We start from the raw sequence: 57,671 nt of genomic DNA, 5'->3' as shown, positions 1-57,671 counted from the left end.
CCGGCGCAGGGACGGCCAGGGTCCCGTTCGTCACGACCTTCCGGTCGCCCGTCACGGCGTCGACGTACGTGCCGTTCGGGACGCGGGCGAAGGTCGCGGCGTCCGTCACCGTGACGAGCACGAAGCTGTCGACGGCGCCCTCGGTGAACCGGCGCTTGTACGCCATGCTCCCCTGCACCCCGACCGTCGAGTACTGGCCCTTCTGCAGCGCCGGCACGGCGCGACGGATCTGGTTGAGCCGCTGCACGTGCTGGACCAGCGGCTTCTGGAGCGTCTGCGCGACCGCACCCGACGCGGACTCCACGACCCCGAAGTCGCTCGCCACGACGTCGCCCGCGAGATGGTCGCCGTAGTACGCGCGCCCGGTGGTCGCGAGGGGGCACGTCGGCCCGCAGTCGATCGGCTTGCCCGCCTGGAACTCGATCTCCGAGCCGTAGTAGAGCGTCGGGATGCCCCGGAACGTCCACATGAGGCTCATGTTCTCCGCCCACGCGTCGGTTCCGCCGGCGTAGCGCACGGTCGACTTGTTGGGCCCGTAGTCGTGCGAGTCGACGTACACGACGTTGTACGTCGCGTCGTTGTACGAGTCGTCCGAGTCCTTTCCGTTGTGGTAGGCGTTTCCTGCGTCCCCGAAGTTCATGTGCATGCGCATGTCGATGACGTTCATGCCCGAGAACTTCGAGTGGTCGGGCGCGTGGTACGTGTTGCCGTCGGCGCCGCCGAGGAACGCGTTGTCCGACGTCGGTTGGTTGCCCGTGCCCAGGAGGTTCTCGTACTGGAACTGCTCGGCGGCGGCCACGACGTCGTCCAGGGAGTACTCCTTGCGCTCCTTCCACGTGTAGAACTGCGCGGAGTGGTTCACGGAGCCACGGTTCCACTTGTCGTTGACGAACGCCGCGACCTCGCCGAAGACGTAGAAGTCCTTGCCCTTCTCGCCGTGCGTCGCGACGGCGTGCTCCTGGATCGCGGGCAGGAAGTGCCGGTTCCACATGACGCGCGGGATGTGCACGGCGGTGTCGACGCGGAAGCCGTCGACGCCCATGTCGATGTACCGGTTGTAGGCGTCGATCAGGTACTGCTGCACCTCGGCGTTCTCGGTGTTGAAGTCGGCCAGGTCGTCGTGCAGCCAGCAGTCCTGCGCGTCCTTGCCCTCCCAGTTGCCGATCCAGCACTGGTGGTACGTGCTCTTCGGGAACATGCCCGACGTGGGCGAGGGCCACTGGCAGTTGTAGATCTGGAACCCCTCTGGGCTCTTGTACTGCGTGGGCGTGCCGAACCCGGAGCACGTGCTCCCCGCCGGGGCCGTCGTCGACCACAGGTCGCCGTTGTACGTGCGGCCCTTCGCGAGCGCGTTCTGCGCGGCGGTGAGGGTGGGGTCGTTCCCGTCGTTCTCCTCCATCGGGTCGTACTCGCGACCCTCCTCCTTCGCCGAGTACATCCAGTCCCACTGGCCGTCGCGCGCGCCCCACACCGTCGGCACGAACAGGCCCTTGGCGCCCCAGCGCGACGAGTGGTTGTACACGACGTCCTGGTAGATCTTGATGCCCTTCGCGTGCGCGGCGTCGATGAGGTCCTGGTAGGAGGCGCCCGGCGTCTCGAGGCGCGGGTCCACGCGGAAGAAGTCCCAGCCGTGGTAGCCGTGGAAGTCGTAGTCGGACCGGTTGAGCACGACGGGCGTGATCCAGATCGCCGAGAAGCCGAGGCCCTTGACGTAGTCCAGCTTGTCGATCAGCCCCTGGAAGTCGCCGCGGAACATGGGGTCGTCGTTCGCCGCGTTGCCCGACTTCACGTGCTGGGACCCGCCGCGGTTGTTCTCGCTCACGCCGTCGTTGAAGCGCGCGGTCATGACGAAGTAGATCGAGTCCTCGCGCGGGTCACCGCCGAGCGGCTCGCCCGTCGTCCCCGGGTCGACCACGGGCTTCGTGCCCGTCGTGACGGTGACGGGTGCGCTCGCCGCGGAGCGGTTCCCCGCGGCGTCGACGGCCGTCACGGAGTACGTGTACGCGGTCCGCTCGAGCAGTCCCACGTCCGTCGCGGACGGGGTCGTGACGTCCCGCGTCACCGGGCCCGCTCCTCCGGTGCGGGTGAGGGTGTAGCCGGTGACGGCCGTGTCGTCCGTCGCGGCGTCCCACGTGACCGTCACGCGCACGCCGTCGGCCGTCGCGACGAGCCCGGACGGGACGCTGGGCGCCTGCGTGTCCGGCTCCTCGGGGACGTCGGGGCCGCACGGGCTCTGCGCGACGGGCGCGACGACGCCGCCCGAGACCGTCTGCGGTCCCGCGGTGTAGCGGTAGTTGCCTCCGCCGTTGTTGTCCCACCGCCCGGCGCCGTCGTTGAAGACGACCTGGCCGCCGCTCGCCTCGCCGAGGTCGATGGTGTGCGCGAACCACCCCGCGCACGCGGCGGTCATCGGCGTGCCCGGGACGCTCGTCCACGCGCCCGAGCCCACCTGGTAGTGGATCTTCGGCGCGGCCCACGACGTCGCGTAGTAGATCGTCGCGGTCGTGTCCGCAGGGTCCGTCGGGTCTGTCGGGTCGGTGGGGTCGGTGCCGCACGGCGACGCCCCCGCGGTGAGCACGCCGTCCTGCACGACGACGGTCCCCGCGCCCGCCCGGTAGTTGGCGCCGCGGTTGTTGTCCCAGGTCCCGGCACCGTCGTTGAAGGTGAGCTGCACCCCCGACGCCGCGCCGAGGTCGATCTCGGCCGTCAGCCACCCCGGGCACGCGTCGGCCATCGGCACGCCGGGGACCGACGTCCACGCAGCGCCGTCGACGCCGTAGTGGACGTTCGTCGCCGCCCAGCCGGGGCGGTCCGGGTAGTAGACGGTCGTCGTGGTCGGTGCCGCGCTCGGTGCTGCGCTCGTCGCCGTGCTCGGTGCCGCGACGGCGCTCAGTCCGGCCGCCCCCGGCAGCGCGACGGCCAGGGCGAGCGCCCCCGCCAGGCGTGCCCGCGACCTTGCGAGCTTCGTTGTTCGCATCGGTGTTCCTCCGTGTCGTGTCCCGGCGTCGGTGCCGGGACGTCGGCCGCCGGTCCGCGTGCCGCCGTCGTGGAGGACGCACCCTGGCTGTACCGTTGCTGCAAGATCTAGCAAAAATTGCGCCTGCTTACAAGAGCCTGTTCATACGGCGGACGGCGCGGCGGCGCGTCGCTACGGTGTGTCCATGACCACGCCACCCGTCCCGCCGTACGGGTCTCCCGACGATCCCGTCGACCCGTACGCCGCCCCGCGCCCGCACCAGCCGCCGCTCACCCCGTACAACCCGCCGACCGACGCCCCGGCGCCCGAGCAGGGTGGCTTCGTCGCACCGTCCGGGGCGGGTGGCGCGTACCCGGGCACGCCCGGGACGGGAGCCCCCTACGGTGCGCCCGCCGCCCCGGGCGGGCAGGGGTCGCCCTACGGCCCCGGCGCCGCACCCGCCTACGGCTCGCCCCCGGACGCCGGGTACCCGCCGTCGGCCCCGTCCGGCTACGCCGGGAGCCCCGGCTACGCCGCCTACCCGCCCCCGTACGGGTCCACGTACACGCCGCCGCCGCGGACGAACGGCCTGGCGCTGGCGTCGATGATCGTCTCGATCGCGAGCCTCGTGGTCTGCGCGGGCTTTCCCGGGATCGTCGGCCTCGTGCTCGGGATCGTCGCCCTCAACCAGGTGATGCGGGACGGGACGCGCGGGCGCGGGTTCGCCGTCACGGGCATCGTGGTGGGCGCCGTCTGCACCGCGTTCGCGATGCTCATCGTGCTCGCGGCGACCCTGAGCGACTCGTAGCCGTGGCCGACGACGACCTCTTCGCCCCGCCCGGCGGGCCGACCGTCCCGCCCCGGCCCGGCGCGCCCGTGCCGCCGCCGCCCGCGGGTGCGCCGACCCCGCCGGGCGCCGCGGCGCCGCGCCCGGCCGCCTCGGCGGACCCGGCCGGACCGCCCGGGCCGCCCGGACCGGGGTTCGCGCCGGAGACGTACTACGCGCCGGGGTGGCAGCCGGCCGCTCCGCGCGTCGAGCCGCTCGCCGTCGCGAGCGTGCCGGCGGGCGTCGTGCTCGGTCCCGTCGGGATCGGGCTGGGAGCCGCGGGCCTCTCCCGCGTGCGGTCCCGCGGCACGCGCGGGCGCGGGCTCGCGGTCGCCGGCACGGTCGTGGGCGCCGCCGTCACGGTCGCGTGGACCGTGGGCGCGCTCGCCTGGTGGCAGGGCGAGCAGGCGCGCGCGCCGCTCGCGGGCGACGTCACCGCCCCGCAGACCGTCAACGCGGTCCAGCTCGTGCTCGGGACCTGCCTCGACGCGCTGCCGCCCGACGGCGAGGTGGCCCAGGTGCGGGCCGTGCCCTGCGCGGACGAGCACCGGGCCCAGGTCGTCGCGCGGACCGACCTGGGCGCGGACGAGCTGTGGCCCGGTCAGCAGGCGGTGGACCGGCGCGTGGCACGGGTGTGCACGCCCGACGTGCTGGGGTCGGACGCGCCCGAGGGCGTCGAGCTCGTCGTGTGGTCGCCGACCGAGGCGTCGTGGCGCGACGGCGACCGGACGGGCCTGTGCCTGGCCGCGGCCGCCGACCCCCTCCCGGGCGACCTGCTCGGCTGAGCGGGCCGGAGGTCCTCGCGCTCAGGGCGCGCAGACCTCGTCGGCGAGGATGAGCCGGAGGTAGGCGCGCAGGTCGGCGGCCATGTCCACGCGCTCGGGCCGGGGGCGGTCGAGCGACAGCAGCCACTGGACCTGGAGCCCGTCCATGAGCGCGACGATGTGCCGCGCCGCGGCCGACGGGTCGACCCCGTCGCGCAGGCCGCCGGCGCGCGCCCGGCGCGCGAGCTGCTCGCCCGACCGCGCGACCGCCCACTCGTACCGCCGGACGAAGTACTCGTGCGCCGGGTGGTCCGGGGACGTCGCCTCGGCCGCGAGCGCCGTGAACAGCTCGACGATGTGCCGGCGGAGGGCGTTGCGCTCGACGAGGCGCACGAGCGCCTCGAAGTAGTCCGTCCCGCGCGCGAGGTCCTCGTCCAGGTCCGCCACGTCGACGGTGTCGCGGTAGTCGAGCACCGCTTCGAGGAGCGCGACCTTCGTCGGGAAGTGGTGGAGCAGGCCGGGGTGGGACATGCCCACGCGCGACGCCAGCTCGCGCAGGGACGCGGCGTGGAAGCCGACCTCGCCGAACAGCACGACGGCGGCCTGGAGGATCTCCTCCCGCTTGGCACGGCCCTTCGCGTACCCGCGACCCGGATCGGGGGTCGCGGCGCGGCCGGGTGCCCCGCGGTCCTGACCCGCGCCGATCGCCGCGCTCGTCATGGTCCTGCTCCGTCCGTCGTCCGACGAGGGAAAACCCTACCGACCGTGGCGCGGCCCGGGGCCCGCGGGCCGCGAGTTCACCCGCGGCCGTCCGCCGCTCAGGACGCGGGCGCGAGGGCCGGGTCCGCGTGCCCGTCGGTGCTCGGGGTCGCGCCGGGCACGGTCGCCGACGGCGTGTCGGTGGGAGACGGCGGCGCGGGCTCCGTCGGGGCCGCGCCGCCCGGGTCGGTGGGCTCCTCGTCCTCGTCGGACGGTGCGGCGGCGAGCGCCTCGGCGGTCGCCGCCGTCACCGTGCCGTCCCCGGGCAGCCCGTGGGCCTGCTGGAACGCCCGCAGCGCCGTACCGGTCGCGTCGTCCATGGTGCCGGTGACCTCGATGTCCGCGCCGTGCACGCGGAGCCGTTCCTGGACCCAGGAGACGGACGCGGGGTCGGCCGTCGGCTCGGGCGTGGTCGGTGCGGGCTCCGGCGCGTTCGTGCCCGGGGTCGGCGAGGGGCTGGTCGTCGGCTCCGCCCCGGGACCGGCCGACGCGGGCGGCGTGCCCGTCCCGCCGGACGACGGTCGCGGCGCGGGCGCCGCTCCGGCGTCGGTGCCCTCCGCCGGGTCGTGCGCGTGGTCGGGCGGCGGGATGCGCGTCACCTCCGGACGCGACGCGTCGGGGCGGGGCGTGACGGCCGGGACGCCGTCCTCGACCGCGGTCCCCGCGTCGGCGGACGCGCCGACGACGACGGCCTCGCCGCCCCCGGTCGCGGCGCCCACCATCCCGGCGACCGCGACGACGAGCGTCACCGCACCCGCACCTGCCGCGACCGTGACCCACGGCGTCGCCGTGCGGTGCGCGGCGGGCGGCGGGGCGACGCTGCGCCCCTCCGGGGTGCCGGACGAGTCGTGACGTCGGCGCACGTCGCCTCCTTCCAGGACGGTCGGGGACCGGCGGACGACGCGTGGCGCAGCCCGCCTGAGCGGTCGGGTGAACGTCCACCCTGCCCCATGCCCCGGCCGGATGTCACGCCCGGCGCCCTCACCTGCGGCGACGCCGGGCGTGCCGGCGCGGGTCCCGGCGTTCCGGCGGCGCTTGCGACGGAGGTCGCAACGCAGGTTCCTCCCTGCGCCGCAAGACCCGGGGACCCCCCGCGCGACAGCCTGGTGGGACACCGCACGGGAGCCGTGCGGGACGTGACGAGAAGGGACCGGCATGACCACCATCCACGTCTCCGGGCTGCGCAAGTCCTACGGGGCGTTCGACGCCGTGCACGACGTGACGTTCACGGCCGCGCCCGGCCGCGTCGTCGGGCTGCTCGGGCCGAACGGTGCCGGGAAGTCGACGACCCTGCACGTCCTCCTGGGGCTCGCCGCGGCCACCGCGGGGAGCGCGACGTTCGACGGTCGGGCGTTCGCCGACCTGCCGCACCCTGCCCGCACCGTCGGCGCGCTGCTCGACGCCGGCGGACTCCACCCCGGGCGCACGGGCGGCGACCACCTGCGCGTGCTCGCCGCCGCCGGGCGGGTCCCGGCCCGGCGCGTCGACGAGGTGCTCGCGCTCGTCGGCATGACGCCCGCGGCCGACCGCCGCGTCCGCACCTACTCGCTCGGGATGCGGCAGCGCATCGGCATCGCCGCCGCGCTGCTCGGCGACCCGGAGGTGCTCGTGCTCGACGAGCCCGCCAACGGGCTCGACCCCGCGGGGATGCGCTGGCTGCGCGACCTGGTGCGCGGCTTCGCCGACGACGGCGGGACCGTGCTCCTCGCGAGCCACGTCCTGTCCGAGGTGCGGCAGGTCGCGGACGACCTGGTCGTCGTCGGGCAGGGTCGCGTCGTCGCCGACGGCCCCCTCGACGACCTGCTGCGCGGGGAGTCCCTCGAGGACTTCTACCTCGACCTGACCGCCACGACCGAAGGGGTGCGCTGATGTACCGCGCCGAGATGCTCAAGCTCCGCACGACCCGCGCGACGTGGGTCGTCGCGGCCGTCGCCGTCGCCGGGATGCTCGTCGTCCAGGCCTTCACCCTCCTGCTGCCCACGATCCTGCGGGGCACCGAGGCGCTCGGCGGGGGCGCGACCGTCGGGTTCCAGGCGTCGCCCGAGATGCTCGAGGACCTGGCCCCCGACCTCGGCGCGCTCACCGACGCCGCCCAGCCCGCGTTCCAGCGCGGCATGCTCGACCTGCTCGGCAACGGGCTGAACGGCTCGGGGTCGGTCGGCGTCGCGACCATGTGCATGCTGCTGCTGGGCGTGCTCGCCGTGACGACGGACTTCCGCACGGGCGGCATCGTGCCGACGGCGCTCGTCCAGCCGTCGCGGCTGCGCATCCTCGCGGCCAAGGCCGGCGCGACCGCGACCGTCGCCCTCGGCGTCGGCGTGGTGCTCGCCGTGGTCGGCGCCCTGGGTCTCACCGTCGCGATCATGACGACCCCGGGGGCGACCCTCGCGCTCGGGCCCGGCGAGGTCCTCGGCGTGTGGGCCCGCGGCCTCGCGGTCCTCGTGCTCCTCAGCTGGTTCGGGCTCGGGATCGGGACGCTCGTGCGCGGCCAGGTGGCCGCCGTCGTGACCGTCGCGGCGCTCGCGCTCGCCGAGCCGATCGTCCGCGGTGCGGTGACCCTGCTGTCGGGCGGCGAGTCCGCCGCGGCGGAGTGGCTCCCGCTCGGCCTGGGCGCGCTCGCGTCGACGGGGCAGTCCGGGGCGGAGCTCCTGGGCGGCGCCGCGCCGCTGGGCACGCTCGCCGCGCTCGCCGGCCTCGTCGCCTGGGTCGCGGCACTCCTCGGGAGCGGCGCCCTCACGCTGCAGCGCCGCGACCTGGTCTGACGACCGCCGAGGTAGAGGGCTGGTATCGCGAGGTAGAGGCGTGGTCACTCCTCCCGGTGGACCACGCCTCTCCCTCGGCGGGCCACGGCTCTGCCTCGTGGCCGGGTCGGCGCACCCCCGTAGGGTGGGCAGGCCCACCGACCCGTCCGTCCCCGTCGTCCCGTTGGAGGAGACCGTGACCGAGGCCCTGCGCCGCGCGCTCGACCGGGTCGGCGTGCGCACCGACACCGGCCGCGACGCCGTGCTCGCCGGGGTCGTCGCCGCCGCGACCGTCGTGCTGTTCCTGGGGATCGAGCGCGTGCTCGCGACCGACGTCGGTGCGACCTTCGGCGCGGGGCCCGGCGCCGTCATCATCACCCCCGGCGTGCGCGCGACGGTGCTCGCGCTCGTCGTGGTCCAGGCCGCGACCCTGGCGGTCCGCCGTCGGGCACCGCTGGCCTGCCTCGCGCTCGCGGTGGTGGCCCAGGTCGCGATCACCGTGCTCCTGCCGCCGTACGTCGGGTTCCAGGCGCCGGCCACACTCGTCGCCGCGTACTCCGCCGGTGCGTACGCGCCGCGACGGGCGCGCCTCGTCGCCCCGGCGCTCGCGGCGTTCGCGCAGGTCGTGCTCGTCTTCGCCCTCGGGGGCTTCGCCGTCCCCGCCGGGGCGGGGCCCGCGCAGCACGCGCTCCAGGTGGGCGGCGCGCTGCTCTCCGCGCTGCTCACGTTCGTGGGGGCGGCGCTCGTCGGCTCGTACGTCGCGACGCGGCGCGAGCTCGTCGCCGAGCTGCGCGACCGGGTGCTGCGGGCCGAGCGCGAGCGCGAGGCGCTCGCCGCCCAGGCGGTCCTCGAGGAGCGGGCGCGCATGGCGCGCGAGCTGCACGACGTCGCGGCGCACCACCTGTCCGGCATCGTCGTCCAGGCGTCCGCCGCCGAGCGCCTCGTCGACGCCGACCCGGAGCGCGCCAAGGAGTCGGTGCGGTGGATCCGCGCGCAGGGCCGCGAGACGCTCGACGACCTCCGCCTCGTGGTCGGCATCCTGCGCGGGCGCGACGACGAGGACGGCACGGAGCGCGAGGCGCCGCAGCCGACGCTCGCCGAGGTCCCCGCCCTCCTCGACACGGCACGCTCCGCCGGCACCGTCGTCTCGGTCGAGACGGACGGCAGCCCGTGGGAGCCGACGCCGAGCACGCAGATCGCGGTCTACCGCGTGCTCCAGGAGGCGCTCGCCAACGCGCGCCGGCACGCGCCGGGCCGGCCCGTGGCCGTGCGATTCGCGTGGTCCGCCGCGGACCTCGTGCTCACCGTGCGCAACCCGGCGGCCGGCACCGCGCCGCCCGCGGACCCGCGGCCCGGTCACGGGCTGGTCGGCATGCGCGAGCGGGCGACCGTGCTCGGCGGCACGCTCGACGCGCGGCGGGCGCCCGACAGCGCGTGGCTCGTCCGCCTGACCGTGCCTCGCTCACCCGCGCGCGACCCACGCCGCGCCGATCAGCTCACCCCCGACCAGGAGGTCTCGTGACACGCGTCGTGCTCGTGGACGACCAGGCCGTCGTCCGCGCCGGGTTCACCGTCATCCTCGAGAGCGAGGGCGTCGAGGTCGTCGGTGAGGCGTCGAACGGCGCCGACGCCGTCCGCGTCGCGCGCCGCGAGCGCCCGGACGTCGTGTGCATGGACGTGCGCATGCCCGGCGGCGACGGCATCACCGCGACGCGCGCGCTCGCCGGTCCGGACGTCGTCGACCCGGTCCCCGTGCTCGTGGTGAGCACGTTCGACCTCGACGACTACGTGTTCGGCGCCCTGGAGGCCGGGGCGAGCGGGTTCCTGCTCAAGGACGCCGAGCCGGACGTGCTCGTGGACGCCGTCCGGCGGGTCGCCGCGGGCGACGGCCTGGTCGACCAGACCCTCACGCGGCGGGTCATCGGCGAGTTCGCGCGCCGCCGCGCGCCCGTCTCGCGGGACGACGACGCGGCCGCGCTCCTCACCCCGCGCGAGCTCGACATCGTCGACCTGCTGTGCCGCGGGTCGTCCAACGCGGAGATCGCGACGGCCCTGTTCCTCGAGCCCAGCACGGTGAAGTCGCACCTGAGCCGGGCCATGACCAAGACGGGGGCGCGCGACCGCGTCCAGCTCGTCGTGTGGGCGTTCCGGCACGGGATCGTCGACCCGGCCGGCTGACGTCAGCGCACGGGCCGCGGCACCCCGAACCGTGCGTGCACCGGCGCGGCCACGTGCACGAGCGCCGGGTCCGCGGGCGGCAGCCCGAGGCGGTCGAGCACGTCCGTGTCGAGCGCGTCGAGCGTGCCGCGCCGCAGCGTCCACGGCTCGTGCACGACCGGGAACCGCCACAGCCGCCCGGCCCGTGCGCCGTAGGCGGTCCAGCGCGCCGTGAGCCACCGCACGAGGCCCGACGACGCGTCGACCTCCTCGTGCGCGCGCACCTCGGCGCGGAGCGTGAGGTCGCGCAGCAGCCCCGGGTGCTCGTGCGGGACGTGCAGGGGTCCCCGGCCGGTCGAGCGGAACCGGTAGCGCACCGCGGACGGCGGCCCCGCACGGTCGCCGTCGGCGTGCACCTCCGCCTGCACCGCAGCGTGCGCCGGGTGGTAGGGGACGCCGGCCGCGCGCGACGCGGCGACGAACGCGCGCGACGTGGCCCACAGGCCGAGGAACCACACGCCCTCGGTGCCCGCGCGGTCGCGCACGTACACGCGGACGTTGAGCTCGGGGAACGTCGACCACGCGCCGAGGGCGGGCAGCGGCGGGACCCGGACGCCCGCCATGACGAACGGGACCACGCCGAGCCACGTCGTCCCGCCGACCTCCTGGACGGCGAGGCCGGGCGGGAGCCAGCCCTGCACGACGGCCGGGTCGACGCGCCAGTGGAGGAACGTCAGCGCGTCCCAGCGCTGCACGTTCACGGCGACCCGCGGTGCCCGGTGCGGTGCGGCTCCCGGCCCCGGCGCGGCGGCCTCGTCGAGGAGGCGCCCCGCGGGCCCGACGAACGGCTCGCCCTCGCGGTCCTCACGGTCGCCCGGCTGCTCGCCGACGAGCACCAGCCGGGCGCGCTCGGGTCCGCGCGAGAACACGACCTGCGTGGCGTCCGCCCACAGCTCGCACCCGTGGCAGTCCCGCGCCGCCCGGGCGAGCGCGTCGACGTCGCTCACGGCACGCCCGCGCGGGAGCCACTCCTGCGCGCCCGAGCGCTCCGGAGCCGGTCGTCGGGGGCTCATGGGCCCACCGTGCAGCACCGCACGTCTGCTCGCACCCGGCGCTCGCGGGACGCGCGGCCCGGCCTGGGGGCCCGGGCCGGGCGGAGGCGGTCAGAGGACCTGGTAGAGCGCACCCTGCACGAGGCTGAGGAGGACCCCCAGGAGCGCCGCCGCGCCGAGCGCCGTGCCGGCGGACGCGAGCGCCGCGCCCGGCAGCCGCCGCACGAGCGCGACCGCGCCGGTGACCGTCGCGACCAGCGCGAGCACGCCCGTGAGGATGCCGTTGACGAGCTGGAGCACGCCGACCGACGACGGCGAGTAGCCCGCCGACGAGAGCACGAACGGGAACGCGAGCGTGACGACCGCACCGACCAGGACGGTCGCGACCCCGAAGGCGAAGGCCACGACGGCGAGGGGCGAGCGTCGCGCACCGGTGGCCGGTGCGGGCGAGCCGTAGGCGGACGGGGCGGAGGCGGACCAGGTCTCGGGGCCGGGCTGGGGAGCGCTCATGCACCCATCCTGCCGAACCCCGCGGTCCGGCGACAGGGACGTCCGCGGTCCGCGACCGCGGGCACCGGGATCACCGACGACCGGGCGCGCCCTGCGCGAGGTCCTCCGACTCCTCGGGCCGGTACACGCACACGTGCAGCGCCTGCGGTCGCACGCTGACGTCGAGCCGCTCCGCCGGCTCGATCACGTCGCCGTCGAGCTGGCGCGGCTGCGGCCGGTCGGAGACCACGGAGACCTCCCGGCCCCGCACGACCTCCCGGCTCGGCACCCGGCTCCTGCCCCGCACGACGCCCCACAGGAGCTGGACCCAGTGCTGGAGGTTGCGCGGCGCGATGATCGCGACCTCGAGCTGCCCGCTGTCCGGCTCCGCGTCCGGGAGCAGGTTGGTGCCGGCCTGGAGACGGCCCACGTTGCCGACGACGACCGTGCGCGCACGACGGCGCCGCGTCCGCCCGTCGACCGTCACCTCGACGTGCATCTCGTCGTCGGCGAGGTGCTTGAGCGCCGAGAAGACGTACGCGACCGACCCCGCCCTGGCCTTGAGCGCCGTCGGGGCGTCGCGCATCATCGCCGCGTCGAGCCCCATCCCCGCCATGATCGCGAACGTCTGCCCGTCCGCGACGCCGACGTCGATGGTCCGTCGGCCGCCCCGGAGGACGAGGCGCAGGCCCTCCTCGGCGTCGGTGGGGACGCCGAGGTTCACCGCGAGGAGGTTCCCCGTGCCGCCCGGGAGGATCGCGAGCGCGGCGTCGGTCCCCGCCAGCCCCTCGACGACGGCCCGCACCGTCCCGTCCCCGCCGCTGACGAACACCACCTCCGCGCCGTCCTCGACGGCCTGGCGCGCCTGCCCCGTGCCCGGGTCCTCGGCCGTCGTCTCGAGCCACGCGGGCTCCGGCCACCCCGCCTCGGTGAGCCGCGCGACGATGAGGTCGCGCAGCGCGTCCAGACCCTCCACCCGGTTCGGGTTGACGATCACGGCCGAGCGGTGGGGCCCGACGTCGGGGCGCTGCGGAGCGGTGTTCTGGGTCTCGGTCGTCTCGTCGGTCGGCACGGACCGAGTATGTCCCGGCGGCCGTGAGGACGCGCGGTACGGGGGCAGCCCCATCCGCGCGGACAGGGGGACCCCGGGTTCTCTGCGCCGCTCGGTCACGACGGCGGCAGAGGACCCGGGGCCCGTCGGACAGGACGTCAGGCCGTGAGGATCTCCGTCCCGAGGGTCAGCCCTTCGGCCTCGGGGTCGCGGTCGACGCGCACCACGTCGCCGTCGGCGACGTCGCCCGAGAGCAGCATCCGCGCGAGGCGGTCGCCGATCTCGCGCTGCACGAGGCGGCGCAGCGGGCGCGCCCCGTACGCCGGGTCGAAGCCCTCGAGCGCGAGCCACTCGCGGGCGGCCGTCGTCACGTCGAGCGTGATGCGCCGGTCCGCGAGGCGCCGGCCGAGCGCGGCGACCTGGATGTCGACGATCCGGCCGAGCTCCTCGATCGTCAGCGGCTCGAACACGATGACGTCGTCGAGCCGGTTGAGGAACTCTGGCTTGAAGGACGCTCGCACCGTGCTCATGACGGCCTCGCGCTTCTCCGCGTCGTCGAGCATCGGGTCGACGAGGAACTGCGAGCCGAGGTTCGACGTCAGCACGAGGATGACGTTGCGGAAGTCGACCGTGCGGCCCTGGCCGTCGGTGAGACGGCCGTCGTCGAGCACCTGCAGGAGGATGTCGAAGACCTCGGGGTGCGCCTTCTCGACCTCGTCGAGCAGCACGACCGAGTACGGCCGACGCCGCACGGCCTCGGTGAGCTGGCCGCCCTCCTCGTAGCCGACGTACCCGGGGGGCGCGCCGACGAGCCGGGCGACCGAGTGCTTCTCGGAGTACTCGGACATGTCGATGCGCACCATGGCGCGCTCGTCGTCGAAGAGGAAGTCGGCGAGCGACTTCGCGAGCTCCGTCTTGCCGACGCCCGTGGGGCCGAGGAAGAGGAACGAGCCCGTGGGGCGGTCCGGGTCGGCGACGCCCGCGCGCGAGCGGCGGACGGCGTCGGACACGGAGCGGACGGCGGCCTGCTGGCCGATGAGGCGCTCCCCGATGACCTCCTCCATGTGCAGGAGCTTCTCGCTCTCGCCCTGGAGCATGCGGCCGGCGGGGATGCCCGTCCACGCGGACACGACCTCCGCGATCTCGTCGGCGCCGACCTTGTCCGCGATCATCGGCGCGGCCTCGGGGCCGGACGCGGCGAACGCGTCGTCGGCCTGCTCGGCCGCCTCGGCCTCGTCGAGCTCGCGCTGCACCTGCGGGATCTCGCCGTACTGCAGGCGGCCCGCGGTCTCGAGGTCGCCCTCGCGGATCGCGCGCTCGACCTGGACGCGCAGCTCGTCGAGCTTCGCGCGCAGGTCGCCGACGCGGTTGTGACCCGCCTTCTCGGCCTCCCACCGCGCGGTGAGGGCCGCGAGCTCCTCACGACGGTCCGCGAGGTCGGCGCGCAGCTTCTCGAGGCGTTCGAGCGACGCGGGGTCGGTCGACTCGGACAGCACGACCTCCTCCATCTCGAGGCGCGTGACGGCGCGCTGCAGCTCGTCGATCTCGATCGGCGACGAGTCGAGCTCCATGCGCAGGCGCGACGCCGCCTCGTCGACGAGGTCGATCGCCTTGTCCGGGAGCTGGCGGCCGGTGATGTACCGGTCGGAGAGCGACGCCGCCGCGACGAGCGCCGAGTCGGCGATCGTCACCTTGTGGTGCGCCTCGTACCGCTCCTTGAGCCCGCGCAGGATCGCGACCGTGTCCTCCACCGAGGGCTCGCCGACGAACACCTGCTGGAACCGGCGCTCGAGCGCCGGGTCCTTCTCGATGTACTCGCGGTACTCGTCGAGCGTGGTCGCGCCGACGAGGCGCAGCTCGCCGCGCGCGAGCATCGGCTTGAGCATGTTGCCCGCGTCCATGGCGCCCTCGCCGCCCGCGCCCGCCCCGACGACCGTGTGCAGCTCGTCGATGAACGTGACGACCTCGCCGTCGGAGGACTTGATCTCCTCCAGGACGGCCTTGAGTCGCTCCTCGAACTCGCCGCGGTACTTCGCGCCCGCGACCATGCTCGCGAGGTCGAGCGACACGAGGCGCTTGCCCTGGAGCGAGGTCGGGACGTCGCCCGCGACGATGCGCTGGGCGAGACCCTCGACGACGGCCGTCTTGCCGACGCCCGGCTCGCCGATGAGCACCGGGTTGTTCTTGGTGCGGCGGCTGAGCACCTGCACGACCCGTCGGATCTCGGAGTCGCGGCCGATGACGGGGTCGAGCTTGCCCTCGGCGGCCGCGGCCGTGAGGTCGGTCCCGTACTGCTCGAGCGCCTTGTAGGTCCCCTCGGGGTTGGGGCTCGTCACGCGCGCGCTCCCGCGGACGGCGGGCAGCGCGGAGCGCAGGGCCTCGGCGGTCGCGCCAGCCTGCTGCAGGATCGTCGCGGCCTGCGAGGATCCCGCGGCGATGCCGAGCAGCAGGTGCTCGGTGGAGACGTATTCGTCGCCGAGGGCCTGCGCCTCCTTCGCGGCGTTGTCGAGCGCGGTCGACGTGGCGCGCGACGGCGTCGGCTGCGCGACGGCGGACCCGCTCGCCGTGGGGAGCGCGACGAGGGCCGCGCGCACCTTCTGGCCGACGGCCTGCTTGTCCGCGCCGACGGCGTCGAGGAGCCCGACGGCGACCCCGCCCTCCTGCGTGAGCAGCGCGGCGAGGAGGTGCGTGGGCTCGAGCTGCGGGTTGCCGGCGGCCGACGCGGTCTGGATCGCCTCGCCGATCGCCTGCTGCGACATCGTGGTGAACTTCGTTTCCATGGGTGCTCCGGTGTGGTGCTCGAAAGATGGTCTGACCAGTGGAACGACTCCGAAGTTGAGTGTATTCCGCTCAACTTAGTTCGTCAGCCCCGTCCCCGACCTCTCGACGGTCCGTCGTCCGGAGCGGATGAACTCCCGGACGCATTCCGTCTCAAATCGGCTTCGACCCTCGCCTCGGGCGACGATCCGCGACATGCTGGGCCGGTGAACTCCTCACCCTTGCGCAGACGACTCGGCCTCGGCGCCCTCTTCGCCACCCTCGCACTGTTCCTCGCGGGGTGCATGAGGATGGACATGGCCATCACCCTCAACGAGGACGACACGTTCGACGGCAGCGTCGTCATGGCGTTCTCCGACGAGATGGCCCAGTCCCTGGACATGGACCCGCAGGAGATGTGGGACCAGATGGGCTCCGAGATGGAGTCCGACCTGCCCGACGGCGCGACGCAGGAGCCGTACGCACAGGACGGCTACACCGGCACCAAGATCACGTACGCCGACCAGCCCATCTCCCAGCTCGACACCGGCGCCACCGACTCCATCTCCGTCACGCGCGAGGGCGACGAGTACGTGGTGAGCGGCTCGATGGACATGACGGGCGAGGAGTTCAACCCCGAGACCGGCGACGCGGCCGGCGACGAGATGACGCGGCAGATGATGGACAGCCTGGACATCAGGGTCGCCATCACCTTCCCGGGCGAGGTCGCCGAGTCCAACGGCACCGTCGACGGCAACACCGTGACGTGGACGCCGGTCGTCGGCGAGGTCAACGAGATGACGGCGCGCGGCTCGGCCGTCGCGGGCGGCTCGGCCGGCACGGGCGACGAGGGCTCGGACGAGACCACCGACTCCGACGGCGCCACCGCACCCGACGGCGGCGAGAGCGCGAGCGATTCGTCGGACTCGGGCTCTCTCGCGTGGCTGTGGTTCGTGATCGGCGGCGTCGTGCTGCTCGGCATCATCGGCCTCGTGCTCTGGCTCGTGCTCCGCTCCAAGCCGGGCACGCAGGACGGCCAGGCGGCCGGCTTCCAGCAGGGCGGCTACCCGGGCCAGCCCGGCGCCTACCCCGCGCCCGGTCAGCCTGGTCAGCCCGGCCAGTACCCCGGCCAGCCCCAGGGCCAGTACCCGGGGCAGCCGGGCGCCTACCCGGGCCAGCAGCAGCCGGGTCAGCAGGGCGGCTACCCCGGACAGCAGGGTCAGTACCCGGGCCAGCAGCCGGGTGGCTACCCGGGTCAGCCGGGCCAGCAGCCGGGCGCCTACCCCGGCCAGCCCGGGGCCCCGCAGGGCTACGGGGCGCAGCCCCCGGCCCCGGGCCCGTACGGCGCCCAGCCGCCGGCCCCGCCGCAGCCGCAGGGCGGCTACCCGGGCGCGGCCCCGTACGCCCCTCCCGGCGCGCCGCACCCGCAGTCGTCGCCGACGACGCCGCTCCCCGCGCAGCCGCCCGTCCCGCCGGGCGCGACCCAGCCGCTGCCGCCGTACCAGCAGCCCGCCCCGACCCAGCCGCTCCCGCCGCAGCCGGGCGCACCGGGGCCGGACGGCCCCGCGGCCCCCGCCGGCCCGGACGACGAGATCGACGACGCGACGCGCCTGCGCCCGCCGCCCGAGTGACGGTCGCGAGCACCCGCTCGGTCGGTGCCGCGCAGCCTGTGCCGCGCGGCCGCTGACCCGCAGCACCACCCACGACGGCCCGCCCCGAGACCGGGGCGGGCCGTCGTGCGTCCCCGACCTTTGCGGGGCCCGACCGCGGCCGCGAGCCGCGGCGGCACCCGGCCGGGCGACCGCCGGGTCCGTGACGCGGTGCGCCGGACGCTCCACCGGCCGACCGCCAGGTGAGAGCCGCGCGATGACCCGTATTTGTTTATCGGCATTGCCTTTTAGTCGCCGGCCGATATACGGTCACCCGAAGCCGCCGGGTGCCTGGGTGCTCGACGACCGGGGGGCACAACGGTCCACTCAATGAGGAGTCACCATGAAGCATCACGTCTGGCGCCTGGCCACGGGCCTGGCAGCGGCAGGTAGCGCGCTCGCGGTCGGGGTCGCCGCGGTTCCGGCGAGCGCGGCCGACGACGAGTACAAGGTCCTCGTCGTCGGCGAGACTCTCGGCTTCCGCCACTCGCACATCGACGAGACCACGGAGGCGGTCATCGCCATCGGCGAAGAGCGCGGGTTCACGGTCGACGTGTGGGACTCGCGGCAGCCCGAGCTGACGCTCGACACGACGCCGTTCACGAGCGCCGAGGACCTCGGGCAGTACGCGACGATCCTCTTCGCGTCTCCCGTCGACGGCACCAACAACCAGGACCCCGCCCGGCCCCGCCTGCTGAACGACTCGGAGCTCGCGGCTCTCCAGGGCTACATCCGCGACGGTGGCGGGTACGTCGGCCTGCACGCCGCGACCGACACCATGCACGCGGTGCCGTGGTACAGCGAGCTCAGCGGCGGGTCGGCGCGGTTCAAGAGCCACCCGGCCCAGCAGACGGCCACGATGCGGATCGAGAGCCCGGGCCACCCGTCGACCGAGATGCTCCCCGCGGAGTGGACGAGGTTCGACGAGTGGTACAACTTCACGAGCAACCCGCGGGAGGACGTGCACGTCCTCATCACGCTGGACGAGTCGACCTACAACCCCGGCCGCGACGCCATGGGCGACGACCACCCCCTGGCCTGGTGCCAGAACTTCGAGGGCGGACGGTCCTGGTACGAGGGCGCCGGCCATGTCGACTCGTCGTACTCCGACCCGCTGTTCCTCGCGCACCTCGCGGGCGGCATCGAGTGGACGGCCGGGAAGGTGAGCGGCGGCGGTGACTGCGTCACCTTCAAGGAGGTCGACGGCATCGTGACGTCGCTCTCGACGGGCTCGAACCGCGCGGAGAAGCTCTCCGCCGGGGTGAGCGACTACCTCGACCGGGCCGAGGCCGCCGCGGACGCGGGCGAGCACGCCGACGCGATCCACATCCTCAAGCAGGCCAAGGGGAAGGCGCACGGCCTCCAGGACGAGACGCTCGTCGCGAAGATCGCCGACCTGATCGAGTGGCAGCAGACGCTCGTCTCCTGACCTCGGGAGCTCGGCCCCGACCGAAGCGGCCACGCCTTCCGGGCGTGGCCGCTTCGGCGTCCTCCGGCGGGCGTCGCGCGTGCCGGCGTCTCAGGACTCGACGGTGACCTCGACGACGTCGCCCACGGCGTCGAACCTCACCGCGGGCCAGTACCCGTCCAGGAAGTGCCCGCCGCACGAGTCCGCGAGGTGCACGACCGTGCCGCCGTCGTCGCGCCGCCGGACGAGCTCGACCACGAGGTCCTCGGCCGCCTCCGCGAGCTCCTCCGCGGTCGGCTCGTCCTCGCTGAACCGGCGGACGACGGCCTCGACCGCCCGGCGCGCGAGGCGCGGGCTGAGCGCGTCGTCCCACAGGGGCTCGGCGGGGACGTACGCGAGCGCCTCGGCGCCGAGCGCGGGGTCGACCTCGGCGAGCGTCGCCGGGCGCCACTGGGGGTCGCGGTCCTTGTCGACGAGCTGCGCGCGGACGCCCTCGACGAGGTCGTGCTGCGTGTCGACGAACCAGGAGACGAGGCCGTACTCCTGCTCCAGCGCCGCGCGCAGGTCCGGGAGGTCGCGCGCGCTGCGCACGGCCGCGAGCGCCACGGTGACGGCGGTCGGCGAGAGCCGCTCGAGCTCGTCGGCCTCGGCGCCGGCCTGCTCGTCCCCGTCCCGGGCGGCGGCCCGCAGCCGCGCCACGATCTCGGGCACCGTGTCCGCCGCGTACGCGGCCTCGACCGCCGCCTGCCGGGTGACGAGGCGCGAGACCGGCGCCGGCAGCGCGTGGCGGCGCACGACCTCCCGCACGTCCTCGACGTCGAACGGGTCGACCCCCGCGGTCGCGAGCGCGGCGAGGTCTGCCGCCAGCACGGGCAGCCGCTCGCTCGGCACGTAGTGGTCGGCGAGCCCGACGAAGAGCGCGTCGGCGGCGTCCATCGTCACGGCGCCGAGCGCGAGCATCTCCCCCAGCCGCCCGGGTGCACGGGCGAGGAGCCAGGAGCCGCCGACGTCGGGCGTGAAGCCGATCCGCGTCTCCGGCATCGCGACCCGCGACCGCTCGGTGACGACGCGGACCGGGGCGTGCGCGCCGAGACCGACGCCGCCGCCCATGGTGATGCCGTCCATGATCGTCACGACGGGCACGGGCAGCTCCGCGAGCGCCGCGTCGACCGCGTACTCGCGCCGGAAGTAGCGGCGGGCCTCGGCCTGCTCCCCGGCCACGATCGACGCGTGCAGCGCGCGGACGTCGCCGCCCGCGCACAGGCCGCGGTCACCGGCGCCGTCGAGCAGCACGACACGCACGGTCGGGTCGACGCGCCACTCCTCCAGCACGTCGGCGATCTCGCCGAGCATGGCGTAGCCGAGCGCGTTGAGCGCGCGCGGACGGTCCAGGGTGAGGTGCCCGACGCCGTCGTCGACGCGGGCGATGATCTCGCTCGTCACGCGCGCCACGCTACCCCCGGCCCGCCCCCCGGACGTGTCGGCAGCACGTCGCCCCCTACGACGACCTCACGCTGACGACTCGCCGCGCCTGTGAGCTGTCAGCGTGAGGTCGCGGTGTGGCGCGAGAATCTGCTGACACGTCGCACGCAGAGGACTGGAGACGCCGATGAGCGAGACGCAGGCGCCGGCATGGCGCACGGACGTGCTGGGCGAGGACTGGGTCGCGCGGGACCTCGACCTGCCGGACGGCGCGGTGGCGACGCTCGTCCGCAGGGCCGACGGCGCCCGTCCGCCCGGCCCGTCCACCGAGCCGGGCGAGGGGTCCGCCGCGGGCGGGGAGCCGCCGTCGGGCACGGGCGAGCGGCCCGCGGTGCTGTACGTGCACGGGTTCATCGACTACTTCTTCCAGACGCACGTCGCCGAGGCGGTCGAGGCGCGCGGGTACCGGTTCTACGCGCTCGACCTGCGGGGCTACGGGCGCTCGATCGGCCGCGGCTCGGGCGCGCCGTCACGGCCCGACGACGACCCCAACTTCGTCACCGACCTCGCCGTGTACGCGCAGGACCTGGACGCCGCCGCGCGCGCGATCCGCGCGGAGGGCCACGAGCGGCTCGTCGTGCTGGGCCACTCGACGGGCGGGCTCGTCGCGAGCCTGTGGGCCGACGCGCGGCCGGGCCGGCTCGCGGCGCTCGTGCTGAACAGCCCGTGGTTCGACCTCAACAAGCCCTGGGTGTTCCGGGGTCCGGTGACGTGGCTGGTCGACGGGGTCGGCCGGGTCGCGCCGCGGCTCGTCGTGGGCGGGCTGGACCCGCACTGGGCCGAGGCCCTGCACGCGAGCACGGGCGGCGAGTGGGACTTCGACCTGGCCTGGAAGCCGATCGAGGGCTTCCCCGTCCGGGCGGGGTTCCTGCGCGCGGTGCGGCGCGGGCACGCGCGCGTGGCGCGCGGGCTGCACGTCGACTGCCCCGTCCTCGTGCTGGCGTCCGCGCGCAGCGGCCCGGCCTCGGGCTGGCACGACGCCCTGCTCACGACCGACAGCGTGCTCGACGTCGGCCAGATCACGTCGCGCGCGGAGCGGCTGGGCGACGACGTCACGATCGTCACGGTCGAGGGCGGCGCGCACGACCTCGCGCTCTCCCCCGAGCCCGCCCGCTCGACCTATCTGCGCGAGGCGCTCGACTGGCTCGACGCCCACGCCTGACGGTCCGCCGACGCGTCCGGCTGCCGAGCCCGGGGTCGTTCCCCAGGACCCGACCCTCCTGAGGAGGGACCCCGGGTTCGCGCCGGAGGCGTGTCACCGTCGTGTCCGAATACCGCTAGCCACGGGAGGGTCCGTGGGGTGAGGATCGAGGCATGACGACGACCCTCGCGACTCCCCGCGCGGCAGCGGACCCCGTGTTCGCGGAGCGCTACCGCGCCATCGCGTCGCGCGACCGCCGGTTCGACGGGCAGTTCATCACCGCCGTGAGCAGCACGGGCATCTACTGCCGGCCGTCGTGCCCGGCGCGGACGCCCAAGCCGGAGAACGTCACGTTCTACCTCACGTCCGCCGCGGCGCACGAGGCCGGCTACCGCGCGTGCAAGCGCTGCCTCCCCGAGGCCGTGCCCGGCACGCCGAGCTGGGACCTCGGGCACGACCTCTCCGCCCGCGCGATGCGCCTCGTCGCCGACGGCGTCGTGGACCGCGAGGGCGTCGACGGCCTCGCCGCGCGCCTCGGGTACTCGGCCCGGCACGTGCACCGCGTGCTGGTCGCGGAGCTGGGCGCCGGGCCGGTCGCGCTCGCCCGCGCGCTGCGCGCCCAGACCGCGCGTGCCCTGCTCACGGGCACGGACCTCCGCCTCGCGGACGTCGCGTTCGCCGCGGGCTTCGGCAGCGTCCGGCAGTTCAACGACACCATCACCGAGGTCTTCGACACGACGCCGAGCGAGCTGCGCCGTCGGGCCCGGCCCGGCCGCCCGACCCTTCCGCGCGGCGACGCGGGCGTGCGCGTCCCCGACGACGCTCGTGCCGTCCGGGACGACGGCGGCACCACCGCGGTGCTCGACCTCACGCTCCCCCTGCGCGAGCCGTTCGACGCACGCGGCGTGTTCGCGTTCCTCGCGGCGCGCGCCGTCGACGGCGTCGAGGTCGCGGACCTCGGCGGGCCCGCGCTGTCCTACGCGCGCACGCTCGCCCTGCCGCACGGGCCGGGCGCGTTCCGCGCGACGTACGGCCCGCCGCCGGGGAGCACCCGCGGCGCACCGCGGTTCCACGTCGAGCTCGAGCTCACGTCCGTGGCCGACCTGCCCGCCGCGATAGCGCGGGTCCGCCGGCTCTTCGACCTCGACGCCGACCCCGCGGCCGTGGACGCGGCCCTCGCGGCGGACCTCGCGCTCGCCGCGTCGGTGCACGCCGTCCCGGGCGTCCGCGTCCCGGGCGCGGTGGACGCGACCGAGATCCTCGTGCGCGCCCTCGTCGGGCAGCAGATCTCCGTCGCCGCCGCGCGCACGCACCTGTCGCGGCTCGCCGTCGCGCTCGGCACGCCGTTCGTCTCCCGGTTCGGGCCGACCCGCCTCTTCCCGACGGCGGCGCAGCTCGCCGACGGCGGCGCCGAGCACCTGCGAGGGCCGGCGCGGCGCACGGCCGGGATCCTCGGCGTCGCCCAGGCCCTCGCGGACGGCACCCTCGCGCTGTCCAGCGCCGACGACCCCGCGGCGCAGCGAGCGGCCCTCGAGGCGCTGCCCGGCGTCGGCCCGTGGACGTCCGGGTACGTCGCGATGCGCGTCCTGCACGACCCGGACGTCCTGCTCGACGGCGACCTCGCCCTCCGCGCGGGCGCCGCGGCGCTCGGCCTGCCCGAGGAACGTCGTGCGCTCGCCGCGCACGCCGAGCGCTGGGCGCCGTGGCGCTCCTACGCCGCGATGCACCTGTGGCGCGCCGCGGCTCCTCGACCCTCGACCACCCCCACGAAGGAGACCCCGTGACCACCGCACCGACCGCCCCCGCGACGACGGCCGCCACCGGGAGCACCACCGGCACCGCCGTCACCACGACCGTCGAGACGCCCGACGGCCCGTTCACGGTCGTCGTCGACCCCGACGGCACGGTCCTCGCCTCCGGCTGGACGGCCGAGCCCGCGGCGCTCGTCGCGCTCGTCCACCCCGACCTGCGCCCCGCGGACGTCTCGACCGTGCCCGACGACGCGCCCGCCGTCGTCCCGGCGGTCGCCGCGGTCCGGGCGTACTACGCAGGCGACGTGCACGCGATCGACGCCGTCCCCGTGCGCCAGGTCTCGGGCCCCTACCGCGCGCACGCGTGGGACGTGCTGCGCACCGTCGAGCCGGGCGACCCCGTCACCTACACGCGGTACGCCGAGCTGTCGGGGCGGCCCGCCGCCGTGCGCGCCGCCGCGGGCGCGTGCGCGATGAACGCCGCCGCGCTGTTCGTCCCGTGCCACCGCGTGCTGCGCACGGACGGCAGCCTGGGCGGGTTCCGCTACGGCCTCGAGGTCAAGCGCAGCCTGCTCGACCGCGAGGCCCGCGCGACCGGGGCGCCGTCACTCCTCTGAGCGTCCGGCTCGTGCCGGAGCACGCGCTCAGCCCCAGCCGAAGAGCTGGGTCCACACCCGGTCCGCGTGCCCGACGCCGATCTCGCGCAGGTCGCAGTTGAGGATGTTCGCCCGGTGCCCGGGGGAGTCCATCCACGCGCGCACCACGTCCTCGGCGGTCGCCTGCCCCTTCGCGATGTTCTCCGCACCGGGGTTCGGGTAGCCCTGGGTCTTCGCGCGGTCCCAGGGCGAGCGGCCGTCGAGGCTCGTGTGGTCGAAGTAGCCCTGGGCGAGCATGTCCTCGCTGTGCAGCTGCGCGGCGGCCGTGAGCCGCTCGTCGACCACGAGGGGCCCGCACCCCGCCGCGGCCCGCTCGGCGTTCGTCCGGTCGACGACGGCGGCGCCCTCGGCGGTGATCGTGCCCGGGCTGGCCGGGGCTGCTGACGCGGGTGCCGACGCCGCCGCGGGGCCGGACGTCGGGGCGGGCGTCACGCTCGGTGCAGGTTCCGTCCCGGCGTCCGACGGCACCGGGTCGCCCTGCGTGGCGCCGGGTGCCGCACCCGGCGCCTCGGACGACGGCGCGGGCGACGGCGCCTCGTCGCCCCCGGCCTCGGGCGCGCCGGCGTCGTCGCCCGGGCTCGACCCGCTCGGCGAGGCGGCTCCGCCCGGCGTCGCCGCGTCCCCCGAGGCGTCCCGGTCCGCCGTCGCGCGACCGTCCGCGAGCGTGCGGGAGGCGCTGTCGTCGCGCGGGTCGCGGCCGTCGAACCAGGTCTGCGGGTCGGTCCCCTGCCAGGGCAGCGCGGCGACCACCGGGCCGAGCGGGCCGACGTGCTCCGGGCGGACCTCACCGGTCATCGTCGCGAGCGTGACGCCCAGGGGCGGTCCGAGCAGCAGCGCCGCGGCGACCCCCGACGTCACGGCCACCCGCGGTGCTGCCCGCAGGTGCCGCGCGAACGGGTCGCCCCGCCGTCGTGCTGCTGCGGTCGCCGGGGCTGCCGGTCGGGACCGCGGCGCGTCCGCGGGCGCGCCAGCCCGGTGCCGGGGCGTGCGCTGCGGGGCCATCGCCCGACCCTACCCACCCCGGCCGTGGATGTGTACCGCTTCGTCCGTTCTGCCCGCGGTCCCCTTCCCGCCGGACCCGGGGCCTGGGGGTCAGGCGATCGACGGCTCCTCGGGCGCCGAGACGGTGAACACCGCGCCGGCGATGAGCGGCACGGACGTCACGCGGCGCTCGAGCTCGTCGAGCCGCAGCGCGACCGACGTCTCCGACTCGTCCCCGCGCAGGTCGACGCTCGCCACGAGGTACAGCGCGCGCGGGCCGACGTACTCGAGCCGCAGGTAGGTCACGCGCTCGACCTCCGGCAGGTCCCGGATGCCCTGCAGGACGGCGGCCCGCGTGGCGGGCATCGCGGCCTCGCCGACGAGGAAGCGGCGGTTGCGGTCGATGAGCACGACCGACACCACCGCGAGCACGAGGCCGACGACGATCGACCCGATCGCGTCCGGGACCGGAGAGCCGGTGAGCTGGTGCGCGAGCACCCCGCCGAACGCGACGACGAGGCCGACCAGCGCGGCGGCGTCCTCCGCGTACACGGCCCGCAGCGTGGGGTCGGACGTCACGAGCACGTGGTGCAGCGTGTCGCGGTCGGCGGCCCGCGCCTCGTCGCGCGCCTGGCGCCGGGCCCGCAGGAACGACACGCCCTCCAGGACGAACGCGAACGCCAGCACCGCGTAGGCGACGACGAAGTCGTCCGCGGGCTGGGGGTGCACGAGCTCCTGGATGCCGTGCGTGATCGACACCCCCGCGCCCACGGCGAACAGACCGATCGCCGCGAACATCGACCACACGTACGCCTCGCGGCCGAACCCGAGCGGGTGCTCGGCGTCGGCGGGGCGCCGCGAGCGCTTGTCGGCGACGAGCAGGAAGACCTCGTTGCCGGTGTCCGCCCACGAGTGCACGGCCTCGGCGAGCATCGACGCCGACCCGGTGATCGTCGCGGCGACGGTCTTGGCGCCCGCGACGAGCGCGTTGGCGAGGAACGCGACGACGACGGTGACGGTGCTCTCGCCCGCGTCCTCCGGCCGGGCGACCCGCGGGTTGCGCGACTCCGGCGGCGGCGGGGCGGGCGTGGGGGCGTCGGCCATGCAGCCGGTCTACCAGCCGTGCCCGCAGCCCGCGCGCGGAGCGGCGGTCGACGGCAGCCGCCGTCGGTCTCTGGACCCGACGAGCGCGTCAGCGCTCCGAGGTGTCGGGCCCGGCAGCGGGCCCGACGTCGCCGGCGGCGGTGTCGCCGGTGGCGGCCGGCTCCGCGTCGCCGGTCTCCCGACGCGCGCTCACGCGCGACGCCGGGCCGGCGGCGGCACCGGCGTCCTCGTGCTCGCCCGAGTCCTCGCGCTCGGCCGCGTCCTGGTCGCGCGTGAGCTCGTCCACGACGAGCAGGTCCGTGCGCACCTTGCCGGTCCGGTAGCCGGCGCGGCCGACCATGTGCGCCGCGACGGGCGAGGTGAGGAGCTGGAAGACCACGACGAGGAACAGCGTCGCGACGGCGCCCCACGAGCGCAGCCGCAGGCTCAGGCCCGCGAGCACGAGGATCAGCCCGAGGACCTGCGGCTTCGTCGCGGCGTGCATGCGCGCGAGCAGGTCGGGGAAGCGCACGACGCCGACCCCCGCGGCGAACGCGAGGAACGCGCCGCTCAGCAGGAAGACGGCCGAGACGACGTCGGCCAGGGTGTCCCAGAAGCTGGTCGCCGGGTCCATCAGCGCACCTCCCCCTCGGGCGCGCCGCCGTGGTGCTCGGGGTCCACGGCGGAGTCGCGGTCGGCCTCCTCGGCCTCGCGGCGCGCGGCGTCCTCCGCGGCGACCTCGTCGGCCGTGCGGATGCGGCCCTCGTCCTCGGGCTCGACGGACGCGAAGCGCGCGATCGTCACCGAGCCCACGAACCCGACGAGGGACAGCACGACGAGGATCGGGATGGTGTCGGTGCGCCGCGAGAACGCGGCCTCGAGCGCGATCGCGCCGACGAGAGTCGTCGTGAAGACGTCGAGCGCGATGGTGCGGTCGAGCATCGACGGGCCGCGCTCGGCGCGCACGATCGCGAGGCTCGCGCCGACCGCGAGCAGCGCGGCGGACGCGATCACGACGACGAGGTAGACGGTGTCGCTCATGCCTCGGCCACCTCTCGCTTCGACGGTTCGCGGTACAGGCCGGCCGCGCGCAGCTCGTCGTTGGACGCGAGCGCGTGCAGCACGCGGGCCTCCAGGGCGAGCGTGTCCTGGCGCACCTTCTCCACCCCGCCCGCGGTCTCGACGTCGAGCACGTGCAGGTAGAGCATCCCGGTGAGCCGGTGGGCCTCGACGACGATGGAGCCGGGCACGAGCGAGGAGAGCTCGGCCGTGATCGTCAGGTAGATGTCGGACGGGTTGCGCAGCCGCACGCCCACGACGGCGCCGCGCGGCGTGTGGCGGGGCGTGAGTGCGAGCAGGCTCACCTGGAACGACGCGACGACGAGGTCGGCGACGAAGCGCCCGACGAGCACGGCGAACGGCCACGGTCGGAGCTTCCCGCGCGCCGCGATCGACGGCAGCGGGAAGAACGTGATGACGGCGAAGCCCAGGATGACGCCCGCGAGGACGTTGCCCCACGACAGGTCGCCCCAGAGCATGACCCAGACGATCGTCAGCCACAGGATCGTGCGCCACTGCGTGGTGACGCGCGCGAACCAGCCGGAGGCGAGCGCGCGACGGCGACGGTGCAGGCTCATCCGTCCCCACCCCCGGCCGTCGTGGCGGGCTCCGTGCCCGTCTCGTCGGTCGCGACCTCGTTCGACTCGCCCTGCCCGCGGTCGGAGTCGCCCGGGAACACGGCGTCGACGTACGTGTGACCGTCGAGCAGCGTCGCGGCGGCGCGCTCGGTGTACGAGTAGAGCGGCCCGGCCACCACGGTGAGCGCGAGGCCGAACGCGACGAGCGCCGTCGCCGGACCGACCATGCCGCGCGGGAGGCGCGCGTCCGCGGGGATCTCCACGGGCGCCGTCTGCCAGAACGCCTTGTTCCACGCCTTGACGATCGCGTACAGCGTGAGCAGCGACGTGACGACGGACCCGACGACGAGCGCCCACGTGAGCGGCGTGCCCTGCGCGACGCCCTCCTCCAGCAGGCCCACCTTGCCGAGGAAGCCGGACAGCGGCGGGATCCCGGCGAGGTTCATCGCGGGGATGAAGAACAGGATCGCGAGCCCCGGCGCGAGCTTGGCGAGGCCGCCGAGCCGGTCGAGCGAGGTCGACCCGCCGCGACGTTCCACGAGGCCCACCACCAGGAACAGCGTCGTCTGGACGGTGATGTGGTGCACCACGTAGAAGATCGCGGCCGCCATGCCCGGCTCGGACGCGAGCGCGATGCCGAAGATCATGTAGCCGATGTGGCTGACGAGGGTGAACGAGAGCAGTCGCTTGATGTCGTTCTGCGCGACGGCACCGAGGATCCCGACGACCATCGTGAGCAGCGCGAGCCACATGAGCACGTCGTCGACCACGCTGTCCTCCGGGAACAGCAGCGTCTGCGTGCGGATGATCGCGTAGACGCCCACCTTGGTGAGCAGGCCGGCGAACACCGCCGTCACCGGCGCGGGCGCGGTCGGGTACGAGTCCGGCAGCCACGCGGACAGCGGGAAGATCGCCGCCTTGATGCCGAACGCGAGCAGCAGCAGGAGCTGGATGGTCAGGGCCACGCCCGGATCGATCTCGGCGTAGCGCTCCGAGAGCTGGGCGAGGTTCACCGTGCCCGTCGCCGCGTAGGTCAGCGCGATCGCGACGAGGAACACGATGGACGACAGCAGCGCCACGACGACGTAGATCGACCCCGCGCGGATGCGCTCGCCCGTGCCGCCGAGCGTCAGGAGCACGTAGCTCGCGGCGAGGAAGATCTCGAACCCGACGTAGAGGTTGAACAGGTCGCCCGAGAGGAACGCGTTGAACACGCCCGCCGCGAGGACCATGAACGTCGGGTGGTAGATGGCGACCGGCGCCTCCTCGTCGCCGTCCGCCACGCCCTGCGCGAGCGAGTACAGCAGGACGCACAGCATGACGAAGCTCGACACGACGAGCATGAGCGACGAGAGCCGGTCCGCGACGAGGTCGATCCCGACCGGCGCGGCCCAGCCGCCGACGTCGACGACGATCGGCCCGGAGTCGGCCGCGACGAGCAGCCCCACCGACGCGGCGAGGACGAGCGCGAGGGCGGCGACCGTGATGAGCCGCTGCGCGCGCGGGTGGCGCCACAGCGCGAGCGCGGCGCCGGCCGCGACGAGCGGGAGGACGACGGGCAGCGGGACGAGGGCCGCGGCGGTGAGGCTCATCGCGGCTCCTTCCCGTCGTGGCTGCGGTCGTCAGGTCGTGGGTCGTCCGGGCGGTCGTCGCGGGCGTCGTCGTCCACCGCGGCCTGCAGGGCCGGGGACGACGGCGGTTCCTGCCCGTCGGTGATCCCGTCGCCGTCGCCGTCGGTCTCGTCGCGGACCTGGGCGGCCTCGTCGTCCAGGCTCGCGCCGCTCTCCTCCGTGTCCGCGTCCTCGAACGCCGGGGCGTTGCGCGCGGCGTGCCGCGCGACCCGGCGGTCCTCGAGGTCGTCCTGCACCTCGTCGTGGCCGTGGAGCTGCCACGACCGGTACGCCATGGCGAGCACGAACGCCGTGATGCCGAGCGTGATGACGATCGCCGTGAGCACCATCGCCTGGACGAGCGGGTCGCTCATCTCGTCCTCGGGCGTCGTGCCGATGAGGGGCGCTCCCCCGGCGCGCCCGCCCGCGACGAGGAACAGCAGGTTCGCGCCGTTGCCCATGAGGATGAAGCCGAGCAGGACGCGCGTGAGGCTGCGCTCGAGCAGCAGGTAGACGCCCGCCGCGAAGAGCACGCCGATCGCGAGCACGAGGACGACGCTCGGGGTCATGTCGATGACGTTCACCGTCGGCCGCCCCCGATCGAGTCGGGCTCCATGGCCTCGAACGGCCCCGTGTCCTCGCCGGGCTCGCGCCCGGCGGCGGCGCGCTCGGCGTGCCGGTCGATCTCCGCCCCCAGGGTGCGCAGGATGTCGAGGACGAGGCCCACGACGACGAGGAACACGCCGACGTCGAAGAACAGCGACGTGACGAGGTGGATCTCCCCCACCAGCGGCAGCGCGATGTCGTACGCGTCGCTGCCGAGCACGTTGCCGGTGAGCAGGAACGCCACGAGCCCCACGCCTGCGGACAGGAACAGGCCCGTGCCGAGCAGCAGGCCCGGGTGCACCGGTGCCGCCTCGCCGAGCTCGTAGCGACCGCCCGCGAGGTAGCGCACGATGAGCGCGATCCCGACGACCAGCCCGGCCGCGAACCCGCCGCCGGGCGCGTTGTGGCCGGAGAACAGCAGGAAGAGCGCGAAGACGATCATCGCGTGGAACAGCACGCGCGTGACGACCTCGAAGATCACCGAGCGTCTCTGGGGAGCGAGCGTGCGCCCCGCGCTGAGCCACACGAGCATGCGCGGCTGGTCCTTCTCGGTGACGCCGCGGCGGCGCAGCGCCGCACCCGGGTCCGCGCTGCCCTCGCTCCACACGCCCGAGCCGGACGCCGTCGTGGCGGGCTTCGCACCCGACGCGCGCAGGATCTCGCCGCTGCGCGTGCGCAGGAAGACGAGCGACGCGACGCCGGTCGCCGCCGCCAGGAGGACGGAGATCTCGCCCATCGTGTCCCACGCACGGATGTCGACGAGGGTCACGTTGACGATGTTCTTGCCGTGCCCGAACTCGTACGCCTCGGCCGGGAAGTCGACCGAGATGGGCGTCGCGACCCGCGCGAGCGGCGCGACGACCGCGAAGCCCATCATGACGACGGCGACGGCCAGGCCGATGCCCAGGCGCACCCACCGGCTCGCGGCGAGCGGCCGGTTGGAGAAGTACGCGGGCAGGCGGCGCAGCACGAGCACCATGACGACGAGCGTGATCGTCTCGACGAGGACCTGCGTGAGCGCGAGGTCGGGGGCGCCGTGCAGGAGGAAGAGGACGGCGTTGCCGTAGCCGGCGATGCCGACGAGGATCACGGCCTTGAGCCGGCGGCGCGAGCGGGCGGCGAGCACCGACGCGATGCAGATCGCGGCGACGGCGACGAGCTGCGCCGGACGGTCCCAGGCCTTGAGCTGCTCGGGCCACGCCGTCTGCGCGACCATGACGACGCCCGGCCCCAGCACGAGGACCACGAGGATCGCGCCGAGGTAGAACGGCAGCGAGCCACGCTGGGTGACCGCGGTGACGTCGGCCGCGAGGTCGTCGAGCTTGCGCATGACCTTGCGGTACGTGACGTCGGCCTCCGGGCCGGTCCACAGCGACGCCTGGAAGCGCTCGACGCGCGCCCGCTGCCAGAACAGCACGACGCCGACCGCGAGGACGAGGACCGTGAGCGCGAGCGCGGGGGTGAAGCCCGCCCACAGGACGAGGTGCCCGGGCTCGCCCACGGGGTAGGTGTCCGCGTAGGGCGCGAGGAGATCCTCGCCGAAGTGGGGCACGAGCGCGGTCGCGAGGCCGAGGACCGCGAGCACGACGGCGGGCCCCACCAGCAGGACCGGCTGGCGGTGGATGCGCGCGGGGTCGATCGGCGGCTCGTCGGCCTCGACCGCCGGGCGGCGCGCGGCGGCCGCGCGCACGCCCACGTGCTCGTTGGCCCGCGCCGGGGGCGTGCCGAGGTGCGGCTTGGACGCGAACGCTCCCCACCAGAACCGGATCCCGTACGCGACCGTGAACATCGACCCGACGACGACCGCCCACAGGACCACCGTGTCGACCCAGACCGGTCCCTCACCGTGCAGGAGCGACTCGAGCGCCGCCTCCTTCGCGACGTAGCCCGCGAACGGCGGCAGCCCGATCATCGACGCGGCCGCGAGCCCGCCCGCGACCGCCGTCCACGGCAGGGCCTTGCCCACGCCCGTGAGCCGGCGCAGGTCGCGCGTGCCGGTCGCGGCGTCGACGACGCCGACCACGAGGAACAGCGACGCCTTGAACATCGCGTGCGCGCCGATCATCGCGAGCCCCGCGAGGGCGGCCCCGCGCGTCCCGAGGCCGACGAGCAGGATGATGAGGCCGAGCTGGCTCACCGTGCCGAACGCGAGCACGAGCTTGAGGTCGTACTGGCGCAGCGCGCGGTAGCCGCCGACGAGCAGCGTGCCCGCGCCGAGCGCGATGACCATCGACCGCCACACGGTCGTGTCGGAGTAGGCGGGCGCGAACCGGGCGACGAGGTAGACGCCGGCCTTGACCATCGCGGCCGCGTGCAGGTAGGCGCTGACGGGCGTCGGGGCCGCCATCGCCGCGGGCAGCCAGAAGTGCAGCGGGATGAGCGCGGACTTGCTCGCCGCGCCGACCAGGAGGCACACGATCGCGGCCGTCACCGCGCCGCCCGCGGGCGGGTCGGCGATGATCTCCGACATCCGGAAGGTCCCGCCCTGGACCCCGAGGATCACGACGCCCACGAGCATCGCCAGGCCGCCCGCCGTCGTCACGACGATCGCCTGCATCGCGGCACGACGGCTCGCCTTGCGGTCCGCGTAGTGCCCGATGAGGAGGTAGGAGAAGACGGTCGTGAGCTCCCAGAAGACGAACAGGAGCAGCATGTCGTCCGCGGTGACGAGCCCCACCATGGCCCCGGCGAACGCCGTGAGCACGCCGCCGAACCGCCGCAGGCCCTGCGCGGTGGGCGAGAAGTAGGCCGAGCAGTAGACGAGGACGAGCGCGCCGACGCCGCCGACGAGCAGCAGCATGAGCCACGACAGCGTGTCCATGCGGAAGGCGAGCTCGAGACCCAGGCCCGGCACCCACTCGACGACCTGGGTGGGGTGCTCCCCCGCCATCACGCGCTCGGTCCAGGCGAGCGCGTAGACGGCCGCCGACGCCGGCGCGAGCGCCATGACGAGGAACGCCCGGCGGCCGAGGAACGAGACGAGTGCGGGCGCGCCCAGTGCCATCACGAGATGAGCAACGAGCACGTAGAGCACGGGCCGCTCCGTCCGGGTCGGGGGCGGGGTGGGCAGGCAGGACCGGGGGACTTGCTGGACTTGTCATCGTCGCACCCGCGGAAGGGAGTCGCAGGGCACGACAGTTCACGGCGACGGCGATGCCGTGCCGCGGATCATTTTACCGACTCCTCAGCCCTCCTCCGGCCCCGCAGCCCGGACCGTGACCGATTCCTCAGTCTCCCGTCACAGATCCTCGGGGTCCACGAGGAACTCCGCCTCGTCCGCGATCTCGCCCCCCACGGCGTCGTGCAGCGTCCGGGCGACCTGCGCGACGACCTCCGCCGCGCGCTTGCGCGCGACCTGGTGGTCGAGCGACGGCTGCTCCTGCTGGGACTCGACGAGGTCGCGCGGCTCCCACCGCACGCGGTAGCTCACGGCGCCGTCGGCCGTCCACGGCAGGCCGCGCAGCAGGAGCGGCAGGGCCTCCTCGCCGCCGACCTCCACCGCGACGAGCCCGTCCATGCCGAGGTCGACGATGAGGCCGTACCCGTCGAGGACCGCGCCGGTCGTCAGCGCCTTGATGTCGACGTCGTCAGCGGCCGCGTGGATCGCGCGCCGCAGCGCGGGGTCCATCTTCTCGCCCGGGTAGAGCGGCAGCTCCGCGATGCCCTTCGGCGGCCCCTCGTACGACTTCCCCTCGGTCGCGAGCCGCGTGCGGGGGTTGAGCCGCGCGACGAGCGAGAGCGCGGCGTTGGGGTCCAGCCAGACGTCCGAGTACAGCGTCATGTCGACCGCGACGCCCGGGTCCGGCGTGAGCACGACGCCCGGCGCGGCCGGGTTCCCGACGTCGGTCCGCACCGACCCGCCGAGGCGGCGCGCCGCCGCGACGAGGAACGCCACGACCCGCTCCTCCTCGCGCACCGGCAGCCCGCCGGGGAACGCGCGCCCGACGCCGTCGCGGTCCCCGCCCCCCGGGTAGGGGACGTCGCCGCGCTCGCGCGGGCACACGACGTCGAACACGAGCGTCGTGCCCGGCGGCAGACCGGAGCCGGGGCCGGCGTACGGGCCCGTGATCGTCGTGTGGCGCGACGTGCGCAGCACGCCCGGCGCCCCGGGGGCCGCCGTGCGGGCGGGCGGCACGAGCGGCTCGGTGCCCTCCGGCGCGACGTCCCAGCGCGCGCCCGCGAACCGCGAGAGCGCGAGCGTCTCGACCTCGTCCACGACGACGTCGGCCGGGAGCCCGAGCAGGTGCCGCGCCTGGTACGACTGCGCGGCGCCGGGCCCGTCGGGGTGCGGCAGCGGCGGGAGCGGGCTCATGCGGTGCGGTCCTCCGGTCATCGGGTCCTGCGGGGTCGAACGGCGTCCGACGCGGCGTGCCGCGCTCAGACGTCGGTGCGGTGGAAGCTCTGCCACGAGCGGGAGGCCGTCGGGCCGCGCTGGCCCTGGTAGCGGGAGCCGTAGACGCTCGACCCGTACGGGTTCTCGGCGGGCGACGACAGCCGGAAGAAGCACAGCTGCCCGATCTTCATGCCCGGCCACAGCGTGATCGGGAGCGTCGCGACGTTGCTCAGCTCGAGCGTCACGTGCCCGGAGAACCCGGGGTCGATGAAGCCGGCCGTGGAGTGCGTGAGCAGGCCGAGCCGGCCGAGGCTGGACTTGCCCTCGAGGCGCGCGGCCACGTCGTCGGGCAGCGTCACCGCCTCGAACGTCGACCCGAGGACGAACTCCCCCGGGTGCAGCACGAACGGCTCCGCCGGGTCGACCTCGACCAGGCGCGTGAGGTCCGGCTGGTCCTGCGACGGGTCGATGAACGGGTACTTGTGGTTGTCGAACAGCCGGAAGAACCGGTCGAGGCGCACGTCGATGCTCGACGGCTGGAGCATCGACGGGTCGTACGGCTCGAGCTGGACGCGCCCGGCGTCGAGCTCGGCCCGGATGTCGCGGTCGGAGAGCAGCACGGGCCCACGCTAGCCGACGCCGGGGCCCGCCAGGAGCGGTCGCCGAACCCTGGATCCGCGGTCACCCCACGGGGCCGTCCCCGGGGTCGCGGGTCGTCTCGACGGCGAGATGACCCGCGACCCCGGGTTCGGCGAGGCGTCAGGCGCGCAGCGGGCGGCCCGTCGAGTCCACCGAGTAGTAGCCCGTCTTCGAGGTCAGGTAGAGGATCCCCTCGACGAGGCCCCAGATCGCGATGACCGGCGCGGCGAAGCCGAACGACAGCACCGACACGAGCAGCATCGTCAGGCCAATGCCCGTGTAGCCCAGGTAGAACCGGTGGATGCCGAGGCTCCCGACGAGGATCCCGAGCAGGCCCGCGGCGAGCCGGGACTTGGCCTGGGGGTCGTACGCGGGGTCGAAGCCGGGCTGTCCGTACGCGCCGGGCTGCGCGTACCCCGGCTGCTGGCCGTAGCCCTGCTGCGGGTAGCCCTGCGGGTAGCCCTGCTGCTGCTCGGCGCCGTAGGCCTGCCCCTGCGGCTGGCCGTACCCCGCCTGCGCGCCGGGCGTCCCGTACGGCTGCTGGCCGTAGGCGTCGCCGTAGCCCTGCGGCTGGCCGTAGCCCTGCTCGCCGTAGGCCTGCTGCCCCGGGTCGGGCTGGCCCGCGGGAGCCGCGCCCGACGGCGTCGCCCCGCCCCCGTAGACCGGGTCGCCCGGGGCCGGGCTCCCCTGCGCGGGGTCGGGCTGCTGCTGGTACGGGTTCTCGGACAAGGCTGCTCCTCCGGCGTGCGCCGCACACGGGCGCGGATCGGGTCGTCGTGCGGTCGGGTTCTGGCATCACCGGCGACGTCCGCTATGATCGGGGCGCGCGCTGGTTCGCCGAGGATCCTCCCAGAGGGCCCGGGGCGGACGCCACCAGCGCCGCGCGGGTGTAGTTCAATGGTAGAACTTCAGCTTCCCAAGCTGATAGCGCGGGTTCGATTCCCGTCACCCGCTCAGCGCACGAGAGCCCCGCACCGGTCCGGTGCGGGGCTCTCGTCGTCATGGCCAGGCGGCGAGCAGGTCATCGGCCGTCCACACCCGGGACAGGCGCGGGTCGTCGTCGGCACCGGCCGGGCAGACCGCGACGAGCGGGGTCGCGGCGCCGACGCCCGGCACGTGGACGGCGTCGGCGGCGAGCGCCGCGACGTCCCGCGCCGTGAACGGCGTGCGGGCATGCCACTTGATGCTCCCGACGAACGCGATGGTGCGCGCGGGGCGCGTGTCCGCCGCGACGAGGTCGATCTCGGGGGTGTTGTTCCGCGGCCACCACCCTCCGACCTCTCGGGCACCGGGCCAGGCCTCGTCAGGCAGCAGGCGCGCGAGAGCCTCCCGCACCACGGGTTCGATCGCGCGACCGCGCCAGGACGAGAACGTCGTCTCGAACCGGGCGGCAGCCAGGTCGGGTCGACCGCGGTCGATGTCCGGGAGCGCGGGCTCGACCATCGCGAGCCAGAACCGCAGCGCCGGGTCGGAGACCCGCCAGCGCCGGTCCTTCGTCGCGGCCCGGGTGGAGAGCGGCTCGTCGGCGGCGATCACGCGTTTCTCGGCCAGGAGCCCGAGCGACCGGTCGAGCGTCGTCGGGGAGATCGAGCCGTCGAGAGCCTGGAGGATCCGCGAGTAGGTCCGTTCGCCCTTGCCGCCGATCGCCGTCAGCACCATCCGGGCGTGCGACGTGGAGGGCAGCTCGCCGTCGAGGACCCTCGTCCCGGAGACGACGAGCGCACTCGTCGGCCGCTCGTACGCGCGCCGCACGAAGGCCACGGGCGGCTCCTCCGGCTGCCACTCCTGCGCGACGAGCGGCTGTCCGCCCGTGACGAGGAACGCGTCGAAGGCGTGGGCTCCCGTCAGTCCCGTCATCCGGGCGACGTCCCGAGGGGACAGAGCACGCAGCAGCATCTCGGTCGCGCGCCCGTGGAACGGTTGGTCCGGACGCCCGAGCGCCTCCATCATCGCCAGGTCGCTCCCGAGGAGGAGCAGCAGCACGGGCCGTCGCGAGAGCTCCCGGTCCCAGACGCGCTGCAGCTCCCCGGCGCCACCCTGGATCCCCTCGAGCAGCCAGGGCAGCTCGTCCACGACGACGATGGCCGGGGTCTCGGCAGGCAGCGCGGCCGCCAGCAACCGGAGGGCAGCGGTGAAGGAGGTGGGCCTGTTCTCCTCCGCGACGGCGGCACCGGGTAGGTCCGACCGCGCGACAGCCTCGGCGAACGCCGCGAGCTCGTCCCCCGGGGGAGCGTGTCGCGCCGCCTGGAAGTACACGGACGGGACGCCCTCCCGCTCGATGAGCTCTGTCACGAGGCGCGACTTGCCGACGCGGCGGCGGCCTCGAAGCAGCACGGCGACGCCGGCATCCGCCCGCCCACCCGTCCGGACGACGTCCAGCTGGTGCGCGAGCTCGCGCAGCTCCGTCGCACGCCCGACGAATCCCACCATGACACCCCCTCAGATCAAACCCCCACCAAGAATACTAACTCTTGTGGGGGTATCAAGCGCCGAGCCCGGGGTCGATCCTCACGGCGACGGTGACGTGGGGAACGACCCCGGGCTCGGCGGTCTGAGGGTGGGCCTCAGCCCAGGATGCTGCCCGCGGCCTTCGCCGAGGCGGCGAGCGATCCGGTGAGCGGCAGGTCGGGGAGGATCACGGCCTGGGCGGCGTGGTAGACGTCGGGCTTGCCGACCCACGTGACGCCGTCGGGGCGGTTGGCCGTGTCGAGCTCGTGGTGCCACGAGCCGCGCTCGGGGTCGACGAGGAACCGGTCGATCCACGCCCACCAGCCCGCGGCGGCCTCGGCGAAGCGCGACTCCCCCGTGACCCGGCCGAGCACGTCGGCGGCGGCCACGGCCTCGGCCGCGACCCAGTGGTAGCGGCGCGGCTCGACGGGCACCCCGGACCAGTCGACGGTGTACACGAACCCGCCGCCGTGCTCGCCGTCCCAGCCGTCGGCGACGGCGCGGTCGAACAGCGCGACCGCGGCCTCGGTGCGCGCACCGGGCGTGCCGGCCGCGATGTCGACCTGGAGGAGGAGGCGAGCCCACTCGAGCCCGTGCCCCGGCGTCGACCCGTACGGCTTGAACGGGTCGCGCGGGCGGTCGGCGTTGTAGTCCGGCAGCGGGTTCCAGTCCGCGTCGAAGTGCTCGGGGATGCGCCACTCGTTCTCGCGCGCCCACCCGACCACGCGGTCCGCGATCGACGCGGCGCGGTCGAGCCACTCGGCGTCGCCGGTCGCGTCGTGGGCCGCGAGCAGCGCCTCGACCGCGTGCATGTTCGCGTTGACGCCGCGGTACTCGTCGAGCGTGGTCCAGTCGCGCGTCCACTCGTCCGCGTGCATGCGCGGGCCGGGCTCCCAGAACCGCTCGTCGAGCACGGCGAGCGCCGCGTCGAGCAGCTCGCGCGCGCCCTCGCGGCCCGCGATCGTCCCCGACGCCGCGGCGAGCACCACGAACGCGTGCGCGTAGGCGCTCTTCGTCCCGTCCACCGGGACCCCCTCCCCCACGTCGAGGTCGCCCGGCCGGCGGGCCGGGCCCCGCGACGACACCCAGCCGCCGTTCTCCGCGTCCACGAGCACCGCGCGCAGCCCGTGCAGCGCCGCGTCCGCGTGCTCCCCCGCCCCCGGGACCCCGAGCAGCGACGCGAACGCGTACACGTGCGCCATGCGCGACGTGATCCACGTGTGCACCGGCCGGGTCGGGTCGGGGCGGTCGTCGTCGTCGAGCCACTGCGCGGCCCCGTCGGCACGCAGCGACGCCTCGCCGAAGTGCAGCAGGTCGGCGAGCTGGTCGCGACGCCAGCGAGCGTGGCCCGCCGTGTGGTCGCCCTGGGGGTCGACGGCGGGGGTGGGCCGCTCGGACGGGTGCTCGGTCATGTCGTGGTCCTTCTCGTGCTGGGAACGTGGTGCCGCACCGGGCGCGGTGCCGGTACGGCGCGGTGCCCCGGGACGATCATCCCGGGGCACCGCCGGTGGTGCATGCTCACCTCGCGCCCCGGAGACCGGGGCGCGAGGTGGGCTCAGGGGTTCAGCCGCAGGTCACGGCCGCGTAGTCCGCCGTGATCGACGCCGTCACCCCCTGGTCTCCTCGGGTCGCCTCGACGGTGACCGTGCCGGCCTCGACCGACGTCGCCCGCGTCGCGAACGACTGGTAGGCGTTGGCCCCCGGCGCGACGGCCGCGAACTCCTTGGTGCCGAACGGCGTGACGAGGCGGATCGCGACGGGCGCGTCCTCGCCGTTCTCGGCGCGGACCGCGACGTACGCCTTGCCGGCGAGGCAGCGCGTGCTCACCGTGACGTCGATCGCGAGCGTCGGCTGACCCTCGGTCACGGTCACGGGGACCTCGACCACCTGGCTGGTCCAGCCGTCGTCGACCACGACGTACGCGGTGTACGCCCCGGCCGCCGCGTAGGCGTGCGACCCGGAGACGGACCCGTCCGTCACCGTGCCCGCCGCGACGTCGGAGCCGTCGCCCCACGTGACCGCCGCGCGGAGCTCGACGCCCTCGCGGCCACCGGTCACCTGGGCGAGCACCGCGTCCGCGGACTGCCCGACGGCGAGGGTCACGCCGTACGCGGCCGTCACCTCGAGCGCGGGGTGCTCGGCGAACGTCCCGTCGTGCGCGACCGCGACCACGTGGATGCGGCCGTCGCGCGAGAGCTCGCCCGGCTGGTCCGGGAGCGTGAGGCTCACGGGCCGCTTGCCCTCGGGGAGCGTGATCGGCGCCGTCGCGAAGAACGCGGCGGGGGTGCCGGTCTGCGGGCTGCCGCCGCGCAGGCGGTTGTCCGTGACCGCGACGGGGATGTTGCCGAACACCGGGTTGCGCGCCGCGCCCGACCAGTCGCCGAAGCTGAGGTCGATGGGCTGCGACGAGCCGTCGTCGAAGGTCAGCACGCCCTGGGCCTGCTGGTTCTTCTCCGTGCCCGTGCCGATCACCGAGAGCTGCTCGGCGTCCGCGGGGACCTCGAGCTCGATGGTCTGGCCGTCGCCCGTCGCGTTGTCCGGCTGGCCGGCGGGGATCGCCGGGACGTCGAACGCGAGGTCGGTGCCGGGCACCGTGCCGCGCTCGCCCTGGACGAAGCCCTTCGCCGCGAGCTGGGCCCGGTCGAAGAACACGCCCTGGCCGTCGCACGAGCCGACGGTCGTGCCGAGGTCGCCGATGCAGACGTTGTCGTACGCCGCGAGCAGCGAGCCCTCGCGCAGGAGCGAGACGGAGACGTACGAGGTGGTCGAGACGGGCTCGATCCCCTCGCCCGAGACCGTGACGGTCACCGGGTAGACGCCCGGGGCGGTCCACGAGTGCGCGGCGTTCACCGCGTACCCGCCGAACGCACCCGCCTGGAGCGAGCCCGCGACGGGCTCGGAGCCGTCGCCGAACGCGACCTGCACGTCGAGCGCCGACGCGTCGCCCTCGACCCCGGTGAGGGTCGCGAACGAGCCCGAGACCTCGCGCCGGGTGACCGTGTCGCGGTCGGGCGCGGCCGAGAGCGTCAGCTCCTCGGCCCCGGAGGCCTTCGGGTCGGCCAGGAGCTCGACCTCGGCGAGCGAGAGCGCGCCCGAACCGGAGGCCTCGGTGACGTTCACGCGGTACTGCGCGAACGCCGTCGGCTCCGCGACCGTGAACGGCCGCGTCTGCAGCGCCCAGCGGAACTGCTCGCCCGACCGCTCGTCGAGGGTCGTCCAGGTCTCGCCGTCGTCGGAGCCCTCGAGGGTCCATGCGGACGGCGACGCCGTCCCGCTCGCCCCGGAGGTGAGGGTGTACGACCCGACCGTCGGCCGGATGCCGTTGCCCGCCCACGTGATCGACGGGGTCGTCGTGGCGAACGTCGTGCGCGTGCCGGACGTGTTGTCCGTCAGCGCCGCGGCGCTCGTCGCCGCGTCGCCGTCCACGACGGTCGTCGTGCCGAGGCCCGACGTCGTCGCGTCCTGGACCGGTGCCGGGGGCTCGTCGCCCTCGGTGAGCGACGGCGGGGCGTCGTCCTCGCCGGTGCCCCAGTCGGACGGCTCCGGACCCATGACGAAGTCCAGCGTCGCGCCGCCGGAGAGGTCGGCCTGCGAGAGCGACGTCGAGGTGCGGGCCTCGCCGTCCACCGCGAGCGACTGCACGTAGACGTTGTCCACCGAGTTGTTCTCGGCGTTGACCACGAGGTCGCCGTCCGGCAGGTGCACGGTCGCCTTGTCGAACAGCGGCGAGCCGACCGCGTACTCGGCGGAGCCGACCTGGAGCGGGTAGAAGCCGAGCGAGGCGAAGATCCACCACGACGACATCTCGCCGTTGTCCTCGTCGCCCGGGTAGCCCTGGCCGATCTCGCTGCCCACGAACAGGCGGCGGGTGACCTCACGGACCTTCTCCTGGGTCTTCGAGGGCGCGCCCGCGGCGTCGTACAGCCACGGGATGTGGTGCGACACCTGGTTGCTCATGCCCCACATGCCCATGCGCACGTCGCGCGCCTCGCGCTGCTCGTGGATGCCGCCGTTGCCGGCGCCCTTCTCCGGCGTGGAGAAGAACAGGTCGAGCTTGTCCTCCAGGCCCTGCTGGCCGCCGTAGAGGTTGGCGAGACCCTGCGGGTCCTGCGGCGCGTGGAACGCGAAGTTCCAGCCGCTCGTCTCGGTGTACCCGCCGCCCCACGCCTCCGGGTTGTAGGTCTCCGGGTCGACGGCCCACGTGCCGTCCGCGTGCCGCGGCACGAAGAAGTCGACCTCGGGGTCGAACAGCTCGACGTAGTGCGTGGCGCGCTCGAGGAAGTACGAGGACTCCTCGCGCAGCGCCTCGCGACGCTCGTCCGGCGTGGCCGGGTCCTCCGCGAGGGCGGCGGCCATGTTGCCGATGCCGAAGTCGTTGACCAGGCCCTCCAGGCCCCACGACACGGACTCGTGCGTGGACTCCGGGGTGAACCCGAGGAACGGCGACGTCTGCAGGCCCTTGCGGCCCACGGCGTTGTTCGGCGGCGCGACGGAGGCGTTGCGCAGCGCGGCGTCGTACGCCTCGAGCGCCGAGTCCGTCGGGAGCGAGCCCTTGAGGTACGCGTCCGCGAACGCGACGTCGGAGCTCGTGCCCGTCATGAGGTCGGCGTAGCCGGGGGAGGACCAGCGCGCGATCCAGCCGCCGTCACGGTACTGCTGGACGAACCCGTCGATCAGCTCGCCCGCGAGCTCCGGGTAGAGGAGCGAGTACGCCGGCCAGGCCGTGCGGTACGTGTCCCAGAACCCGTTGTTCACGTAGATCTTGCCGTCGACGATCTTCGCGTTCGTCTGCGTGTCCGTCGCGGAGCCCGTGGTCGCGGAGACCGGGCTCGCGTACTGGTACGCCGGAGCCTGCGCCGTGCCCGTGTTCTCGAACTGCGAGTTCGGGTACAGGTTGAGGCGGTAGAGGTTGGAGTACAGCGTGACGAGCTGGTCCTCGCTCGCTCCCTCGACCTCGATGACGCCCAGACGGTCGTTCCACGCCTGCGCGGCGGCGGCCTTGACCTCGGTGAAGGTCTTGCCCGTCACCTCCAGGTCGAGGTTCTTGCGCGCCTGGTCGAGGCTGATGAACGAGGTCGCGACACGCAGCTCGACCGTCTTGTCGGACGACGTGTCGAACGTCGCGAAGCGCGCGTCCGCACGGTTGCCCGCCGCCGTCCCGACCGCCGTCGGACTACGGTCGAAGGTGCCGGCGACGAACATGCGCGTACGGCCCACGGACAGGCCCGAGCCGTTCTCGACCCAGCCGGAGATCGTCCCCGTGGCCTGGTCGTACGTGAGCTTGGACGAGCCGTCCACCTTGTCCACGAGCACGTGGCCCGTGGCGCCGGGGTAGCTGAAGCGGAGCACCGCACCGTGGTCGGTGGGCGTCGCCTCGATCGCGGACCCGTTGGTGAACGTGACCCCGTAGTAGTCCGGGCGTGCCAGCTCGTCGGCGTGGTCGAACTCGAGGCCGCGCGTCGAGAGCGTGGCGTCGGGCGTCCCGGACGCCGTCGACGGGAGGAACGTGAGCTGGTTGCGGTCGCCCATCCAGGGGCTGGGCTCGTGCGAGATGCCGAAGCCCTGGAGCACGGGCTTGTTGTTGGCGTTGTTGGCCTTGTGGTACTCGTACAGCCAGCTCTGCGAGGAGGCGTTGGTGTAGGGCACCCAGAAGTTGAAGCCGTTCGGCGTCGCCGTCGCCGGGATGTTGTTCCCGCGCGAGAAGCTGCCCGACGCGAGCGTGCCGCGGCGCGTGTCCACGTAGTTGGCGAGGCTCGAGCCGTCGATCGTCGCCGGGCTCGCGGTGATCGCGACGTCGTCGAGCCAGCCCGCGAACCTGGTGCCGGCGTGACCGCCCGGGTTGTCGTAGCCGAGCAGCACCTGGTCGACGGTCTTGCCCGCGGCGACGTCGCCGAGGTCGATCCGCACGGAGTTCCACTGGTCGGCGTAGAGGATCTTGCCCTCGCCCTGCGCCTGGGCCGTCGCGACGGTCTCGTGCGCGTCGCGCGCGCCGAGGTCGGACAGGTAGGTGCCGTCGGTGAACAGCACGTCCACGGACGCGTACGTCGACGGGTACTGGAGGTCGTCGAGCAGCTCGGGGAAGATCGTGTAGCTCAGGCGCGTGTCCTCGCCCACGACGACGTCGACGTCGTCGTAGAGCACGTTGGTCGCGTAGGTCTCGCCGTCGGCGAGGTGCGAGCCGTCGTACCGGAGCGAGTGCAGGCCGGAGAACCCGACGCCCGCCTTGTTGGTGAAGTTCACCCGCGGGCCCGTGCCGACCTTGGTGTTCATGGGCGCGGCGGAGGGGCCGGCGCTCAGGTCGCCCGAGAGGTCCCAGCCGGCGAGCTGGACGATGGAGTCGCCCGAGTTCGCGGTCACGTTGAGGCGCAGGTACGTGTACGCCTCGGTGGGCTCGTCGAGCTCGAAGCTGCGGGTCTGCTGCCGGTTCGGGAAGTCCTCGTCGGTGCGCTGGTCGAGCGGGGTCCACGTGGAGCCGTCGTTCGAGCCCTCGATCGTCCAGGTCTTCGGGTCGCGTCCCGCGGCGTCGTCGCCCGACGTCATCGAGTAGGCGACGAACGAGACCGGCTCCGTGAACTCGTACCGGACCCAGCCGGTCGAGGCGAACGCGAGCCACTTGGTGCCGGAGCTGCCGTCCGCGAGGTTCGCGGCGCCCTCGTTCGGCAGGTTCTGGGCGCTCGCCGTGACGGCCTTGAGCTTCCCGAGCACGCTGCCGGGGAGGCCGCTCGTGAACGACCCGACGTTCGACTGCCAGGGGGCGCCGTCGCGCTCGGCCACCGTGGTGGCGAGCGCTGCGGGGTCTCCCGACTCGAAGGACGACGAGAAGTCCCCGGGCTCCGCGGCGGCGGCGGGAGCCGCTGTGAGGGCCCCCGCCGGGGAAGCGAGAGGCACTGCGAGAGGGACGGTGAGGGCCGCGGCGAGCGCGAGGCCGAGGGGCCTCGCGCGGCCGCTCCGGGAACGCGCGGCGACCGCGCGTCCGGGCGGGAGGGGTCTGGTCATGCTCGCGATCTCCTTCGATCATCTGACAGCGCTGTCAGGCTGCAGGGGTGCCCCTGACAACGCGCAGGGGGGAAGCGTTGTCAGGGGCAGCCCGAACTTATGCGGCGGCGACGGTCTTTGTCAACGCGACCGGAGCCTCCGGGAGCGGACGGCCCAGGGCCCCTCGCTCCCGGCACGACGGGCCTAGGCTCCCGGGCCGGAGACCTCGCCCGTGCCCCGCACGACGAGGCGCGTGGGCACCACGACGAGGCGCGGGGCCAGCTCCGGGCTCTCCGCCCGTGACACCGCGAGCGAGGCGGCCTGACGCCCCATCTCGACGACGTCGTACCCCACGACGGTCACGTCGAGAAGGTCCGCGAGCTCGAAGTCGTCGAAGCCCACGAGGGCGACGTCCGCCGCCCCGCCCGCGGACACGCGGTCCCGCAGCGCGTGGAGCGCGCCGACCGTGATCTTGTTGTTCGCCGTGACGAACGCCGTCGGGGGCTCCGGCAGGGCGAGGAGCTCCGCGACGAACGCACGCGCGAGGTCGGCGTCGTGGGCGCCGTCGCGCACGTAGCGCGACGGGTCCTCGACGCCCGCGCCGCGCAGCGTCGCGACGAACTCGTCGCGACGCTCCTGGAACGTCCACAGGCGGGAGACGTCCCCGACGAGCGCGATCCGCCGGTGCCCGTGCGCGAGCAGGTGCGTGACGGCGTCGCGCACCCCGCCGCGGTTGTCGATGACGACCGTGTCCGCCTCGACGCCCTGCGCGGGCCGGTCGATGAAGACGACGGGCAGGCCGTCGTCGAGCTCGCGGCGCAGCGACGAGTGGTCCGTCGACGTGGGCGTCACGACGAGGGCGCCCACGCGGCGCTCGACGAGCGCCTCCGTGAGCGAGCGCTCGCGCTCCGGCTCCTCGTCGGAGCTCGTCGTGATGAGCTGGAGGCCGTGGTGGCGCAGCTCGCGCTCGATCCCGCTCGCGAGCGCGGAGTAGAACGGGTTCGCGAGGTCGCCGGTGACGAAGCCCACGAGCCGCGAGGACCCGCCGCGCGCCAGGTCGGCCGCCACCGCGTTGCGGCGGAAGCCGAGCCGCTGCGCGGCCTCCTGCACCTTGGCCCGCGTCTGCGGCGCCACGTTGGGCTCGTCGTTGAGGACGCGCGACGCCGTCTTGAGGCTGACGCCTGCGACCTCCGCGACGGCCGCGAGGGTCGGCCGTCGGCCTCCCCGCCCTGCGTGCGGGCGCGCCGCCGTCTCCGTCGGCGCGACCGTCCCGGCACCCGGCGCCGTGGCCGCGCTCCCGCCCGGCGGGAGCGTGCCCGTGCTCTCCCCCTGCATCACCATCATCAGACCTCCCGTCGACCGCGGATGAGCATGTCGACGACGATAGCGAGCAGGAGCACCGCTCCGGTCACGATGTACCGCGTCGCCGTGTCGAGGTTGAGCAGCGTGAGCCCGTTGGCGATCGACTGGATGACCAGCACGCCGAGCAGCGCGGACCACGCGCTCCCGCGCCCGCCGAACAGGCTCGTCCCGCCGATGACCGCCGCGGCGATCGCCGTGAGGTAGGTGTCGGCGGCGCCGGTGCCCTGGTTCGCGGCGGCGAGGCGCCCGGCCGCGAGGATGCCGCCCAGCGCGGCGAACGTGGAGCAGGCGACGAAGCACGAGACGACGGTCCGCCGCACCGCGACGCCCGCGAGGAGCGCGGAGCGCCGGTTCCCGCCCACGGCGCGCACCGACCGGCCCCAGCGCGTGCGGCGCAGCAGGACGTCCACCACCACGACGAGCGCGACGAACAGCACGACCGTGTAGCCGATCCCGCGCGCGGTCCCCAGGTAGGCGACCGTGCCGACGAGGACCGCGGCGAGGACGGCGGTGCGGACCGCGATCCGGCCGAGCCCGGGGCTCGGCAGCTCCGCGCGCACGCGGCGCCGGTGGTCGACGACGCGCAGCGCGGCGTACCCGGCCACCACCACGACGACGAGCGCCCAGGCGGCGGTCGGCGCGAGGAAGCCCTGCTGCACGGTGCGCACGAGCCAGGACTCGAACGGGATGTTGATCGAGCCCGAGGGGCCGAGCACCCGGAGCTGCACGCCCGCGAGGACGAGGAGCCCGGCCAGGGTGAAGACGAACGACGCGAGCCCGAGGCGCGTGGACAGCAGCCCGTACCCCAGGCCGACCACGACGCCGACCGCGAGCGCCGCGAGGATCGCGAGGCCGACGGGCCAGTCGAGGTTGACCGTCCCGACCGCGAGCACCGCGGCGGCGAGACCGCTCACGGAACCGACGGACAGGTCGATCTGGCCGACGAGCAGCACGAGGACGACCCCGAGCGCGATGATCCCCGTGGGCGCGCTCTGGAGCGTGAGGTTGACCAGGTTCTCCGCCGAGAGGAACGCCGGGTTGATCGCGCCGAGCACGACCCAGATGAGCAGCAGCGCGCCGACGATCGGGAGCATGCCCAGGTGGGCGCCGCGCAGCTGCCGGACGACGCTGCCGGACAGCGCGCCGGTCGACGTGCGGTCGAGCGCCGCGCCGGAGGTGCGGCCGGGGACGCTCATCGGTGCACCGCCCCGGTGCCGCCGGAGCGCCGCTCGCGCCCCGGGTCGGTCGCCGGCCGGGCCGTGCCGCCGGGCCGCGCGGGCCGGACCGCGCCGGTCATCGCGGCGAGCAGGTCCTCGTAGGACGTGTCGCCCGCGAACTCGCCGTGCACGCGCCCGAGCCGCAGCACGAGGATGCGGTCCGCGACGGCCTGCAGGTCGCCCGCCTGGTGGCTGATGAGCACGACGGCGTGGCCGCGCTCGCGCAGCTTCTCGATGAGGTTGAGCACCTCGGCCGTCTGCCGGACGCCGAGGGCCGCCGTCGGCTCGTCGAGGACGAGCACGCGCGGCGCGCCCAGGAGCGCCCGCGCCACGGCGACGACCTGCCGCTGCCCGCCGGACAGGGTGCGCACGGGCTGGCGCACGGACGGGACGGTCGCGGCGAGCTGGTCGAGCAGGCCCCAGGCCTCGCGCTCCATGGCGATCTCGTCGAGGAACGGGCCGCGCAGCGTCTCCTGCCCGAGGAACACGTTCTCGACCACGTCGAGGTCGTCCACGAGGGCGAGCTGCTGGAACACCGCCGCGATGCCGTGCGCGCGCGCCGCCGCGGGCGAGTCGAGGACGACGGGCGCGCCGTCGAGCAGGACCTCGCCCGCGTCGGGCCGGAACGCGCCCGCGACGACGCCGGCGAGGGTCGACTTGCCGGCGCCGTTGTCGCCCACGACGGCGAGCACCTCGTGCTCGCGCACGTCGACGTCCACGTCGACGAGCGCGCGGACGCCGCCGAAGTTCTTGGAGACCCCCCGCAGGGACAGTACGGGCGCGCTCACGGGGCGGCCTCCAGGAGTCCCGCCTCGACGCACGCGTCGACGTAGTACGGGGTGCAGATCTCGTCGACCGTGTACACGCCGCCGTCGACGATGACGCGCTGCACGTCGTCGATCCCCACCGCGCGCGGCGCGAGGAGCAGGCTCGGGACGCCGTCGATGCTCGCGGTCGCGCGCGGGTCCTCGCCGCGCAGCACGCGGACGGCGAGCTCGGCCGCCGTGCGCGCCTGCTGGGCCGTCGCCTTGTACACGGTCATGTACTGGTCGCCGGAGACGATGCGCTGGACCGCCGCGAGCTCGCCGTCCTGGCCCGTGGTGGGCGGGACGGGGTCGAGGCCGGCGGCCTTCATCGCCGCGATCGCGCCGCCCGCGATGCCGTCGCTCGCCGCGAACACGCCGTCGACACGGCCGCTGTACTGCGTGAGCTGCCCCTCGACCCACTCGGTCGCCTTGTCGGGGCTCCAGTCGGGGGTGTCGTACTCGGCGAGCACGTCGATGTCCTCTCCCTCGAGCGCGCGGTGGGCGCCGGCGGCGAGCTCCGCGGCGTTCGGGTCGGTCGGCGAGCCCTGGACGAGCAGGACGCCCGGCCGCCGGCCCTGCGCCGGCGGGTCCTGCTCGGCGCGGTCGAGGACCGCGCCCACGAGCGCCTCCCCCATGAGGTACCCGATGAGCTCGTTGTCGAACGAGACGTAGTAGTTCGCGCCCTCGACGAAGCGATCGTAGGCGATGACCGGCACCCCGAGCCGCTGCGCCTGGGCGACGATGCTCACCGCGGCGACCGCGTCGACCGCGTCGAGGACGAGCACGTCGGCCCCGCGGGCGAGCATGGACTCGGCCTGCTGCTGCTGGTTCGCGGCGTCCTGGGCGGCGTTGGCGTACAGGACCTCGCACGTGGGGCAGCGGCGCTCGACGACGCCCACGAAGGTCGGGCGGTCGGTGGTCTCGTAGCGCGCGGTCTTCGCCTCGGGCAGCAGGAGCCCGATGGTCCCCTCCGACGGCCCGGAGGGCGCCTCGGGCGCGGCGCAGCCGGCGAGCACGAGCAGCGCGACGACGACGGCGGCGAGGGCGCCCGTGACGGCCGTGCGGGCCCGACGGCGGGCCGTCCCCGTGCGTGCGGCGCTCGCCCCGGTCATGCGCTCACCCCCAGCGCGCCGCTGACGCGCGCGAGGTCGAGCGCGACGGCGAGCGCCCCGCGCACCTCGGCGGCGGACCCGAGCTCGGACGCGACCACCTCGACGGGGCCTGCGGTGCTCGGCACGGTCCGCTGCTCGAGCGCCGTGCGCAGCGGGCCGAGCAGGGCCTCCCCCGCCTCGGCGAGCTGTCCCCCGACGACCACGATCTCGGGATCGACGAGGTTGCACAGGTTGGCGGCCGCGACGCCGAGGTGCTGGCCGGCGTCGAACAGGACGCGCCGGCACCCGGGGTCGCCCTCCTGGGCGCGCGCGATGACGTCGCGCAGGGTGAGGGGGCCGCGGCTCTCGGAGAGCATGGACAGCAGGACGCCGGCACCGACGTACATCTCGAGGCAGCCCCGGTTGCCGCACCGGCACACCGGGCCGTTCTCGTCGATGGTGACGTGGCCGATCTCGCCCGCGACGCCCGCGCGCCCGTGCACGACCCGCCCCCCGAGGACCAGCCCGCCGCCCACGCCGTGGGAGACCCGGAGGTACGCGACGGCGTCGTGCCCGACGGCGGCCCCGAACCGGGTCTCGGCGAGCGCGCCGAGGTTGGCGTCGTTGTCCACGGTCACGGGCGCGCCGAGCTCGGCCTCCAGGACCTCGGGCACCACGACGCCGTCCCAGCCGCGCATCATGCCGACCGTCGCGATGCGCCCCGCGCGCACGTCCACGGGCGCGGGCACGCCGACACCGACGGCGAGGAGCTCGTCGGGGGCGGCGTCGACGGACGCGACCATCTCCTCGACGAGCAGGGCGGCGCGCTGCAGCCCGGTGTCCGCGCGGTGGTCGGGGGCCAGGGGCATGCGCTGGTCCGCGAGGACGCGCATGGACGCGTCGGCGAGCGCGACGCGCATGGACCGTGTGCCGAAGTGGACGCCGGCGACGAGCCCGAGGTTGCGCGCGAGCGTGACCTGGAGCGCGCGGCGGCCGCTGCGCGTGGACGGCGAGGTGTGCAGCACGCCCGCACCGGTGAGCTCCTTGACGATGTTGGAGACGGTGGCCGGGGACAGCCCGGTGACGCCGGCCAGCTCGATCTGCGTGAGGGAGCCACGCTGCTGGACGGCGCTCACGATCCGAGCTCGGTTGGCCTCACGCAGTGAAGTCTGCGAGCCCGGGGTCACCCGGTCAGCGCGCACGCAGGTCAGGATACCGCCGGGGCACCCCCGTCCAGGTGGGACAGGCCGGGTCGTGGACGCTGAGCCGATCTTCTGAACGAACTGGACAGCGCTGTCACCCTACGTCAGACTCGGCAGAACCGCTGGTTGCGTGCAGGACGTGACGCGAAGATCACGATTCAGCGACGCTTGCGTTCATTTCTTGACATCAAGCGGCAGCGGGTCGTTGTATGGGCAGCGGGTTCGAGGGCGCGCCGGTGCGCCCGGCCGACGAGACGTGGTCGTCTCGACGGTCCCCCACGACCGAAGAAGGCGTAGGGAAATCACGATGCGAATCGATCGCAGGACGAGCGCGACGGTGGCGACGGCCGCCCTCGTGGGTCTCGCACTCGCCGCGTGCAGCGGCGGTGGTTCCGGTGACGGGGGTACCGGCGACGGAGGCGCTTCGGGGGGCGGCGACGAGGTCGAGGTCTTCACCTGGTGGGCCGCGGGCTCCGAGAAGGCGGGTCTCGACGCGCTGGTCGGCGTGTTCAACGAGCAGCACCCCGACGTGGAGTTCATCAACGGCGCGGTCGCCGGCGGCGCCGGCTCGGCCGCGAAGGACCTCCTCCAGTCCCGCCTGCAGGCGCAGGACCCGCCGGACACGTTCCAGGCGCACGCCGGTGCCGAGCTGCAGGACTACATCGACGCCGCGCAGATCGAGGACGTCTCGTCGCTGTACGACGAGTTCGGCCTCAACGACGTCTTCCCGGCCGACCTCGTCGACCGCCTCAAGTCCGACGACGGCGCGATCTACTCGATCCCGTCGAACATCCACCGCGCGAACGTCGTGTGGGCCAACCCGACGGTCCTCGAGGCCAACGGCGTCGACCCGGCCGCGACCTACGCGGACCTCGACGCCTGGATGGCGGACCTCGACAAGCTCAAGGCCGCGGGCGTCACGCCGCTGTCGGTCGCGACCACGTGGACCCAGGTCAACCTGCTCGAGACCGTGCTCCTCGCGGACCTCGGCGCCGAGGGCTACAACGGCCTGTGGGACGGCTCGACCGACTGGGAGGGCGCCGACGTCACAGCCGCCCTCGAGGACTTCGAGAAGCTCATGAGCTACACCAACACGGACCGTGACGGGCTCGACTGGCCCGAGGCGACCCAGATGGTGATCGACGGCAACGCCGCGTTCAACGTCATGGGCGACTGGGCCGTCGCGGCGTTCGAGGAGCAGGGCAAGACGCTCGGCACCGACTTCACCGCGTTCCCCGTCCCGGGCACGGACGGCGTGTTCGACTTCCTCGCCGACTCGTTCACCCTCCCGGTGGGCGCGCCGCACCCCGACGGCGCCAAGGCGTGGCTCGAGACCGTCGGCTCGCTCGAGGGCCAGGTCGCGTTCAACAAGGCCAAGGGCTCCATCCCGGCGCGCACCGACGCCGACCCGAAGGAGTTCTCGGAGTACCAGCAGACGGCGATCGAGTCGTTCGGCAACGACACGATCGTGTCCTCGCTCGCGCACGGCGCCGCCGCCCCGGTCGCGACGCTGAACGCGATCTCCGACGCGACGAGCAAGTTCACGTCCGGTGGGTCCGACCTCGCGACCTACCAGTCCGAGCTCGCTTCCGCCGCACAGGGCTGACACCGCTCCACCGGAGCCGCCGCGCGTCGTCGGGAACCCTCCCGACGGCGCGCGGCGGACCCGCGCGACCGGAACGCGTCCCCGGGACGCCGGTCGCCCTCGCGCGCCGCGTCCCACACCCACGACCGGGAAGACCCACCATGCTCAAGTCACTGCGACGAGCCGGCCCAGCGCTGCTGATGCTCACCCCCTCGCTGATCCTCGTCGGTGTGTTCGTGTACGGACTCATCGGCGCGAACTTCAGGACGTCGATCACGGACAACCACACCGCGGCGCAGGCCACCGGCCAGAAGCCGTCCGTGGTCGTCTGGTTCCAGAACTACACCGACCTGCTCGGCAGCGAGGCGTTCCAGCACTCGCTGAAGAACCTCGTCCTCTACACCGTCGTCTTCCTCGTCGGGACGCTCGTCATGGGCTTCCTGTGGGCCTGGATGCTGGACAAGCCCGTCAAGGGGGAGGGGATCTTCCGCTCGGTCTACCTGTTCCCCATGGCCGTGTCGTTCGTCGCCTCCGGTGTCGTGTGGCGGTGGCTGCTCAACTCGAACCAGGACGAGCAGGCCAGCGGCCTCAACCGGCTGTTCCAGATCGTCGGCCTCGACTTCCTGCAGAACAACTGGTGGAACAACGTCACGTGGGGCATCACAGCCATCGCGATCCCTGCCATCTGGCAGCTCTCGGGCTACGTGATGGCGCTCTTCCTGGCCGGGTTCCGCGGCATCCCCGACGAGCTCCGGGAGGCCGCCCGCATGGACGGCGCGAGCGAGTGGAAGCTGTACCGCCACGTGCTCTTCCCGCAGCTCTCGCCCATCGCGCTGTCGGCGCTCATCATCATCGGCCACATGTCGCTCAAGGCGTTCGACCTCATCATGTCGATCTCGAAGCCGGCGAACTACCAGACCAAGGTGCCGGCCGTCGACATGTACGTGTTCAAGTCGAGCTTCGACTACGCCAACGCGGCCGCCGTCGGCTCGATCCTGCTGATCATCGTGGCGGTCATCATCGTGCCCTACCTGATCCACACCAACCGTCAGGAGAAGCGATGACGACCGCCACCACCGAGCCGGTGCCCGCCACGCCGACCGGCACGAGCGGGCGCCCCGTCGACCTCCGCCCCGACGGCGGCAAGGAGCGCTTCTCCGCGGGCCGCACCCTCAAGTACGCGGTCCTGATCCTCTTCCTCGTGATCGTGCTCATCCCGGTCTACGTGCTCTTCGTGACGAGCTTCAAGGGTGCGGGCGACGCCTCGCCCGCGCGCGCGTGGTCCCTCCCCCAGGTCTGGACCACGGAGAACTGGCAGACGGCGTGGACCGCGCTCTCGCCGGCGATCTGGCGCACGGTGCAGATGGTGGTGCCGTCCGCGCTCATCGCCGCGTTCCTCGGGTCGCTCAACGGGTTCGTGCTCTCGCGCTGGTCCTTCAAGGGCGCGAACGTCGTCTTCACGCTCATCCTCTTCGGGATGTTCATCCCCTACCAGGCCGTGATCATCCCGCTCAACCAGCTCGTGCTGGGCCTCGGGATCCCGAGCGGCGTGCCGACGCTGATCCTGCTGCACGTCATCTTCGGCATCCCCATCACGACGCTCATCTTCCGCAACTACTACATGACGGTCCCGCACGAGCTCGTCGAGGCCGCGCGCGTGGACGGCGCGGGGATGCTGCGCACGTACTGGTCGATCATCCTGCCGATCTCGATCCCGAGCTTCGTGGTCGTGCTCATCTGGCAGTTCACGTCGGCGTGGAACGACTTCCTCTTCGCCGTGTTCTTCTCGTCCAGCCAGAACGGCCCCGTGACGCTCGCGCTGAACAACCTGGCGAACGGCGCGCTGCTGCAGAACTACGGCGTCTCCATGGCCGGGGCGCTGTTCGCGTCGCTGCCGACGCTGCTCGTCTACATCGTCCTCGGCAAGTACTTCGTCGGAGGCCTCATGTCCGGCTCGGTCAAGGGCTGACCTCCGGTCGAGCCGAGCTCGCGGGGGGCGGGCGGGACCTGGTCGCACCGGGTCCTGCCCGCCCCTCCGTCGTACCACCGACGAGCGACCCGTCACCGGGCGAAGTCCGCGGCACTCCCTTCATTCCCGGGAGAACCCCGCCTATACTCACTGTCGACAGCGCTGTCAGGTGGCCTCGCGTCACCACGTGCGACGTCGCACCACGAGAGGAACGCACCGCGTGAGCACCCCCCGCCCCGCCTGAGCAGCGCCCCCCGACCCGCGCGGGGGCGCCGGTCGTCCGACCCTGGACCGGCGCTCCCCGCGCGAACCCGCACCACCCCCACCCCGCCCGCACGACCCGCCCGAGCACCAGCACCGTTGCCGCTCGACGACGCCCGGAGGCCCCATGACCCGCCCGCCCGCCCCGCCGCCAGGACGGCGCGCACGACGCCGCGCCACCGCCGCCGTCGCGCTCGCGACCGCCGGAGCCCTGCTGCTCACCCCCGCGGTCGCGCAGGGCGCACCGTCGGCCACGTCCCCCGCGGCCGCCACGGCGGGGATCGACGCCACGCCCGCGTTCGGCGCCCCTGACTCGACGGCCGCCGACTACTACGGTGCGCTGCTGCGCCACACTCGCTGGGTCGAGACCGTCTGGGACTCGTCGGCCGGGGTGTACCAGCTCAAGGACTTCAACTTCGCCGTCGTGCTGGGCAACGCCGTGCTCCTGACCCACGGCGAGTACGACGCCGAGCTCGCGGGCATCCCCGAGGAGACGCTCCGCGCGCACACGCTCGCCACGATCCGCCACTACGCGGCGACCAACCGGTTCGTCGACCCGGCGGGCACCTGGGGCAAGAAGCTGTTCTGGGACTCGACGTTCCAGTCGTACTTCCTCGCGGCCGGGACTCTCCTGTGGGACGAGCTCGACGCGACGACGCAGGCGAACCTCACGACGATCGCGACGAGCCAGTCGAAGTACACGGCCGACCTCGACTTCGGCAAGGACCCGCTCTCGGGCTCCTGGACCGCCGACTGGCCGACGGGCAAGCACGAGGGCGACACCGCGCAGGAGGAGGTCGGCGTCTACACGCAGGCGCTCGCCCCCGGCCTCGCCTGGGCCCCGGACGACCCCGACGCGACGCGGTGGGCCGAGCAGCTCGGCGACTGGGGCCGCAACGCGGCCGGCCAGCCGACGGCCGACCAGAACAACCCGGCCGTCGTCGCGGGCAAGGCCGTCTCGACGAACACCATGCAGACCATCCACGACACGTACCTCGTGGAGAACCACGGGTCGTTCGGCCCGCACTACCAGTCCGACATCTGGCGGTCCGGCGGGCGCAACGCGATCCACTTCCTGCTCCGGGACGAGCCGCTGCCGGAGATCCTCACGCACCAGCCGAACTCGGCGGAGCTGTGGGAGTCGATCAAGCTCGTCATGTCCGACGCGGGCGAGCCGTTCATGCCGATGGTCGCCGACCGCGAGTACCTCTACGGGCGCGACGCGATCCCCATGGCGTTCCTCGGCCAGGTGCTGCGCGACCCCGACGCCGCGCGTGCCGAGGCCAACCTTGCCGCAGCGCTCGAGGACTACCAGTCGTACGCCCCGGTGTACCGGCTCGCGAAGTTCTCGGGCGAGCCCAAGTACGAGCCCGAGGCGCGCGCGGAGATCGCCATCTCCTACCTGCTGCACGTCGAGGCCGCCGAGTCGCCCGAGGGCTCTGTCGAGCCGACGCCGCAGGACGAGTTCTTCGAGCGCCTCGCCGGGGTGCGCGACTTCGGCGCCGGCCCCGGGCTGACGGTCCAGCAGTCCGCGGACGCCTGGGCCGCGGCGTCGAGCCGCAAGGGCTTCGTGAAGTTCCCCTGGGTCCCGGGGCACGACTCGTGGCTCTTCCACGTCTCGGGCTCGACCCCGTACCTCTACCCCAGCACCGGCGCGACCGTCGACGAGCGGCACGTGACGACGTACACCGGGCCGCGCGACGGCTTCGAGGGCACGTCGTCGGTGTTCCGGGTCGGCAGCGGGTACGCGGGCCAGGTCACGCTCCCGACCGGGGCCGCCGTCTACGCGTCGACCGGCGCGGGCACCGAGGACGCGAGCCTGTCCGTCCGCAACCTCGACATGAACGGGTACTCCGGGCTCGACGGGTCGCGCACCTACACGACCGCCGAGGGCGAGACCACCGCGACGCTCCCGGTGACCCGCCCCGCCGACCCGGCGGACGCCAAGGCCGCGCGCGTCGACGACCTCACGTTCGCGCCCGTCACGGCGCGGTACGTGCGGCTCCTCGGGCAGCAGGGCCACCCGCAGTACGGCTACTCGATGTTCGCGTTCCACGCCTACGGCGCGGACGAGGGGTCGGCGACCGACCTCGCGGCCGGCAAGGTCGCGACCGCGTCGAGCGAGGACGTCGGGGGCGGTCGCCAGGCCGCGCGCGTCACGGACGGCAACCCGTCCACGCGGTGGGCCGTCGCGGTCGGCGAGCGCACCCGCCCCGACTCGTGGATCCAGGTCGACCTCGGCGAGGAGACCACCGTCGGCGGCGTCCGGTTCGCCTGGGAGGCGAGCGCCGGCGCGCGCTACCTCGTCCAGACGTCGACCGACGGCGAGACCTGGACGACGGCCACCGCCTACGGCAAGGCCCCGGCGGACGTGAACGTCGCGCGCCTCGACACCGTCGACCTCACCCCGGAGGGCGCGGACGAGCCCGCGCCGGTCACCACGCGCTACGTCCGCGTGCAGGGCGTGCGCGGCGACGCGGCGTACGGCTACTCGCTCTACCACCTGCGCGCGTTCTCCCCGGCGGGCACGGACGTCGCGGCGGGCAAGCCGGCCACCGCGTCGAGCGCCAACGGCTCGAACCCGGCCGGTGCCGTCACCGACGGCTCCGCCACGACCCGCTGGGCCGTCGCGGTCGCGGACCGCACGAAGCCGGACTCCTGGATCCAGGTCGACCTCGGCGCCCCCACCGAGGTCAGCCAGGTCCAGCTCGGCTGGGAGGTCGCCGCAGGCCAGGAGTACCGCGTGCAGACGTCGCTCGACGGCCAGTCGTGGCACGACGCCGCGTCGTTCCGGTACACCGGCGACCAGGTGCTCAGCAGCGACGGTGACTGGCTCAACGTCGAGGGCGAGGCAGGGTTCGTCGTGCGCGGCTCCGACGCGCCGGTGACCGTGTCGCGCGCGACGGACACGCGCCACGTCGTCCGGCTCACGGACGGCGCGACCGGCCCGCGGCTCGTCGAGATGGTCCCGGGCGACGCCGCGGCGACCGCCGCCCAGGCCGGGGCCCACGTACCCACGGCCGCGGACCCGGCGGTGCTCGTGAGCGCCGTCGACGGCTACGTCGTGGCGTTCAACCTCACGGGCGCGGACGTCGCGACGACGCTCACCGTCCCGCACGACGGCGGCGCCGTCCCCGTGTACGCGGGCACGCAGGCTGTCGGCGCCGAGGCCTCGACGCTCGACGTCACCGTCCCCGCGGGCGACGCGGTCGTCCTCGCACCGCGCGCCACGGTCGCCACGCCCGCCGGGCGGGCCCCGGCGGACGTGACGGTCGCCGTCGACGACGCCCGCTCGTTCCGCGTGAGCGGCGACGGGACGCCGGTCGAGCTGCGCCACGCCGAGACGGGCGCGACGCGCACGGTCGGGGCGACGGCGTCGGGCACGCGGGTCACGTTCCGGGACGCGACACCGTTCCCGGTCGCGGACCGCGCGCTGAGCACCCTCACGTTCCCCGCGTCGGTGCTGCCCGAGGGCATGACGTCGCCGTCGCTCGCCGTCGACGGCGACGCCGCCACGGCGTGGGTCCCCGGACCGGACGGCCGCATGGTCACGGACCTGGGCGCGCCGCGCGAGATCGGCACCGTCGTCGCCGCGTGGGAGCGCGGCGGGGCGCCGGAGTCGGTCGTGTCCGTGAGCGACGACGGCCTGACGTTCACCGACGTCGGCACCCTCGGCGCGGGCGACGTGCGCGGCACGCTCGCCGTCGACCGCACGGCGCGGTACGTCGCGCTGAGCACGGCGTGGGCCGACGGCGACCCGGGCCTCACGGCCCTGCGGGTGCTCGCGCCCGGCGCGGCCGACCCGGCGTCGCCGCCGGCGGTCGCCGTCACCGCGACGGCCGAGGTCCGGTGCCTCGCCGGCAAGCCGTACGTCGCGGTGCGGGTCGTGAACGACGACGACACGCGCCTCGACGTCGAGGTCGCCACGCCGTGGGGCTCCAAGAGCTTCCCGGCCGTGGCCCCCGGCAGGAACGCGTACCAGTCGTTCGCCGTCCGCGGCGACGCCGACGGCGAGGTGACGGTCACGGCCGCGGCGTCGGACACCGTCGACGAGCGCGAGACCGTCGCGACGCCGGAGCACGACCGCCCGACCTGCGGCTGACCCACCCCCGCCGAACCCCGGGGGGGGGGGGCCCCCCCCCCCCCCCCCGGGGGGGGGGGGGGGGGCGGGGGGGGGCGGGGGGGGGGGGGGGGGGGGGGGGGGGGGGGGGGGGGGGGGGGGGGTCC

Annotated in this window: 42 protein-coding genes and 1 tRNA gene (1 of these 43 cut by a window edge); 16 read left to right on the top strand and 27 right to left on the bottom strand. The window is 74.4% G+C overall.

The genetic code is table 11. The features are described 5' to 3' along the window. Nucleotides 1-2,977 carry the 5' portion of a carbohydrate binding domain-containing protein gene (locus tag ACZ402_RS00920; RefSeq protein ID WP_375822665.1) on the bottom strand. 89 nt of this gene lie to the left of the window's left edge, so only the first 2,977 of its 3,066 coding nucleotides appear in the window; the start codon lies at nt 2,975-2,977; its stop codon lies off the left edge, out of view. A 184-nt stretch (nt 2,978-3,161) separates the two neighbouring features. Between ACZ402_RS00920 and ACZ402_RS00915 the strand changes: the two genes are divergently transcribed. Together ACZ402_RS00915 and ACZ402_RS00910 are read left to right on the top strand one after the other, a co-directional pair. Continuing rightward, nucleotides 3,162-3,764 (top strand): DUF4190 domain-containing protein, encoded by a 603-nt coding sequence (locus ACZ402_RS00915; RefSeq protein ID WP_375822667.1) that lies wholly within the window; start codon nt 3,162-3,164, stop codon nt 3,762-3,764. A gap of 2 nt (nt 3,765-3,766) precedes the next feature. After that, nucleotides 3,767-4,567 carry a DUF4190 domain-containing protein gene (locus tag ACZ402_RS00910; protein WP_375822669.1) on the top strand — a complete coding sequence of 267 codons (801 nt, stop codon included), beginning with the start codon at nt 3,767-3,769 and terminating at the stop codon, nt 4,565-4,567. Nucleotides 4,568-4,588: 21 nt separating this feature from the next. Here the strand turns inward: ACZ402_RS00910 and ACZ402_RS00905 are convergent, their stop codons facing one another. Together ACZ402_RS00905 and ACZ402_RS00900 are read right to left on the bottom strand one after the other, a co-directional pair. Then, nucleotides 4,589-5,266: a TetR/AcrR family transcriptional regulator gene (locus ACZ402_RS00905; RefSeq protein ID WP_375822670.1), complete on the bottom strand. Its 678-nt coding sequence runs from the start codon at nt 5,264-5,266 to the stop codon at nt 4,589-4,591. A gap of 98 nt (nt 5,267-5,364) precedes the next feature. Further along, nucleotides 5,365-6,168 carry a peptidoglycan-binding protein gene (locus tag ACZ402_RS00900; RefSeq protein ID WP_375822671.1) on the bottom strand — a complete coding sequence of 268 codons (804 nt, stop codon included), beginning with the start codon at nt 6,166-6,168 and terminating at the stop codon, nt 5,365-5,367. Nucleotides 6,169-6,460: 292 nt separating this feature from the next. On the opposite strand from ACZ402_RS00900, the gene ACZ402_RS00895 reads away from it, so the two are divergent. The 4 genes from ACZ402_RS00895 to ACZ402_RS00880 all read left to right on the top strand — a co-directional run bounded on the left by ACZ402_RS00895 (nt 6,461) and on the right by ACZ402_RS00880 (nt 10,224). Continuing rightward, nucleotides 6,461-7,174, top strand: coding sequence for an ABC transporter ATP-binding protein (locus ACZ402_RS00895; protein ID WP_375822673.1), 714 nt, complete (start codon nt 6,461-6,463; stop codon nt 7,172-7,174). Beyond that, nucleotides 7,174-8,067 (top strand): hypothetical protein, encoded by an 894-nt coding sequence (locus ACZ402_RS00890; protein ID WP_375822674.1) that lies wholly within the window; start codon nt 7,174-7,176, stop codon nt 8,065-8,067. The genes ACZ402_RS00895 and ACZ402_RS00890 overlap by 1 nt, the downstream gene beginning before the upstream one ends. Before the next feature lie 124 nt (nt 8,068-8,191). Then, nucleotides 8,192-9,568: a sensor histidine kinase gene (locus ACZ402_RS00885; protein WP_375822676.1), complete on the top strand. Its 1,377-nt coding sequence runs from the start codon at nt 8,192-8,194 to the stop codon at nt 9,566-9,568. Then, the gene (locus ACZ402_RS00880; protein ID WP_375822677.1) at nt 9,565-10,224 is read left to right on the top strand and encodes a response regulator; all 660 of its coding nucleotides are present in this window, start codon (nt 9,565-9,567) and stop codon (nt 10,222-10,224) included. Before ACZ402_RS00885 ends, ACZ402_RS00880 begins: the two co-directional genes overlap by 4 nt. Nucleotides 10,225-10,226: 2 nt before the next feature. Here the strand turns inward: ACZ402_RS00880 and ACZ402_RS00875 are convergent, their stop codons facing one another. The 4 genes from ACZ402_RS00875 to clpB form a co-directional block, all read right to left on the bottom strand. Further along, on the bottom strand, nt 10,227-11,276 hold the full coding sequence (locus tag ACZ402_RS00875) for a DUF2071 domain-containing protein (protein ID WP_375822678.1): 1,050 nt from the start codon (nt 11,274-11,276) through the stop codon (nt 10,227-10,229). A 90-nt stretch (nt 11,277-11,366) separates the two neighbouring features. Continuing rightward, a complete protein-coding gene (locus ACZ402_RS00870; RefSeq protein ID WP_375822680.1) occupies nt 11,367-11,765 on the bottom strand; it encodes a hypothetical protein in 399 nt (132 codons plus the stop codon). Nucleotides 11,766-11,835: 70 nt separating this feature from the next. After that, on the bottom strand, nt 11,836-12,816 hold the full coding sequence (locus ACZ402_RS00865; RefSeq protein WP_375822681.1) for a diacylglycerol/lipid kinase family protein: 981 nt from the start codon (nt 12,814-12,816) through the stop codon (nt 11,836-11,838). A 137-nt stretch (nt 12,817-12,953) separates the two neighbouring features. After that, nucleotides 12,954-15,575 carry an ATP-dependent chaperone ClpB gene (gene clpB / locus ACZ402_RS00860; protein ID WP_375822682.1) on the bottom strand — a complete coding sequence of 874 codons (2,622 nt, stop codon included), beginning with the start codon at nt 15,573-15,575 and terminating at the stop codon, nt 12,954-12,956. 294 nt (nt 15,576-15,869) lie between these two features. Here clpB and ACZ402_RS00855 point away from each other — a divergent pair, with 294 nt between their 5' ends. Both ACZ402_RS00855 and ACZ402_RS00850 read left to right on the top strand, forming a co-directional pair. Further along, nucleotides 15,870-17,183: an LppM family (lipo)protein gene (locus ACZ402_RS00855; protein WP_375822684.1), complete on the top strand. Its 1,314-nt coding sequence runs from the start codon at nt 15,870-15,872 to the stop codon at nt 17,181-17,183. 361 nt (nt 17,184-17,544) lie between these two features. Continuing rightward, nucleotides 17,545-18,630 carry a ThuA domain-containing protein gene (locus tag ACZ402_RS00850; protein ID WP_375822685.1) on the top strand — a complete coding sequence of 362 codons (1,086 nt, stop codon included), beginning with the start codon at nt 17,545-17,547 and terminating at the stop codon, nt 18,628-18,630. Between the two features lie 90 nt (nt 18,631-18,720). On the opposite strand, the gene ACZ402_RS00845 is transcribed toward ACZ402_RS00850, so the two are convergent. After that, entirely contained in the window at nt 18,721-20,052 is a 1,332-nt protein-coding gene (locus ACZ402_RS00845) for an enoyl-CoA hydratase/isomerase family protein (protein ID WP_375822687.1), read from the bottom strand. 166 nt (nt 20,053-20,218) lie between these two features. Between ACZ402_RS00845 and ACZ402_RS00840 the strand changes: the two genes are divergently transcribed. From ACZ402_RS00840 to ACZ402_RS00830, 3 genes are all read left to right on the top strand, one after another. After that, nucleotides 20,219-21,253, top strand: a complete 1,035-nt coding sequence (locus tag ACZ402_RS00840) for an alpha/beta hydrolase (protein ID WP_375822688.1) — start codon at nt 20,219-20,221, stop codon at nt 21,251-21,253. A 152-nt stretch (nt 21,254-21,405) separates the two neighbouring features. Further along, nucleotides 21,406-23,016, top strand: a complete 1,611-nt coding sequence (locus ACZ402_RS00835) for an AlkA N-terminal domain-containing protein (protein WP_375822690.1) — start codon at nt 21,406-21,408, stop codon at nt 23,014-23,016. Further along, a complete protein-coding gene (locus tag ACZ402_RS00830) occupies nt 23,013-23,600 on the top strand; it encodes a methylated-DNA--[protein]-cysteine S-methyltransferase (RefSeq protein ID WP_375822691.1) in 588 nt (195 codons plus the stop codon). Before ACZ402_RS00835 ends, ACZ402_RS00830 begins: the two co-directional genes overlap by 4 nt. 27 nt (nt 23,601-23,627) lie before the next feature. Here the strand turns inward: ACZ402_RS00830 and ACZ402_RS00825 are convergent, their stop codons facing one another. The 11 genes from ACZ402_RS00825 to ACZ402_RS00775 all read right to left on the bottom strand — a co-directional run bounded on the left by ACZ402_RS00825 (nt 23,628) and on the right by ACZ402_RS00775 (nt 35,257). After that, nucleotides 23,628-24,641 (bottom strand): CAP domain-containing protein, encoded by a 1,014-nt coding sequence (locus ACZ402_RS00825; RefSeq protein ID WP_375822692.1) that lies wholly within the window; start codon nt 24,639-24,641, stop codon nt 23,628-23,630. 90 nt (nt 24,642-24,731) lie between these two features. Beyond that, complete coding sequence (locus tag ACZ402_RS00820; protein ID WP_375822694.1) at nt 24,732-25,724, bottom strand: cation diffusion facilitator family transporter; 993 nt, start codon at nt 25,722-25,724, stop codon at nt 24,732-24,734. Between the two features lie 88 nt (nt 25,725-25,812). Next, the gene (gene mnhG / locus ACZ402_RS00815; RefSeq protein ID WP_375822696.1) at nt 25,813-26,337 is read right to left on the bottom strand and encodes a monovalent cation/H(+) antiporter subunit G; all 525 of its coding nucleotides are present in this window, start codon (nt 26,335-26,337) and stop codon (nt 25,813-25,815) included. Further along, nucleotides 26,337-26,744 (bottom strand): MrpF/PhaF family protein, encoded by a 408-nt coding sequence (locus tag ACZ402_RS00810; RefSeq protein WP_087470905.1) that lies wholly within the window; start codon nt 26,742-26,744, stop codon nt 26,337-26,339. Before ACZ402_RS00810 ends, mnhG begins: the two co-directional genes overlap by 1 nt. After that, complete coding sequence (locus ACZ402_RS00805) at nt 26,741-27,340, bottom strand: Na+/H+ antiporter subunit E (protein ID WP_375822698.1); 600 nt, start codon at nt 27,338-27,340, stop codon at nt 26,741-26,743. The genes ACZ402_RS00810 and ACZ402_RS00805 overlap by 4 nt, the downstream gene beginning before the upstream one ends. Continuing rightward, the gene (locus tag ACZ402_RS00800) at nt 27,337-28,932 is read right to left on the bottom strand and encodes a Na+/H+ antiporter subunit D (protein ID WP_375822700.1); all 1,596 of its coding nucleotides are present in this window, start codon (nt 28,930-28,932) and stop codon (nt 27,337-27,339) included. Before ACZ402_RS00800 ends, ACZ402_RS00805 begins: the two co-directional genes overlap by 4 nt. After that, complete coding sequence (locus ACZ402_RS00795) at nt 28,929-29,519, bottom strand: Na(+)/H(+) antiporter subunit C (RefSeq protein WP_375822702.1); 591 nt, start codon at nt 29,517-29,519, stop codon at nt 28,929-28,931. The genes ACZ402_RS00800 and ACZ402_RS00795 overlap by 4 nt, the downstream gene beginning before the upstream one ends. A gap of 11 nt (nt 29,520-29,530) precedes the next feature. Next, nucleotides 29,531-32,590, bottom strand: a complete 3,060-nt coding sequence (locus tag ACZ402_RS00790; RefSeq protein WP_375822704.1) for a Na+/H+ antiporter subunit A — start codon at nt 32,588-32,590, stop codon at nt 29,531-29,533. 204 nt (nt 32,591-32,794) lie between these two features. Then, nucleotides 32,795-33,868: a hypothetical protein gene (locus ACZ402_RS00785; RefSeq protein WP_375822706.1), complete on the bottom strand. Its 1,074-nt coding sequence runs from the start codon at nt 33,866-33,868 to the stop codon at nt 32,795-32,797. A 65-nt stretch (nt 33,869-33,933) separates the two neighbouring features. Continuing rightward, nucleotides 33,934-34,509, bottom strand: a complete 576-nt coding sequence (gene dcd / locus ACZ402_RS00780) for a dCTP deaminase (protein WP_047233554.1) — start codon at nt 34,507-34,509, stop codon at nt 33,934-33,936. A gap of 139 nt (nt 34,510-34,648) precedes the next feature. Then, entirely contained in the window at nt 34,649-35,257 is a 609-nt protein-coding gene (locus tag ACZ402_RS00775) for a TM2 domain-containing protein (RefSeq protein WP_375822708.1), read from the bottom strand. A 154-nt stretch (nt 35,258-35,411) separates the two neighbouring features. Here ACZ402_RS00775 and ACZ402_RS00770 point away from each other — a divergent pair. Next, nucleotides 35,412-35,482: transfer RNA gene (locus tag ACZ402_RS00770), tRNA-Gly, on the top strand. A 45-nt stretch (nt 35,483-35,527) separates the two neighbouring features. Here ACZ402_RS00770 and ACZ402_RS00765 read toward each other — a convergent pair. From ACZ402_RS00765 to ACZ402_RS00730, 8 genes are all read right to left on the bottom strand, one after another. Beyond that, nucleotides 35,528-36,958, bottom strand: coding sequence for an ATP-binding protein (locus tag ACZ402_RS00765; RefSeq protein WP_375822710.1), 1,431 nt, complete (start codon nt 36,956-36,958; stop codon nt 35,528-35,530). Between the two features lie 134 nt (nt 36,959-37,092). Then, nucleotides 37,093-38,388 carry an AGE family epimerase/isomerase gene (locus ACZ402_RS00760; protein WP_375822712.1) on the bottom strand — a complete coding sequence of 432 codons (1,296 nt, stop codon included), beginning with the start codon at nt 38,386-38,388 and terminating at the stop codon, nt 37,093-37,095. A 151-nt stretch (nt 38,389-38,539) separates the two neighbouring features. Continuing rightward, complete coding sequence (locus ACZ402_RS00755; RefSeq protein WP_375822714.1) at nt 38,540-43,864, bottom strand: GH92 family glycosyl hydrolase; 5,325 nt, start codon at nt 43,862-43,864, stop codon at nt 38,540-38,542. Between the two features lie 291 nt (nt 43,865-44,155). Next, nucleotides 44,156-45,295 carry a LacI family DNA-binding transcriptional regulator gene (locus ACZ402_RS00750; RefSeq protein ID WP_375822716.1) on the bottom strand — a complete coding sequence of 380 codons (1,140 nt, stop codon included), beginning with the start codon at nt 45,293-45,295 and terminating at the stop codon, nt 44,156-44,158. Continuing rightward, nucleotides 45,295-46,509, bottom strand: a complete 1,215-nt coding sequence (locus ACZ402_RS00745) for a sugar ABC transporter permease (protein ID WP_375822718.1) — start codon at nt 46,507-46,509, stop codon at nt 45,295-45,297. The genes ACZ402_RS00750 and ACZ402_RS00745 overlap by 1 nt, the downstream gene beginning before the upstream one ends. Next, nucleotides 46,506-47,318: an ATP-binding cassette domain-containing protein gene (locus ACZ402_RS00740; RefSeq protein WP_375822720.1), complete on the bottom strand. Its 813-nt coding sequence runs from the start codon at nt 47,316-47,318 to the stop codon at nt 46,506-46,508. The genes ACZ402_RS00745 and ACZ402_RS00740 overlap by 4 nt, the downstream gene beginning before the upstream one ends. Then, nucleotides 47,315-48,448, bottom strand: a complete 1,134-nt coding sequence (locus tag ACZ402_RS00735) for a substrate-binding domain-containing protein (RefSeq protein WP_375822722.1) — start codon at nt 48,446-48,448, stop codon at nt 47,315-47,317. Before ACZ402_RS00735 ends, ACZ402_RS00740 begins: the two co-directional genes overlap by 4 nt. Next, nucleotides 48,445-49,563: an ROK family transcriptional regulator gene (locus ACZ402_RS00730; protein WP_375822724.1), complete on the bottom strand. Its 1,119-nt coding sequence runs from the start codon at nt 49,561-49,563 to the stop codon at nt 48,445-48,447. Before ACZ402_RS00730 ends, ACZ402_RS00735 begins: the two co-directional genes overlap by 4 nt. Before the next feature lie 373 nt (nt 49,564-49,936). On the opposite strand from ACZ402_RS00730, the gene ACZ402_RS00725 reads away from it, so the two are divergent. The 4 genes from ACZ402_RS00725 (at nt 49,937) to ACZ402_RS00710 (ending at nt 57,546) form a co-directional block, all read left to right on the top strand. Next, complete coding sequence (locus ACZ402_RS00725; RefSeq protein WP_375822726.1) at nt 49,937-51,235, top strand: ABC transporter substrate-binding protein; 1,299 nt, start codon at nt 49,937-49,939, stop codon at nt 51,233-51,235. 140 nt (nt 51,236-51,375) lie between these two features. Continuing rightward, complete coding sequence (locus tag ACZ402_RS00720; RefSeq protein ID WP_375822728.1) at nt 51,376-52,278, top strand: carbohydrate ABC transporter permease; 903 nt, start codon at nt 51,376-51,378, stop codon at nt 52,276-52,278. Then, a complete protein-coding gene (locus tag ACZ402_RS00715; RefSeq protein WP_375822730.1) occupies nt 52,275-53,183 on the top strand; it encodes a carbohydrate ABC transporter permease in 909 nt (302 codons plus the stop codon). Before ACZ402_RS00720 ends, ACZ402_RS00715 begins: the two co-directional genes overlap by 4 nt. Before the next feature lie 388 nt (nt 53,184-53,571). Then, nucleotides 53,572-57,546 carry a discoidin domain-containing protein gene (locus tag ACZ402_RS00710; RefSeq protein WP_375822732.1) on the top strand — a complete coding sequence of 1,325 codons (3,975 nt, stop codon included), beginning with the start codon at nt 53,572-53,574 and terminating at the stop codon, nt 57,544-57,546. Nucleotides 57,547-57,671: the final 125 nt, after the last annotated feature.

Source organism: Cellulosimicrobium sp. NPDC030954 (assembly GCF_055571305.1).
The sequence above is the reverse complement of the archived record's forward strand: the minus strand, read 5'-3'. Positions and strand labels throughout refer to the sequence as shown.

Excerpts from the sequence above, each read along its gene's own strand:
- ACZ402_RS00765 (WP_375822710.1), bottom strand. The coding sequence starts at position 36,958 with ATGGTGGGATTCGTCGGGCGTGCGACGGAGCTGCGCGAGCTCGCGCAC.
- ACZ402_RS00825 (WP_375822692.1), bottom strand. The coding sequence starts at position 24,641 with ATGGCCCCGCAGCGCACGCCCCGGCACCGGGCTGGCGCGCCCGCGGAC.
- ACZ402_RS00810 (WP_087470905.1), bottom strand. The coding sequence starts at position 26,744 with ATGAGCGACACCGTCTACCTCGTCGTCGTGATCGCGTCCGCCGCGCTG.
- ACZ402_RS00915 (WP_375822667.1), top strand. The coding sequence starts at position 3,162 with ATGACCACGCCACCCGTCCCGCCGTACGGGTCTCCCGACGATCCCGTC.
- ACZ402_RS00895 (WP_375822673.1), top strand. The coding sequence starts at position 6,461 with ATGACCACCATCCACGTCTCCGGGCTGCGCAAGTCCTACGGGGCGTTC.
- ACZ402_RS00795 (WP_375822702.1), bottom strand. The coding sequence starts at position 29,519 with ATGACCCCGAGCGTCGTCCTCGTGCTCGCGATCGGCGTGCTCTTCGCG.
- mnhG (WP_375822696.1), bottom strand. The coding sequence starts at position 26,337 with ATGGACCCGGCGACCAGCTTCTGGGACACCCTGGCCGACGTCGTCTCG.
- ACZ402_RS00745 (WP_375822718.1), bottom strand. The coding sequence starts at position 46,509 with ATGAGCGTCCCCGGCCGCACCTCCGGCGCGGCGCTCGACCGCACGTCG.
- ACZ402_RS00735 (WP_375822722.1), bottom strand. The coding sequence starts at position 48,448 with ATGACCGGGGCGAGCGCCGCACGCACGGGGACGGCCCGCCGTCGGGCC.
- ACZ402_RS00750 (WP_375822716.1), bottom strand. The coding sequence starts at position 45,295 with ATGATGGTGATGCAGGGGGAGAGCACGGGCACGCTCCCGCCGGGCGGG.
- ACZ402_RS00760 (WP_375822712.1), bottom strand. The coding sequence starts at position 38,388 with ATGACCGAGCACCCGTCCGAGCGGCCCACCCCCGCCGTCGACCCCCAG.
- ACZ402_RS00820 (WP_375822694.1), bottom strand. The coding sequence starts at position 25,724 with ATGGCCGACGCCCCCACGCCCGCCCCGCCGCCGCCGGAGTCGCGCAAC.
- ACZ402_RS00855 (WP_375822684.1), top strand. The coding sequence starts at position 15,870 with ATGGCCATCACCCTCAACGAGGACGACACGTTCGACGGCAGCGTCGTC.
- ACZ402_RS00805 (WP_375822698.1), bottom strand. The coding sequence starts at position 27,340 with ATGAGCCTGCACCGTCGCCGTCGCGCGCTCGCCTCCGGCTGGTTCGCG.
- ACZ402_RS00785 (WP_375822706.1), bottom strand. The coding sequence starts at position 33,868 with ATGAGCCCGCTCCCGCCGCTGCCGCACCCCGACGGGCCCGGCGCCGCG.
- ACZ402_RS00720 (WP_375822728.1), top strand. The coding sequence starts at position 51,376 with ATGCTCAAGTCACTGCGACGAGCCGGCCCAGCGCTGCTGATGCTCACC.
- ACZ402_RS00905 (WP_375822670.1), bottom strand. The coding sequence starts at position 5,266 with ATGACGAGCGCGGCGATCGGCGCGGGTCAGGACCGCGGGGCACCCGGC.
- ACZ402_RS00890 (WP_375822674.1), top strand. The coding sequence starts at position 7,174 with ATGTACCGCGCCGAGATGCTCAAGCTCCGCACGACCCGCGCGACGTGG.
- ACZ402_RS00725 (WP_375822726.1), top strand. The coding sequence starts at position 49,937 with ATGCGAATCGATCGCAGGACGAGCGCGACGGTGGCGACGGCCGCCCTC.
- ACZ402_RS00870 (WP_375822680.1), bottom strand. The coding sequence starts at position 11,765 with ATGAGCGCTCCCCAGCCCGGCCCCGAGACCTGGTCCGCCTCCGCCCCG.
- ACZ402_RS00800 (WP_375822700.1), bottom strand. The coding sequence starts at position 28,932 with ATGAGCCTCACCGCCGCGGCCCTCGTCCCGCTGCCCGTCGTCCTCCCG.
- clpB (WP_375822682.1), bottom strand. The coding sequence starts at position 15,575 with ATGGAAACGAAGTTCACCACGATGTCGCAGCAGGCGATCGGCGAGGCG.
- ACZ402_RS00715 (WP_375822730.1), top strand. The coding sequence starts at position 52,275 with ATGACGACCGCCACCACCGAGCCGGTGCCCGCCACGCCGACCGGCACG.
- ACZ402_RS00835 (WP_375822690.1), top strand. The coding sequence starts at position 21,406 with ATGACGACGACCCTCGCGACTCCCCGCGCGGCAGCGGACCCCGTGTTC.
- ACZ402_RS00850 (WP_375822685.1), top strand. The coding sequence starts at position 17,545 with ATGAAGCATCACGTCTGGCGCCTGGCCACGGGCCTGGCAGCGGCAGGT.
- ACZ402_RS00875 (WP_375822678.1), bottom strand. The coding sequence starts at position 11,276 with ATGAGCCCCCGACGACCGGCTCCGGAGCGCTCGGGCGCGCAGGAGTGG.
- ACZ402_RS00840 (WP_375822688.1), top strand. The coding sequence starts at position 20,219 with ATGAGCGAGACGCAGGCGCCGGCATGGCGCACGGACGTGCTGGGCGAG.
- ACZ402_RS00710 (WP_375822732.1), top strand. The coding sequence starts at position 53,572 with ATGACCCGCCCGCCCGCCCCGCCGCCAGGACGGCGCGCACGACGCCGC.